Consider the following 54,947-nt stretch of genomic DNA (forward strand, 5'->3'; position numbering starts at 1 on the left):
CGGACCTGCACGCTGTTGCCGAATTCATACAGGCCCAGCGACCCTTCGGTCTGGACGTTGAAGCCGGGCAGGCTTTCCAGCATCTTCAGGCCCGAGATGCCGGCTGGGGCCGACAACAGCGCCTCGCGCGTGATGGCCACGGTGTTGCTCACCTTGTCCTCGCCGATCGCTTCGGAGGCTTCGGAAGTGCGGCGGCCGTGGACGACGACCTCGCCGGATTCGGTCGTCTGGTCGGTGGCGTCCTGGGCGAGCGCGGGCGTCGCCACGAAGGCGCCCCCGAGCATCAGCAGGCGCAGCATGGCAGTCTTGGAATTGGCAATCGACACGGATGGTTCCCCCATGGGATGGTGGTCGCCCCTTGGCGGGGCGATCGTTAGATGCTCGGATCGGTGGTGATCAGCGTTTCGCGGCGGCCTGTGCAGCGGCCCACACCCGTAGGAAATTGCCGCTCCAGATCGCGGCGATTTGCGGTTCGGTGTAGCCGCGGCGGACGAGCTCGGCGGTGACGTTGCCGGCCTCCGCCTCGCTGTCGAAGCCGGTTACGCCGGCGCCGTGATCGAAATCGGTGCCGATGCCGACATGCTGCCAGCCGATCCGCCTCGCGATGTGATCGAGGTGGTCGATATATTCGGCCAGCGTGCCGCGCGGGCGGTTGCGTGACAGATCGTCGAGGGCTGCATCGCGCTTGTCGGCGGGCAGCGCGGCGGCGCCGTCCGAATAAGTGACGAAGCTGGCGGGCAGGCCGTGCCGCGTGCGGACGGTGGCTAGGCGGGCGCGATCGGCATCGGTGATGCGGTGAACATAGGCGGAGAAGGGCGTGACCTGGACGATCCCGCCATTGGCCTTGATCGCATCGAGTTCGGCGTCGCTCAAATTGCGGGCGTCGTCGATCAGCGCGCGGGCGTTGCTATGCGTTGCGGCGACCGGCGCGCGCGTCAGTTGCAGCGTCTGGGCAAAGGCGGCGTCGGACAATTGGGACACGTCGATCAGCGCGCCGAGATCGTTGAGCCGCGCCACCGCCTGCCGCCCGAGCGGGGAAAGCCCGCCATGTTCGGAGGCCGGCGCGTCACCCGGTCGCGACGAATCGGCGAAGTCGTTGTGGCCGGCGTGGGTCAGGCCGAACACGCGCGCGCCTTCCCGGTAGAAGGTGTCGAGTTGTGATACATCCTTGCCGAGCGACCGCGCGTTCTGGAAGCCGACGATCACCGCGACCTTACCCGCGCCGTGCAGCCGCGTGACGTCGGCCGGGGTCAGTGCCAGGCCGACGCGGGTGGGGTTGGCGGACGCGAACCCCCTGATCTTCGCGAGTTTCGCATCGGCGTCGCGACGCGCTGCGGCCACCCCGGCGGCGTCGCGCGGGCCTGGCCCGACCGCCACCGACAGCACGATCGCATCGACGCCGCCGGCGGTCAGGTGTGGCAGGTCGACGCGCGATCCGCCCTGCGGCAGCGCATAGCGCGACGGCGTCAACGGCAGCAGCACATCGGCGTGCCCGTCGAGCGACAGGACACGGGCGTGGATTTCGGCGGCGTCGACCGTGGCCGGTTCCTTCGCGGTCACGGCGGCCGGCAAAAGCGCGAGCGCCGCGGTTGCGCCAAGCAGGCTGTTCAGGATGAATGGACGCATCGCCGTCGGCTCCTTCGTTCTCTCATGGAATGGTGTCGCTGCATCAGTTCGGTGCGGCGCGCCTCAATCATCCACTCAATCAATCGGAATTTGGCAGGAATAAAAACTTTAGAGCGATGAAGTTATCTCCCACTGACTCAATGGGAATTAAAATCGATGCTTGGGGTCGCCGCTACCCGGCCCCGGAGAGTATCGATGGCGTACCGCGTGAGCATATTGGAAAAGGCGCTGATCCCGCCGGGCGAGACGCCGGCGGCGACGCTGGATCACGCGCTGGCCGCCGCGGTGCGCGCCGACCAGCTGGGCTATCATCGCTACTGGTTCGCCGAGCATCACGGCATCGACGGGCTGGCGAGTTCCGCGCCGGAGACACTGGCGGCGTTCGTGCTGGCACGGACCAAGTCGATCCGCGTGGGGACCGGCGGCGTGATGCTGCAGCATTATGCCCCGTACAAGGTGGCGGAGACGTTTAACCTGCTCGCCGCGCTGGCGCGGGGCCGAGTCGATCTGGGCATCGGGCGGGCGCCTGGCGGGCTACCGCACGCGACGCGGGCGCTGCGCTCCAATCACGATACATCCGACTTTCCCGAGAAGCTGGCCGAGCTTGACGCGTTCCTGACCGGTGCGCGACCTGACAACGTACGGTTCGCACACGCCGTCGCCACGCCAATGCCCGATATCGCGCCGCAACGCATCCTGCTGGGCGCGAGCGTCGAGAGCGCGCGCCTCGCCGCCCGGCTGGATTGGGACTATTGCTACGCCGGGCATTTCGACGGCGATCCGGGGCGGATCGCGCAGGTGTTCGACACATATCGCCGCGCGACGGGAAGGACGCCGCTGCTGGCGCTGGTCGCTTTCGCCGCCGCCACCGAAGCCGAGGCGAAGCGCCACGTCGGCCAGTTGCGCCTGTACCGCGTGCGGTTGTCGACCGGGCAGACGGTGAACGTGTCGAGCCCGGAGCTGGCCGCCGAATTCGCCCGCCAGGCTGAGGTCGCCGACTATTCGACCGAAGAGATCGTGCCCAACGTGCTGGCGGGCACCGCCGATCAGGTGCGGGCCGAACTCGACCGCCTGCACGACGAGTTGGGCGTCGAGGAATTCGTAATCGACACCCCCGTTCCCGGCTTCGCCGAGCGCCGCGTGTCTCTGGAAGCACTGGCCCCGCATGCAGCCGCGTCCACTCACCCCAGGGCCGTAGCGGCCTAGTTTCCGGAGGTATCCATCATGAGCGCGCGGTCGATACCCCTTGGCATTATGCTACACGGCGCGGGCGGGCACATGCACGCATGGAAGCATCCCAGCGGCCCCGCGGATGCCAGCGTCAACCTGACGTTCCTGACCGAGCGGGTGCTGAAGGCGGAGGCCGCCGGCATCGCCTTCGCCTTCGTGGCGGATGGCCTCTACATCAACGAGAAGTCGATCCCGCATTTCCTGAACCGGTTCGAACCGATCACCATCCTCTCGGCGCTGGCGACAGCCACGACGAAGATCGGTTTGGCGGGCACGCTGTCGACATCCTATTCCGATCCCTTCACGGTCGCCCGGCAGTTCGCCTCGCTCGACCTGTTGAGCGGCGGGCGGGCGGGGTGGAACGTCGTGACCTCTCCGCTGGAAGGATCGGGGCGCAACTACAGCCGCGAGCATCCCGACCATGCGCTGCGCTACCAGATCGCCGACGAATATCTGAGCGTCACGCAAGGTCTGTGGGATTCGTGGGACGAAGATGCCTTCCCGCGTGATCGCGAAACGGGCACCTTCTTCGACGACGCGAAATTCCGTCGGCTGGATCACAAAGGGCGGTTCTTTCAGATCGAAGGGCCGCTGAACATCCAGCGATCGCCGCAGGGCCAGCCAGTGATCTTCCAGGCGGGATCGTCGGACCCGGGGATCGGGCTGGCCGGGAAATATGCCGATGCGGTGTTCACCGGACCCGCGACGATCGAGGAGGCCAAGGCATTTCGCGAGCGCGTGCGCGCCAGTGCGGTGGTGCATGGCCGGTCGGCCGACGCCGTCCGTATTCTGCCCGGCATCGGCCCGATCACCGGCGCGACCGATGCCGAAGCGGAGGCGAAGTACGAGGTCATCCGCAACCTACTGACGATCGACGATGCGCTGGCGTATCTGGGGCGCTTCTTCGACCATCATGATTTCAGCGTCTATGATCTCGACGCGCCCTTCCCCGAGCTGGATGGCATCGGTCAGAACAGCTTTCGGTCGACCACCGACCGCATCAAGGCCGAGGCGCGCGAACAGGGGCTGAGTCTGCGCGAGGTGGCGCTGAAATCGGCGACGCCGCGCCCGCACTTCATCGGCAGCGGCGAGCGGGTGGCGGACGAAATCATCCGCTGGATCGATGCGGGCGCCGCCGACGGCTTCATCCTGGGCTTTCCGGTGTCGGCCGAGGGGCTCGACGATTTCCTGACGCATGTCGCGCCGGTGCTGAAAGCGCGCGGGCGGTTCGACGGCGTACTGGAAGGCGCGACGCTGCGCGACCATCTGGGCCTGCCGTTCAAGGCGAGCCGCCATGCCGATGCCGTGCCGGTCGACGAGCGATTGAGCGCATGACGGTCGCCCTGTCCAACGCGCCGCCGGTGCTGACGGCGATCGAGGCGTTCATCGACGACGCCATCGCGGTGCGCCACGACCTGCATCGCCACCCCGAACTGTCGTTCGGCGAGGAGCGGACCGCGGGGCGCGTCGCCGAATTGTTGGTTGATTGGGGCTACCGTGTGACGACCGGGGTCGGCGGGCACGGCGTCGTCGCGACGCTGACGCGCGGCAACGGCGCGAAGGCGCTGGGTATCCGCGCCGACATGGATGCGCTACCGATCACCGAGACGAGCGGGCTGGACTTCGCCAGCAGCGTGACCGGGCGGATGCATGCGTGCGGCCACGACGGGCACACCGCGATCCTCCTCGCCGCTGCGCGCTATCTGGCGAAGGACGGCGTGTTTTCCGGCACGCTCAACCTGGTATTCCAGCCCGCCGAAGAGGTCGGACAAGGCGCGCGGCGGATGATCGCCGATGGGCTGTTCGGCCGCTTCCCCTGCGATGCGGTGTTCGGGCTGCACAACTGGCCGGGACTGCCGGCGGGGCGGCTGGGGTTCGTCGACGGGCCTGCGATGGCGTCGGTCGACTGGGCGGCGATCCGCGTGATCGGCAAGGGCGGGCACGGCGCGGCGCCGCATGAGACGATCGATCCGGTGGTGGTCGCCGCGCATATCGTGACGGCGCTGCAGACGATCGTCGCGCGCAACGTCGCCCCGCTGGACACCGCGGTCGTGACCATAGGGTCAATCCACGGTGGCGAGGCGGCGAACGTCATTCCCGACAGCGTCGAACTGAAGCTGACCACGCGGACGTTTCGCCCCGAAGTGCGCGAGGACATCAACCGGCGCTGGCCCGAACTCGTGCGCGGCATCGTTGCCGGCTTCGGCGCGACGGTGGAGATCGAGACGCGGCCGGGTTTCCCCAGCGTGCTCAACCACCCGGCGGAGACGGCGTTCGCGCGGCAGGTGGCGCTCGACCTGTTCGGTGACGACGGTGTCATCGCTGATCTGACCCCGCGCACCGCCAGCGAGGATTTCGCCTTCCTGCTACAGGAACGGCCCGGCAGCTTCCTGTTTGTCGGCACCGGCGAAGGCGAGCCGCTGCATAGTCCGCGCTACCGTTTCAACGACGCCGTCATCGCCCCTGCCGCCGCCTACTGGGCGCGGCTGACCGAGACTTTCCTGCAATGAACCATCCCGCAGGCCAGCTGCAGCCCGGCGTCGAAATCGACCTGATCGTCCACGCCTCGCCCACCGATCCCGACGCGCGGCCGTTGGTCGATGACCTGATCCGCGAGTATAGCGCACGCTATCACGACGTGTTCGAGGAACCCGACGCCGCCGCGCAGGAACTCGACCGCTATCCGCCGGCGGATTTCGCGGCGCCGCACGGCGCCTTCCTGCTGATCCGGCGCGGGGGCGAGACGATCGGCGGCGGCGCGTTCATGCGCCATGCCGATCCGGGTACCGCCGAGTTCAAGCGCATCTGGACCGACCCACGCCACCGCCGTCGGGGGCTGGCGCGGCGCATCGTCGAGGCGCTGGAGGTCGAGGCGCGGCGGCTGGGTTATCGCCGCGTCTACCTGACCACCGGCTTTCGCCAGCCCGAGGCGGTCGGGCTGTACCGCCGGCTGGGCTATACCGCGCTGTTCGATCCCGACGGCGATCTTGCCGCGATCTTCAAGCTGCCGTTCGAAAAGGCGCTGGCATGACCGCCGCCACGTTGCCGCGGGTCGACGGGGTCCAACGGGGGGCACGTGCGGGGGCGACGGGCTATGTCGTCGTTCCCGCACGCTACCCGGCGCGCACTGTCGGATCGGTCATCGCCGGGATTCTGATCGTCGCGGTCGGCTGGTCGGTGCTGGGTAACCCGCGCTGGGGCTGGCCGGTGTTCGCCCAATGGTTCCTCGCTGAGCCGGTGATCGTCGGGCTGGGGCGGACGCTGTTGCTGACCGCGCTGGGCACCGTGTTCGGCTTCACGCTGGGCACCGCGCTGGCGCTGGCACGGGTGTCGGGCTCGCCGCTGCTGGCAGGCGTGTCGTGGAGCTATATCTGGTTGTTCCGGTCGATCCCGCTGATCGTGTTGCTGCTGCTGCTCAACAATCTGGGCTATCTCTATACGACGATCAGCGTCGGGGTGCCGTTTACCGGCATCAACCTGTTCTCCTATTCGACGACCGAGCTGATCAGTCCGTTTGCAGCAGCAGTGCTGGGCCTGACGCTCAACCAGGCGGCGTTCTCTTCGGAAATCATCCGCGGCGGCATTCTGTCGGTCGACCAAGGGCAGCACGAGGCCGCCGGCGCGCTAGGCCTGCCGCGCCGCCGCCGCATCTTCGGGATCATCCTCCCGCAGGCGATGCGCACGATCCTGCCGTCCGGGTTCAACGAGATCATCGGCCTCGCGAAGGGGACGTCAGTCGTCTACATCCTGGCGCTGCCCGAGCTGTTCTACACGGTGCAGGTCATCTACCGCCGCAACCTGGATGTCGTGCCGCTGCTGATGGTGGCGACGGTCTGGTACCTGATCATCCTGACCGCGCTGTCGCTGGTGCAGCGAAGGATCGAGCGGCATTATGCCCGGGGCACGACCCGCGATGCCGCGCGGTCGAGATCGCGACCACCCATCACCGCGCCGAAGCCTGTGGCGCCACCGCGACCGGTCCCGTTCACGCGCGGCGGCGAGATCGTCATCGATGACGTCAGCAAGGCCTTCGGCGATCTGCCTGTCCTCGACGGCATCTCGCTGACCTGCCCCGCCGGCAGCGTCACCGCGATCTTGGGCCAGTCGGGATCGGGCAAGTCGACGCTGCTGCGTACGATCAACCATCTCGAACGCGTCGACGCCGGCGTCGTCGCGGTTGACGGCGAGCTGATTGGCTACCGCCGAGACGGGCATGTCCTTTACGAATTGAAGGAACGCGACATCCTGCGACGCCGCACCGGCATCGGCATGGTGTTCCAGAACTTCAACCTGTTCCCGCACATGACCGCGCTGGAGAATATCGTCGAGGCCCCGGTCGCCGTGCAGGGCCTGTCGCGCGAGGAAGCTGAGGCGCGCGCCCGCGACCTGCTGGCCCGCGTCGGGCTGGCGGACAAGGCCGATGTCTATCCCCGCCACCTGTCCGGCGGCCAGCAGCAGCGGGTGGCGATCGCCCGCGCGCTGGCGTTGCGGCCCAAGGTGCTGCTGTTCGACGAGCCGACCTCGGCACTCGATCCCGAACTGGTCGGCGAGGTGCTGGACGTCATCAAGGAACTCGCCCGGTCGGGCACCACGCTGGTGATCGTGACGCATGAGATCGGCTTCGCGCGCGAAGTCGCCGACACGATCGTATTCCTCGACGCCGGGCGCGTGGTCGAGACCGGTCCGCCCGACCAGGTGCTGACCACACCTCGCCATCCGCGCACCGCCGAATTCCTGTCGAAGGTGCTGTGACGATGCGGATCGCCATCCTGTTTGGTACAGTCGCCGTTATGCTGGCCGGATGCGCTCCGCCGACGCCGGAGCCCGGCCCCGAGACGCTGCCGCGTATCCGAACCGAACGGGTTGCGGCGGCGGCGGCGCTGCTGCCCGCCGGCACGCTGGTGCAGCCGGGCGTGCTCACCGTCGCGGCGACGGTGGGGCAGTTGCCGCTGGCCGATTATTCGCACGACGGCACGTCGGTGGTCGGGGTGGAGAGCGATATCGCCCAACTGATCGCCGACGGGCTGGGGTTGCAATTGCGGATCGTGCCGGTCGCCTGGGCCGACTGGCCACTGGGGCTGACGTCGGGGAAATATGATGCCGTTCTGTCGAATGTGACGGTGACCGAGGAGCGCAAGGCCAGGTTCGATTTCTCCACGTATCGCGACGACAAGCTGGGCATCTACGCGCGCAGCGACAGCCCGCTGAAGTCGGTGCGCGAGGCGAAGGACATCGCCGGACTGAAGATAACGGTCGGTGCCAGCACCAACCAGTCGCAGATTCTGGATCGCTGGAACGCCGCCAATGTCGCGGCGGGGCGCAAGCCGGCCGAGCCGCAATATTATGACGACGCCGGGCTGGCGCGGCTGGCGGTACTGTCGGGCCGCGCCGACGTGTCGTTCGGGCCCAACGCGATCTCCGCCTACGAAGCGCGCGACGGCAAGACCCGCAAGGTCGGCGAGGTGCCCGGTGGCTGGCCGCTGACCGCCTATATCGCGGTCGCCACGCGCAAGGGATCTGGGCTGGCCCCGGCGATCACCGCGACGCTCAACGCCCGCATGGGCGACGGCAGCTATCGCCGCGTGCTCGAACGCTGGAACCTTGTGTCGGAAGGCATCGCGCGGTCCGAAACCAACCCGCCCGGCCTGCCGAGAGGCTGAGGCCAAAGCCAATCTCGTCGGCGGCAAAGGCTTTGTTTTCATATCACATCAAATCAATGGGATATTATCGGTGCCGATCGGAGGTGATTCATGTCGCTGAAACTGTTCGACGTCGTGCCGGATTTCACCCAGGCCTCGACCATAGGGGAATTCCCCTTCTACCCCTGGGCCGGGCGCGACTGGGTGGTGCTGTTCAGCCATCCGCGAGATTTCACGCCGGTATGCACGACCGAGCTGGCCGCGGTCGCGCGGCTGAAGCCTGAATTCGATCGGCGCGGGGTGAAGGTTGTAGGCCTGTCGGTCGATCCGGTCGCGAGTCACCATGCCTGGGCCAACGACATCCTGCTGTCGCAGGGCGTCGAACTAAACTTCCCGCTGATCGCCGATGAGGATCGGCGCGTGTCGCAGTTGCTCGACCTGATCCATCCCAATGCGTCGGACACGGTGACAGTGCGGACCGTGCTGGTGATTGATCCGGCGCGGCGAGTGCGGCTGACGCTGACCTATCCCGCATCGACCGGGCGCAATTTAGCCGAACTTCTGCGGACGATCGACAGCCTGAAGTTGACCGATGACCACAAGGTGGCGACGCCGGCCGACTGGGCGCAGGGCGACGACGTCATCATACTGCCGTCGGTCGGCGAGGGCGAGGCGCGCCGGCTGTTCGGCGCCTGGCAGACCCACACACCCTATCTACGCACCGTGCCACAGCCGGTAGCGGCGGAATGATGGTCGCGTCGGTCGTCGACGGTCTGCGCGAAGCACGCGCCGCGTGGCGCGCGCGACAGGATGAGGCGCGCGACGTCGGCAGCTTCCCGTCGCGTGGCGCCGTTGCCGGAATCGTCGCGACCTTCGCCGCCGCACTCTACCCGCGCCGGCTGGGCGGCTTGCCCACAGGAGCCGTCGAGGATGAGGACCGCTTCGTCGCCGCGAAACTGCTCGCCGGGCTGGGCGACCTCGAACGCGAAGTGTCCGCCGAACTCGGTTACTGGCGGCACGAAGCCAGCAGCGATTTTCCCGCCGATCAGGCCGCGACGATCGTCCGCCTGTTCGCCGCCGCACTGCCCGAAGTGCGCGAACAGATCGACAGCGACGTCGAGGCTGCCTTCCTTGGCGATCCCGCCGCGCGCAGCGTCGACGAGATCCTGCTCTGCTACCCCGGCGCCATCGCCAGCCTGCACCACCGGCTGGCGCACCAGCTCTATACGCTGGGCGCGCCGATCGTGGCGCGGCTGATCTCCGAACTGGCCAACGAAGCGACCGGCATCGACATCCACCCCGGCGCAACGATCGGGCGCAACTTCTTCATCGATCACGGCACCGGCGTCGTCATCGGCGAGACCGCGATCATCGGTGATCGCGTGCGGCTGTATCAGCATGTCACTTTGGGCGCGCGCAGTGCGCCGGGGCTGGCGGCGCGCGCGGCGGCGGCGCTGCGCCCGCGCCATCCGATCGTCGAGGACGACGTCGTCATATACGCCGGGGCGACGATCCTGGGCCATGTCACGATTGGCGCGCGATCGGTGATCGGCGGCAACGTCTGGCTGCTGTCCGATGTCGCCGCCGACAGCGTGCTGATCCAGCCCGAGGCGGTGCTGCTCGACGACCGCAAGGCGCTATCGCTGCGCGATGAGCTGGAGGCGGCGGCATGATCGGCGCGTGCAAGCCGGTGCTGGGCATAATGTGCGTGAACGAGGTCGCCGGTCGCCCGATCCAGGCGGTTGCGACGCGCTTCGTCGAGCCGGTCGCGCGACTGTGCAATGCCACGGTGCTGCTGGTGCCCGCGGTGCCCGGCGCCAGCGATGCGGTGGCGATCGCCGGCATCCTCGATGGCCTGTTGCTGACCGGCGCGCGCTCGCACGTCGCACCGGCGCAGTATGGCGCGGCGGAGGGCGATGGCGACGCGATCGTCGATCCGGGCCGCGATACCGTGGCACTCGCGCTGGCCGACCGGATGATCGGCGCGGGCAAGCCGGTCTATGGCATCTGCCGCGGGTTGCAGGAAATCAACGTGCTGTTCGGCGGCACGCTGTCGGGCGTCATCGACCCCGCACGCCACCACCGCGGATCATGGGAGGGCGATTATGCCGCACTGTTCGCTCACCGCCACGCGGTTCAGCTGGCGCCCGGCGGCGTACTCGCGCGCTCGACCGGCCAGCGCCGGCTGGAGGTCAATTCGGTCCACCAGCAGGGCATCGACCGGCTGGGTGGCGGGTTGATGGTGGAGGCGACCGCCTGCGACGACGGGCTGGTCGAGGCGATCCGCGCGCCGGGCTGCGGCGCCGATGTACTGGCGGTGCAATGGCATCCCGAATGGGACGTCGCGCACTGCGCGGGCAGCAGATCCTTCTTCACCCTGCTGGGCGGGTCGATGCGGCGCGGCGCGGAGATGCTGCAGTGAGTCATAGTCAAACGCAATCGGGATTCCGGCTGCCGAGTTTCGGTATCCAGGTGCTGGTCGGCATGGTCGCGGGCGTCGTGCTCGGTCTGGCCGCGCGCGAGTTCGGCGCCGCCGATGGAGCGTTGGCGGTTACGTTGCGCACGGTGGGGCAGATTTTCGTCCAACTGCTGAAGACGCTGGTCCCGGCGCTGGTTTTCACCGCGATCGTCGGGTCGATTGCGGCGCTGCGCGACGTCCGCAACGCCGCGCGCCTCGTCGGGCAGACGTTGCTGTGGTTCGCGATCACCGCGCTGATCGCGGTCGTGATCGGCATCGTGCTTGGGCTGGCGATCCAGCCGGGCGCGCGCTCCGGCGTATCGGCGGCGGCAGCGGCCGTGCCGGCGGCCAGCGGGTCGTGGCTCGATTTCCTGAAAGGACTGGTCCCCGCCAATCTGTTCGGCCTCACCGCCAACACGACGCTGCGCGATGGCGGGGCCAGCACGGTGCTGGGCTTCAACGTGCTGCAGATCATCGTCGCGGCGATCGCGATCGGTGCCGCTGCCGTGCGCGTGGGTGACGCGGGCGCGCCGTTCTTGGCGTTCAACGCGTCGGCGCTGGCGATCTTTCGCCGCCTGCTGCGCTGGGTGATCGCGCTGACCCCGATCGGGTCGGCGGCGCTGATCGGCGATGCGGTGGTGCGCTATGGCTGGGAAACGCTGTCGTCGCTCGGCGCCTTTGCCGGGGCGATCTACCTCGGGCTCGGCCTGGTGCTGTTCGTGGTCTATCCGCTGGTGCTGGTCGCCAACGGGCTGAGCCCCGCCTGGTTCTTCCGCAACGCCTGGCCGGCGATCCAACTTGGCTTCGTTTCGCGATCGTCGGTCGGCACTTTGCCCTTGACCGAGGACCTGGCCGAACGCGCGCTGGGCGTGCCGCGCAGCTACGCGGCCTTCGCCGTGCCGCTCGGCGCGACGACGAAGATGGACGGATGCGCCGCCATCTACCCGGCCATATCGGCGATTTTCGTCGCGCAATTCTTCGGCCTGCCGTTGCACCTGTCGGACTATGTGCTGATCGCGCTGGTCTCCGTCCTCGGATCGGCAGCGACGGCGGGGCTGACCGGCGCGACTGTCATGCTGACGCTGACGCTGTCGACGCTGGGGCTACCGCTCGACGGCGTCGGCCTGCTGCTGGCGATCGATCCGATCCTCGACATGGGCCGCACCGCCGTGAACGTCGCCGGGCAGATGCTGGTGCCCACCATCGTCGCCCGCCGCGAAGGATTGCTGGGCGACACGCCATATCCCGAACCCGGCAAGGAGTCCGCCGTTGCAGCCTGAACACCACCATCCCGTCGTTTCCAACAGCGCGATCGACCAGGAATGGGCCGATCTGCTGTCGCCGACGCGCCGTACGGTGATCGCCGGCGGCGGTCTGGCGTTGGGCGCTGCGGCTATCGGCGCAGCGCCGGCCCACGCGGTTGCGGTGCGCCAGGCAGTGCTGGGGGAGCCGGGCTTCCGACCCGTCCTGCCACCCCGGGACGAAGGGCGCAGCCCCTGGGGCTATGAGACCGCGAAGGAGACGCCGGCGCGCCCGTCGAGCATTCGTCCCGAAGGCGGTCACGGCCTGCCCGATCGGCCGCGCCCGTACACCGAAATCTACAGCTATCATGCCCACGTCTATTTCGACGAGGACAGCTATGTGAAGGCGGCCAAGCTGCGGCAGTGGGTGATCGAGCGGTTTCCGGTCGAACTGGGCAACTGGAACCTGGAGCCGCGCGGGCCGCACGTCACGCCGTCCTTCTACTTCGGCTTCACCAATGATTTGATGTCGGTGGTGATCCCCTGGCTACAGCTCAACAGCCTGGGGCTGACGATCCTGCTGCACCCGAATTCGGACGATCCGCGTGCCGATCACCTGCACTATACCTTGTGGGTGAATCGGTCGCAGCCGGTGAATGCCTTTGGGATGAAGCGCCCGGGCGAGGCCGATGCACCGCCGATCGAGAAGATCCTGCCCAACATCACGCCGACGGTTCGGCTGGAGGTGTGATCCTGCCCGAGCCGCCGGGATCAGCGCCAGCCGGGTCAGCAGCATCGGCGGTTCGCCGGTGATGTAGGTGTCCACCGGCACCGGCAAGCGTTCTCGCAGGGCCGTCCCGACCGCCGATCGTAGCGACAGGGTTGTCGCGTCGTGGTTGGCGGTCGGGTCGGACATTGCGATGTTCCTGTCGATTACCAGCACAGGCAGGCGCGGGCGTAGAGGTAGCGCCCATTGAAGCCGAACGACGAGTAGAAGGGGAAGCCGACCAAGCCGGTGCCGTTGTTCGCGGCGATGGTCGCGTCGGGATAGACGTCGAGCAGATTGTTGACGCCTACCCCCAACTAGCCACACTTGCGAGGCGAGTAGCGGAGTTCCAGGTCGCTGATGACATGGCGCCCGGTGTGGATATCGGCGGGCGGCGTCGTGCCTGGCTGGGTGACATCGCCGTAGGGTCAGGACCCATTACTGGCAATGGTCGTGACGGAGCCGATTTGGCCGCACGGGTAGGAGCAAGGAGGGCGCGACCCGAAGCGAGGTGGCTCGTTCTTGCCTGATCGACAATGCGCAATCGGCAGTCGATTATCTCAGGCTCCGGCTATCGAGCCGGAGCCGAGAGGAAATCTGGGCTCTATTTCTGGATGCACGGGGGAGACTTTTGCGAGATGAGAGACTCAGTGCTGGCACCATCAACCAGGCGCCACTCTATGTCCGTGAGATCATCGGGCGCGCGATTGAGCTTGGAGCATCTAGGATAGTTCTCGCGCACAACCATCCATCTGGCGATCTGACGCCCAGTCCAGCCGATATCGAAGTGACACTGTTACTGGCCAATGTCGGCCGTCTGCTGGGTATTCGTCTGCTCGACCATCTGATCGTGTCGAGCGCGGGGGTATCGAGTCTCCGCCAGCTTGGACACTTATAAGTCCATCAGCCAAAGGGATCGCGGTTCCTGGATATGCCTATGCCCGTCACACGGCGCCACGCTTCAACTCCGCACTCGCACCCACCACCACCCAGTCCTGCTCGTCCCAGCGCGCGGCGACCCCGGCGCCGAGCGTCAGGGTCCCAACCGTGGCGGCAGGCGACTGCCGCGCCTTGAGCAGCGCGTCGATCACCCCGGGGCTGAGGAACGCGAGCCGCAGCACCCGGGTCATGTAGGAGGGCTTGACCCCCTCGCGTGTTGCGAGCGTCGATATGTCGAGCTCGCCCTTGCGCAGCTCTGTCCACCAGCGGTGCGCCCTGGCAACCAGCCGGACCAGCGCGGTATCGACCGCTGGCACCAGCGGGGCGCCGACGGGATCGACCAGCTTGACCACCCGCCCGCTACGGCTGATCCGGGTCGGGGCGGTCAGCGTGAGTGCCTGACCTGCTCGGGGGCGGTTGCTCCGAGCAGCCGGGCGATCCCGGCGGTGTGGCAGAGGACCTCCACCGTCTGCGGCAGTATCCGTACCTTCGCGATCAGTGCGTCGAGGAACGCCCGGTTGCGCGCGAGCGCGCGCGTGCGCATGCCGCCCCGGTCGAGGCTGAGCCCGGCCAGCGGCAGCGACGCCGCGACCGCCAGCGCCAGCGGATCGGCCAGCGCCTCGTCGATCCGCGCGATCACCAGTGCCTCGAGCTCGCGCGCCGGGATCCGGAGGTTGGGGCCGGTGTCCCTGCCACCGACATAGTAACGGTAGCGCACCCCTCGGCGGCTGGCATGGTCAGCAACCAGCAGACGCCCCGCGCCATCCTCGACCTTGCCGGCGAGCAGGCTCGCGTCGCGCGCATAGGCGCCGCTGCGGTGCCCCTGCAGGTTCTCGGCGAGCGTCGCCTGGACCCGCTCCCAGCTGTCGGGATCGATGATCGGCAGGTGCAGGCCCTGATAGCGTTCGCCCTTGTGCTCGATCATGCCGATGTAGATCGGGTTGGACAGCAGCTTGTAGATCTGCCCCCGCGACCAAGCCACCCCGCCATAGGCCCGCCCCTTGCCGTTGACCCGGGCCGGGGTCGCGATCCCCTCGTGGACGAGCTGTTCGGCTACCCCGCGGACGTTGCCGAGCCGCAGGTAGCGCTGGAAGATATCGCGGACCTGCTCGGCCTCATGGTCGACGATCTTCAGGCTGCGCCGGTCGGGCGCATAGCCGACCGGCGGGTTGCCGCCCATCCACATGCCCCTCGCCTTCGATGCCGCGATCTTGTCGATGCGGCCCGCGTCGACCTCGGCGAGCAGCCGCTGGAGCGCGGGGCGCTCGAGCGTGTCGCCCGACAGGCCGCCATCGTCGTAGATATCGGGAACCGCGCTCCACCCCTCGCTCGCCTGGCTGAGGATATTGGCAGCACAGGCCTCGCGCTGTGCGTCCAGGCTGTTGAGCCCCTGCTCGAGCCCCTCCTCGCTCGACTTCCTCGTATAGATCGCGCAGCGCACCGCGTTCATGCCGCGGCGCGCTTCTGCTTGAGCCCGAAGAACGCCGGGCCCGACCAGCGCGTGCCGGTGATCGCGCGGGCGACCTCGCTCAGCGAGCCATAGCTCCGCTCATCCCAGCGGATCAGCGCGTCCTCGCCGATGGCGACCATATGCGCCTTGCCCCGCCACTCGCGCACCAGCCGTGTGCCGGGCTGGACGGCGGCGCTACGGACCTTGCCCGCGTCGAGCTCGGCCAGCGCCTGCCTGCCGGTACGCGACAGGCCACCCAGCGCCCGGGCCTGGATCTCCCAGGCGAGCGCCAGCCGCAGCAGGCTCGGGCTGATCCGGGGATGCGGCTCGCCGGTCAGCCGGGTCCACAGCGCGCGCAGCTCGCCCGGCGGCAGCCCGGCCAGACGGCCGAGCTGCGCGTCCAGGTTGGCGGTCATGCCGCGGCCAGGCTGTAGCAGGTCTGCTCGCCGCGCTTGCCGCGCACCACGTCATGGCCCTGCTTGCGCAGCCCGGTGAGCGCCGCCCGGGTGGTGTGCGGCAGCCAGCCGGTCGCGGCGATCAGCTCGGCGATGGTCGCCCCGCCCTCGCGCGACAGCAGCACGATAACCGCATCGCGCTTGCTGATACGAGGGCCGGTCGCCTCGGTGCTGGCCGGCGTATCGGTCGGTGTGATCTCCTCCCCCACCCCGATCGCCGCCAGGCCGGCTGCGGTGACGAACGTGCCGATCGCGTCATCCCCCTCCCGGCGACAGGCCAGGGTCACATCCCGGGTCGCTCGCTCCTCGGCGAACCCTGCCTTGATCAGCCCCGCCAGCGCTTTGGTTACGCGCGGGCCGGTGCTCATCGTGCGGGGCAGCGGGTATATGCTCCCATCCTCGCGCTGTGACGCGCTCGACAGCAGGATGGTCTGGGTATCGTTGAGCTTGGGCATCGGTGGTATCCTCACAGGGACACGGCACCGCGCCGCTCCCACCACCCGCAGCCCCGACGATCCGCGATCGTCCGGGGCCCCGCGCTCGTCGCCGGCTATCCGCCGGCAACTCTGCTGCTGGGCATGCTGTCGCTCCGGGTGGGGAGGAAGTCGAATGGAATGTGACGTCAGCTGTGCTAGCGTGGGTCTTCTTGGAAGACGGCAACGGAAACGGGGCTCTGACCGTTCCCTCCGACCGTCGAACTGCTCGAGTTAGAAATCAAATTTATCCGAGCGGCAGGTGGACACGTCGGAAAAAGCGAACAGCCGCATCTACGTCTTCGGGAAGGCGATGGATTTGAAGCGGGACGACGAACATATCGTGGCGTGGGTCGCCCGAAACATACTGCCGTATGAGGCGCATGTCCGCGCGCGCCTCCGGCGTGTGGGCGCCCCCGAAGACGAGATCAGCGACATCATCCAGGACACCTATGTAGGACTGTCGAGACTGGACAGCGTGCAACACATCCGTAACGGACAAGCCTATTTCATGTCTGCGGCGCGCATGGCGCTGCTCCAGCGCGTCCGGCAACGCAAGATCGTGCGTATCGACGCGATGAGCGACATCGAGGCGGCGACGATTGCGGACGATGGACCAGGTCCGGACCAGATGATGGAAGGCAAGCAGGAGCTCGCCCGAGTCCTCGGGATTATCGCCGGACTGCCGGAGAGGTGCCGTCAGATCTTCGAGATGCGGCGTGTCCAGGGCGTCCGCCAGAAGGAGGTGGCGACCAGACTCGCGATCCCGGAACATATCGTCGAGGCGCAGGTGGCGCGTGGACTGCGCCTAATCCTGAAGGCGCTCGCCCAAGACCGCGGTAACCCGATCGCGAAAGAGGAGCAGCGGCGTGCCCGGCATTGACGACACCGAACGCGACCCCGCCTATTGGGCCGCGCGGCTCGACCGCGGTGGATTGGGCCACGTGGAGCAGATCGAGTTAGAACAATGGCTCGCGGCCGATGAGCGGAACCAGGGCGATCTGCTGCGAGCGCGCGCCGCGCTGGTCTATGTGGCACATGATTTCGCCGCAGCCGATGCGGCTAGACCGTCGCAATACCGCTCATCGGGGTTCGCGCTTCCGTGGCTTGTCGCCGCCGTCGCGTCCCTGCTGCTGTTCGCCGTGATCGGCCTGCCGATGATGGCTCGCCCGGACGCCGAGATCCAAACTGCAGTGGGGGAATTACGCAAAGTTCCGCTGGCTGACGGATCGGTTGTGACGATCAACACCGCGAGCGCACTGCAAGTGCGCCTGTCGCCAGACCGGCGCGCGCTTCGCCTGGAGCGCGGCGAGGCCTTGTTTGAAGTCGCGAGCGATACGGCGCGGCCTTTCGTGGTGGAGGTGGGCACCGTCAGCGTCCGCGCGGTCGGCACCACCTTCTCGGTGCGCCGCCGGGATACCGGCGTGGAGATCCATGTCGTGGAGGGTGTCGTGGAGACGTGGATCGAGGGTGCCGAATCGCCGAGGAAGCGAGTTCATGCCGGCGAGCGAGGGTTCGTGTCGCTGCGCGCCGCCGACATCGCGGTTTCGGCGGACCAGGGCGCTAGTCTGGCCTGGCGTGACGGTTTGCTTGAATTCAACGACACGCCGCTCGCCACCGCGGTCAGCGAGATCAATCGGTACAACACCCGCAAAATCGTGCTCGACGACCCGGCGCTCGGCCAGCAGACACTGGTTGGAAGCTTTCGGGCGAATGATCCGGAAGGCTTCGCGAACGCGGCGCGCGAACTGTTCGACGCGCGCATCTTCCGCGACGATAAGACAATCCGGATCAGCCCCTCGACCCGATAGCCGATACGATAAAGTGCGACGCTGCCGTCGGAAAATCGGCGGCCGTGCATCTGACCTGGGGAACGGCGACGAAATCGCCGCCACACGGGGGGAGGGAAATCCATCATGCGTTCGAGCGGCAACCTTGGTTTCGGGCGGGGGCTTCTGCTGACTTCGACGGCGGTCGTCGCCTGTGTCGCGAGTAGTTCGGCCTACGCCCAGACGCGGGCGTTCGACCTGCCGGCCCAACCCGCGGCTGCTGCACTGCGGGCCTTCTCGAAACAGGCCGGCGTGGCGGTTCTCGCCCGGGGCGACATCTTGCGCGGCAAACGCACCAACGCCGTGCAGGGAAGCTATTCAGCGCAGGATGCGCTGCACATACTGCTGAAGGGCACCGGACTGGTCGCCTCGTCCAGCGGCAACATCCTCATCGTGCGCGCTGCAGCTGCGCCTGCGCCGGCGGCGATACGCACCTCGACCGGGGCGAGCCAGCCGCTCGCCGGAAATGGCGACGTCACGCAGCAGGCCCAGGCCCGGGCGGTTGCCGGTCAGGATGACGAGGAGGCATCCGCTACCGAGATTACCGTCACCGCCTCACGCGCCGCTAGAAGCGGTTTCGACGCACCGACACCCACGACGGTCGTCGGGAGCGAGGCCATCGATCGCCGGCAGAGCGGCAACATCGCCGACATCCTTAACGAGATCCCGGCACTGGTCGCGACTACTACACCGTCATCCAATGGGATTCGGCCCGCCAGCCCCGGGGGATCGAGCGCGGACCTGCGCGGGCTGGGTGCGCGCCGCACGCTCGTACTGGTCAATGGCATGCGCCTTGTTCCGCAGGCTCCGGCACTGATCGCCAGTTCGACCTTCGCGCCGGACCTCAATCAGGTACCGACGCTGATGATCGACCGCGTCGAAGTAGTGACAGGCGGCGCGTCGGCGCAATGGGGGTCGGACGCGGTCAGCGGGGTCGTCAACATCCTGCTCAAGAAAGGGTTCAAGGGGCTGGAAGCGCGACTGCAGAGCGGGATCAGCCAGGTCGGCGACGCCGGCAACGTGCGGCTGGCGATGCTGGGTGGCGCCGACTTCGCGGGCGGTCGCGGCCATGTCACCGCGGGATTTGATTATACACGGACCAGTGAGGCGGGCGACATCTACTCCCGCGACTGGGGCCGCCAGGAATATGGGCGCGTCGCCAACAGCGCCTTCGCCACCAACGGCCAGCCCGCGACAATCATCGCGCCAAACGTACATGACGTCTCGTCGCCCGGGGGCAAGATCACCGGACCGGCCAACTTCTCGCTGCGCGACATGCAGTTTCTGCCGGGTGGAATTCTCGCGCCCTTCACCGCGGGAAGTCTGGCGAGCAATGTGCAGATGATCGGCGGAGAAGGCGTCTCGCTGGCCCGCGGCCTCGCACTCGCGCCGGGTTCGGAACGGTTTGCGCCCTATGCGCGGGGCGAATGGGCGATCGGCGACGAAACCACCCTGTTCGTCGAGGGCGCCTATACCGTGACCCAAGGTGTGACCACGCTTCTTCCCTCGCGGGACACCGCGATCCGCATCGCGCGCGATAACGCCTTTCTTCCGGCGTCGGTGGTGACGGCGATGGGCACCCTCACTAGCTTCACGATGAGCCGGACAAACTCCGATTTCGGCAACGTCCAAGTCCGCGTGCGGAACGAAACGCCGCGCGCCGTGCTGGGCGTCGAAGGCAGTTTGCCGGGCGGCTGGAAGTGGGACGCGCATCTGGGGTGGAGCGAGAACCGCTATCGCAGCGAAGTCTCGAACAACCGGGTCAACCAGAACCTGATCTTCGCGACCGATGCGGTGATGAGCAACGGGCAGATCGTTTGTCGCGCGACGCTGGCCGGCGCCTCGTTCAATGCGGCCGCTGCGGGCTGCGTGCCGATCAACCTGTTCGGCGACGGCTCACCCTCGCCCCAGGCGCTGGCCTATGTGACTGCGACGTCGCGGCAGAGCGCCGACTATGCGCAGCATCTGGCGGCCCTGAACGTAATGGGCGAACCCTTCTCGACCTGGGCGGGGCCGGTGTCGGTCGCCCTCGGCGCGGAGTATCGGCGCGAAGCGATCGACGTGAACGCCGATGCGATCTCCAACAGCGGCGGCTATGGCAGCGCGAACGCGGCTACTTATGCCGGCAGGTTCAACGTCCGCGAAGCCTATGTCGAGGCAATTGCACCGGTTGCGCGCGACATTCCCGGCGCCCGTTCGCTCGACCTGAACGGCGCGATACGCGTGGCCGACTATAGTTCGTCGGGCGTCCAGACGACCTGGAAGCTGGGCGCCGTTTGGGCCCCGGTCGACGGCATCCGGTTGCGGATCGCCCGCTCGCGCGACATTCGCGCACCGCAGATCCACGAGCTCAGCAATCCCGGCAACGTTACGTTTCAGTCGGTCACGATCAACGGCGTGAGCGCGTCGTCCATCCCGCAGAATTCGACCCGCGGCGATCCCAACCTCGATGCCGAAAAGGCCGATACCCTGACGGTGGGCGGCGTGATCGAACCGGCGTTCCTGCGCGGTTTCTCGCTGTCCGCCGACTATTTCCGCATCAAGCTGAAGGATGCGATCACCAACATCACTGGGCCGGCGGCGGCGACCCGGTGCAACGCCGGCGGCACCTATTTCTGTTCGCTGTTCACCTACGCCGGGACCGTGCCGGTCGCCTATAACTCGACCTATCTGAACGCCGCGAGCCTGACGGTCGAGGGGATCGACTTTTCCGCCCGGCACCGGCTGCGCCTGGCCGAGGGCCAGATCGACGTATCGCTGAACGGCACCTACACCTTCCACTATCTCGACGATCCGGGGTTCGGGGCGCCCGTCCTGGAACTGGCGGGCGACGATTCGCGGCCGAAGTTCCGCGCGACGCTGGTCGCGAGCTACTCGAACCCCAAGGGCTATGTCTCCGCGCAGTTCCGCTACGTCGCGAAGACGACGATCGAGAACCTCGCGGTCCCCGGCACCGCGACCTCGATCAACCTCAACGAGGTGCCGGCCTATCTGCTCGTAAACCTCAACGCCGGGTACAATATCGACCGGTCCTTCAGGGTGTTCGCTGGCATCGAGAACCTGCTCGACAAGGATCCTCCGCCCAACCCGAACGTGTCCCAGTTCACGACGACGCCGGGCATCTATCACGACACCATCGGGCGCTATTTCCGGGTTGGGGTGAGCCTCCGGATCTGAACGCGCCAGCCGCGCTGCAACCCGACAATCTGAACAGGAGTGAACGTTGAAAACAGTGTTTCATGCAATGACCGGCTGCGCGATGCTGGCGCTCTGTCCTCTCTCGGCGGTCGCGCAGGCACCGGCCGAACGCCCACCGGCGCCGGGCACGCCCGCGACCATCCCGGTCCTGTCCAAGGAGATCATGCCCGGCTTGTTCCTATTCACCGGGCGCGGCGGCAATGCGGTGGTTCGCGCCACGCCCGACGGGCTGATTGCCGTCGACAACAAGGTGATGCGGGAAAGCGTGTTCAACGAACTACGCGACGCGATCGCGAAGCGTGCCGGGGACCAGCCAATCAAGGTCGCCTTCATCACCCATCACCATGCCGACCACGGCGGAAGCAACGCCCGGATCCGGGCGGACGGAGCCGAACTGATCGGACACAGCAACCTGCCAGCCATCCTGACGACCTACACCTCCACGATTGCGCCGCGAAACCCTGCGCCGCCGTCAATCACCTTCGAACGCGAGCACCGGGTGACGCTCGGCGGAGTTGAGGCGATCGCCTATCACTGGGGCCCCGGGCACACCGGGGCCGACATCGCTGTCTATTTCCCGGACCAGCGGGTGGTCGTGGCTGGAGACATGCTCCACATGGCCGGCGACCCGGCAATCGATATCCTGGATGGGGGCGGCAGCCTGATCGGTTTCCGCGACCGGATCGACGACCTGCTCAAGCTCGACTTCGTCTTGGCGATTCCAGGCCACGGCGAGAACGCCGTCACCCGCGACGAGGTGAAGCTCTATCGCCAACGGATCCAGCAACTGATCGATCGCGGGATCGCGGCGGTGCGCCGCGGCGTGAAGCCCGACGACCTGCGCGACGCGATGCGGAGCGACGATCTGGGGTTCCGGCTCGTCGGGCACTTCTGGACCGACCCGCGGTACATCGCGCCGATCCACGCCGAACTGCTCAACGCGGCCGGTCAGCCCTGATCGGAGTTCGGTGTCGAGGGATAGTGCACAGGGCCGGAGGAGCGCTTTCCACAACGTTTGGATCAGGAGATCTAGTTTTGGGCCGAGGGCAGGGAGCGCGCGCTCGACCCGCCGTAGGAAACTGCAAGAGCCTATCTCTCGTTGCTGGCCGTATCGAACTCAAACCGCACGGTGACATTTGGAGCCATCCCGGCGGCCGCGTCGCCGATACCCACGGCGAAGGCGTCTCGATCGACGATAGCGCTTCCGCTGACATGGGTGACGGCAGCGCCGCGCCGCAAGGCGAAGTCGATCCGTTGCGCGGTCCGCCGTCCCTTCAGTCGCAATATTCCATCCGAGCGACAGCGGCCGCTTCCTAGCGACCTGGCTCCCTTTGCGGAGAACACCGCCTCCGAATGCGCGGACGCCGCTAGAAAGTCCTCGCCCAGCAACATGCTGTCGGGCGCTGTCAGGCCAACCTGGCAGCCGAACCGAGCAGCTGGTAGCGAGCGGATGAGCCGCAAGTCCCGCGCCCTTCCGCCCAGCCCGTTTCGAAGGTTCAACTCGTCACCCGAGGTGATCCGGCTGGTAGTGATGATGTACGTTCGGTTTCCGCTGTCTCTGAGGAACGTCGAAGGCCTACTGGCTGAGCGCGGGATCGACATCTGCCACGAGACGGTGCGATTCTGGTGGAACAGGTTAGGGCCGATGTTCGCCGGCGACATCCGGCTTCAGCGGGTTAGCCGGATGCGCGGGTTCCGGCACTGGCGATCGCATCTCGACGAGATGTACGTGAAGCTCAATGGCGAGATGGTCTACCTATGGCGAGCGGTCGATCACGAAAGTGAGGCGCTCGAGAGCTTCGTCACGAGGTCGCGGGACAAGGCCGCGGCGCTCACCTTCATGAGGAGGGCGCTCAAGCGCCACGGGTCACCCGAGACGATCACCACCGACGGTCTGCGCTCATACGGCGCTGCGATGGACGAACTCGGCAACCGCGCCAGGCAGGAGGTCGGCCGCTGGGCCAACAACCGGGTCGAAAACTCCCACCTGCCCTTCCGACGACGCGAGCGGGCGATGCTGAGGTTCAGGCGAATGACGTCATTACAGAAGTTCGCCTGGGTCCACGCCAACGCGCACAACCACTTCAATCTGGAACGCCACCTCCTCGATCGACAAACCTACAAGGACCGCCGCTCCGCCGCTCCGCCGCACTGGCCGAGTGGTCGCTGATCGCGAGCTAGTCCCCTCCCCTCAAAGATGCACCCGCATCATCGGGAGAGCGGTTCGCATTAGACTGACAGCACCTCGCGATCCCCTGACCAAGGTGGAGCTGGCTCGCCTGATCCTGCCGTCGCTAGAGGAGAACAGGCAGTCTTGGGCACAATTTGGGCCGACGTCCGATCTCGCCCGCACTCAGCCCCATAATGAAGCGGCACACGCGGTCTGGATCTCCGAGCGCTTGTCCGTCATCGTTCCAAATAACCGGAAAATCGCGGCGTTCGTCAATGAGTACAAAGCGCTTTTTGATGTTGGCGAGCAAGTCACTGTTGCTTCTTTCCTCATCCATGTTCGCAGCTACGAACAATGGGTGGATGATGTGATTCCTTACGTGGCAGTGAAGCGCTTCCCGGCGGAATTTGATGAAATGATCAGGAAGGTTGTCGATGGCGGGGCATGGCGCGAGTTTCCCGTGGCCGAGCTATTATGGCCACTTCGACTATTTTGAACGAGTAATGCAGCAGCACCGAAGGGTTGCGTCCCTCATGGCGGAAGGAAACGGCGTTTACCGCCTGATCCGCGCCAACGGTGACACGCTGCGTACCTTCATCTGCGAATGTTACGCTTTTGGCGTTGCAGAATATATGGAGACCGTCGCGCAGCTTGGCCACCTCAACGCTGTGATTATCAATTCCGCTTGGTGCGGCTACTCGCCTGATGCCAGGCGGCATTGTCGCGACGACAATGTCGGGCTGTTCCGGATCGGCGAGTTCATGGGCGCACTGCACAGTGACGAATATTGGGCCTATCTTACTGACCAAGAAGCTAAATATTTTGGGGAGCGGGGCTGGCTGTGACGCTCGGTGTCGAGGTCTATGGTTTTGGGTCAGCCTTCGCTCATGGCGCTGATCCTAACGACATCGATCTGCTGATCGTCCATCCAGACACCGATCCGGCCTCATGCAAGCTTGCCATCGCGTGCAAGCGAGGACTTGTAGAACATCTGTCACGGGCGCATGTGACGATGCTCTCGGCGTCCGAAGCAGCCCACTTCCAGTTCATCCGAACGGCACGGGCATTCTGCCTTCAAGCGGTTCGGAACAGACAAATGGAACAAGATCTTGCGGCTATTCTGCTCGAAATTCATAGGCGCCAGCCAAAGAGTTTTGCCGTAACTGGGCCGTGATAATGCTCGGTCATCGTAGCGCCATAGCGTAGACATAGTGCTCATCTTCATCGGGCGTGGCCCGCCAATGCTGACCGGAATCAATATTTTGATGCCGCTGGCGCGGTTCCGGCCGACATCCCGGCCATCTTTGTACCCAAAGGGTCGAGGCGGGTTTGAACTCGAACTTTGCCCGGATGTTTTTCGCGCCCCCGCAACGATTGCCGACCGTAGCCTGGGGGGCGTGACGTGGCCGACTAGAATGACACGCGAACGACATAGAACGCCGAAGCGTGATTCGTCGGATAAGCCGAATGCCAGGGCCGTGCCTCGTTGATCAGAGCCGGAAGATGACGGTAGCGGCGAGGGCAATCGCCGAGAAGAAGGCCGTTGGGCAGCGGTCGTATCGTGAGGCGCCGCCGAGCCAGTTCTTGAGGCGCCCGATATCATCCTTTTTCCCGCAGCCTGTAACCCGTGCGAGGCGCCTTCAGGCTGGTCGCATCGATCGTCGCCGCCTTGCGGAGGCGCGCGGGCGGCAGCCCGCACTTCCCTCAACCGGGTGAAGACGCCCATCCGCCCCCAGCGTTTCCGTTGGTTGTACGGCGTCTTGTACGGACAATATCCTTCAGGGCATCCCGTCAGCGCAGCCCGTTTCGATTGACCAGGATGATCCCGCTCGACGCGCGACGACCGTTCACCCGCGCCCTGCCGGTGCTCTTGGGGAATGCGGTTCGAGCCGCGCCATCGTCCCGTGCGTCAGCCGGCAAAGGTCGCTCGAATCCAGTCTCTTTGCGGAGACTGAACCCGATCCCGTCACCCTCCGTCGCGGGCGCCGGCTGTTGCGCCTCAGGCTGCCTGCTTCGCCCGGCTCGCGCGCTTGCGCTCATGCGGGTCCAGGTAGCGCTTGCGCAGGCGAATGGTCTTCGGCGTCACTTCCACCATCTCGTCGTCGTCGATGTAGGCGATCGCCTGCTCCAAGGTCATCTTCTTGGGCGGGGTCAGGCGGATCGCGTCGTCCTTGCCCGACGACCGGACGTTGCTCAGCTGCTTCGCCTTCATCGGATTGACCTCCAGGTCATCCGTCTTGGCGTTTTCGCCGATCACCATGCCTTCGTACAGCGCCTCGCCGTGGCCGACGAACAGGATGCCGCGCTCTTCCAGGGTGTTGAGCGAATAGGCATTGGCCTCGCCCGAGCCGTTGGAGATTAGGACGCCGTTCTTGCGGCCCTCGATCACGCCCTTGTACGGCCCGTATTTCTCGAACAGCCGGTTCATGATGCCGGTGCCGCGCGTGTCGGACAGGAATTCGCCGTGGTAGCCGATCAGGCCGCGGCTGGGCGCGCTGAAGGTGATGCGCGTCTTGCCGCCGCCCGACGGGCGCATGTCGGTCATCTCCGCCTTGCGGAGGTTCATCTTCTCGACGACGGTGCCGCTGTGTTCGTCGTCCACGTCGATCACGACGGTTTCATACGGCTCGGTGCGCTGGCCGTCTTCTTCACGGTACAGCACGCGCGGGCGGCTGATGCCCAGTTCGAAGCCTTCGCGGCGCATCGTCTCGATCAGCACGCCCAACTGAAGCTCGCCGCGACCGGCCACTTCGAAGCTGTCCTTGTCGGCAGCCTCGGTCACCTTGATCGCGACGTTCGATTCCGCCTCGCGGAACAGGCGGTCGCGGATCATGCGGCTCGTCACCTTGCTGCCCTCGCGGCCCGCCATCGGCGAATCGTTGACCGCGAAGCGCATCGACAGCGTCGGCGGGTCGATCGGCTGCGCCTGGATCGCGTCGCTCACGCTGGTGTCGGCGATGGTGTTGGAGACCGTAGCGACGGTCAAGCCGGCGAGGCTGATGATGTCGCCCGCGCTCGCTTCATCGACCGGCACGCGCTCCAGCCCGCGGAACGACATGATCTTCGACGCGCGACCGGTTTCGATCACGTTGCCGCCCATGTCGAGCGCGTGGATCGGCTGGTTGACCTTCACCGTCCCGCTGGTGACGCGGCCGGTCAGGATGCGGCCGAGGAAGTTGTCGCGATCGAGCAGCGTGACCAGGAAGGTGAACGGCGCGTCCTTGTCCAGCGCCGGCGGCGGCACATGATCGACGATCTTCTGGAACAGCGGCGTCAGCGTGCCCTCGCGCAGGCTGGGGTCGTCGTTGGCATAGCCGTTGCGGCCCGATGCGTAGAGCACGGGGAAGTCGAGCTGTTCGTCGGTCGCTTCCAGCGACACGAACAGGTCGAACACTTCGTCCAGCACTTCCTGGATGCGTTCGTCGGGACGATCGACCTTGTTGACGACGACGATCGGGCGCAGGCCCAGCTTCAGCGCCTTGCCCGTCACGAACTTGGTCTGCGGCATCGCGCCTTCGGAACTGTCGACCAGCAGGATCACGCCGTCGACCATCGACAGGATGCGTTCCACCTCGCCGCCGAAATCGGCGTGGCCGGGGGTGTCGACGATGTTGATCCTCGTGCCTTCCCATTCGACCGAAGTGGGCTTGGCCAGGATGGTGATCCCGCGTTCCTTTTCCAGATCGTTCGAATCCATCGCACGTTCTTCGACGCGCTGATTGTCTCGGAAGGTGCCGGATTGACGGAAAAGCTGATCGACGAGAGTTGTCTTGCCATGATCGACGTGCGCGATGATGGCGATATTGCGCAGATTCATCTGGGAAATCCCTGGGGATATGCCGCGGCCGTCGCGGTATTGGGCGCGCCCATAGCGGAATTGCTGCACTGCGGCTAGGGTTTCGTGGAAGGAGTCCGCAATGTTCCCGATCCGTCTGCACGTCATCGTCGGCAGTATCCGTGAAGGCCGCCTGTCCGGGCCCATCGCCGACTGGGTAATCGGCGTGCTGGGCGGCCGCGATGATTTCGCCGCCGAACTCGTCGATCTGAAAGACGTCGCCCTGCCGATGCTGTCGGTGTCGAAGCCGCCGGCGGCGGGCTATGTCGCCGATTATCAGCGCGACTGGGCGGCCAGGGTGGGCCAGGCCGATGCCTATCTGATCGTCACGCCCGAATATAATCACGGCGTCAGCCCGGTGCTGAAGAATGCGCTCGACCATGTCTATGGCGAATGGGCACGCAAGCCGGTCGCGTTCGTCGCGCATGGCGGGATGGGTGGCGCGCGCGCTGTCGAGCAGTTGCAGCAGGTCGCGGTCGCGCTGGCGATGGCGCCGATGCCCAACGCGCTGCATCTGCAGGGCGCGGGAAAGAAGCGCGAGGGCGACCGTTTCCTGGGCGACGAGGCCGATGCGCGGCGACTGAACGGCGTTCTGGACGATCTCGCCTGGTGGGCGACCGCGTTGCGGGCAGCACGCGCTTAGGGCTGGCGGCGCTTGTGTATTATAACTATATGACAGTTGCAGGCGGCGGCGAGGCTCGCCAGAAATGGGATACCCCGATGCCGCGCTGCTGGAGATGACGATGGCGACGACGACCGAGACCAAGACCGCCGAGGCGCTGACGCTGACCCCGCCCGATCCGGTGCCGGTGGTGCAGGCGGAAAAGGCCGCCGGCCTGGTGCCGGTGGACGAGGGCACCCGGTCGAAGCTGGAGCAGCGGGTCGAGGCCTTCGTCACCGATCTGGTCGCGCAGGACGTCAATTCACCCGAATTCGGCAAGCGTGTCGATGCGATCACCGCGATGGGCGCGAAGGAAATCCGCGAGGCCGCCGGCCAGTCGAACCGCTTCCTCGATCGCCCGGTGAAGGCGATGGACAAGGAAAGCGGCGTCGGCGCCGATCTCGCCCAGCTACGCCGCGTGATCGAGGATCTCGATCCCGGCAAGCAGGGCAATCTGATGACGTCGAAGAAGCTGTTCGGGATCATCCCGTTCGGCAACAAGATGCGCGACTATTTCGACGGCTACAAATCGTCGCAGACGCATATCTCGACGATCCTGAAATCGCTCGCCTCGGGCAAGGACGAGCTGTTGATGGACAATGCCGCGATCGACGTGGAGCGGCAGAATCTGTGGAACTCGATGGGCCGGCTGGAACAGATGGTCCATCTGTCCAAGGCGATGGACGGCGCGCTGGAGGACAAGGCCAACGAGCTCGACCACACCGATCCCGCGAAGGCCAAGGCGCTGCGCGAGACCGCGCTGTTCTATACGCGCCAGCGCACGCAGGACCTGCTGACCCAGATGGCGGTGACGGTGCAGGGCTATCTGGCGCTCGATCTGGTCAAGAAGAACAATGTCGAGCTGGTCAAGGGCGTCGACCGCGCCAGCACCACCACCGTCGGCGCGCTGCGCACCGCGGTGACCGTCGCGCAGGCGCTGACCAACCAGAAGCTGGTGCTCGAACAGATCACCGCGCTGAACACCACCACCGCGAACATCATCGATTCGACCGGCAAGCTGCTCAAGTCGCAGACCGCGCAGATCCATGAACAGGCCGCCGCCTCGACGATTCCCATCGAGACGCTGCAGCGCGCGTTCCAGAACATCTACGACACGATGGACGCGATCGACACGTTCAAGCTGAAGGCGCTCGACAGCATGAAGACGACGGTGACGACGCTGTCGAGCGAGGTCGAAAAATCGAAGGGCTATATCGCGCGGGCGGAAGGCCAGGCGCAGGCCGCCCTCGCCGGCCCGGCCCAGGTCGATCAGTTCAAGCTCGAGTCGCTCTGACCCCATGACCGAGGTCGACGATCAGATCGCCCGCGCCGCCGAAGTGATCGACCGCACCCGCGCGAACAGCCGCGGCGGGTCCACCCGCTCGCGCCGGGCGCGCGAGGGGGAGGTCGTCCGCCGGCTCGGCCGTATCGCGGTCGCCGACCTTGCGATCATCGTCGCGGCGGTCGCCGTCGGCTTCTTCATACCGCTCGGCATGTTCGGCGCGCTCGCGGTGATGCTGTTGCTGATCGTCACCACCGTCATGCTGGCGATGGCGCCGACCACGCCGGAGGTGCGGGCGGAAACGCTCCCCAACGCGCCGCTCCGCGCGTTGCCGCTCCAGACCGAGGCATGGCTGGACCGCCAGCGCCCCGCACTCCCCGCGCCCGCGCAGACGCTGGTCGACGCGATCGGCGTCCGGCTCGATACGCTCGCGCCGCAACTGACCGCGATCGACGATGCCGCGCCGGTCGCGAATGAGATCCGCAAGCTCATCGGCGAGCAGTTGCCCGAACTGGTCAAGGGATGGCAGCGCGTGCCCCAGCCGCTGCGCGGCGTGCCGCGCAACGGCCGTACCCCCGACGAGCAACTCGCCGACGGCCTCAAGTTGATCGAGGGCGAGATTGGCGGCCTGTCCGCCCAGCTGGCGCAAGGCGATCTCGATACGCTCGCGACCCGCGAACGCTACCTCCAGATCCGCTACCGCGAGGATGGCGCGGAAGGTTAGCGTGCCGGTGCCAGCCGCGTCAGCGATATCGCGGCGTAGTGGCCGATAACGATGCCGTCCTCGCCGCCGCGCGCCTGTGGATGGGCGCGCCGCTGGCGCTCGCCACGGTGGTATCGACCTGGGGCTCGGCACCGCGGCCGCGCGGGAGCCACATGCTGGTCCACGCCGACGGACGGTTCGAAGGATCGGTGTCGGGCGGCTGCGTCGAGGCCGACATCCTGGCGACCGCGGCCCAGGTGATCGCGGGCGCGACGGCGGTGATCAGGCGATACGGCGTGGCGGACGCGGCGGCGTGGGAGGTCGGGCTGCCGTGCGGCGGCGAGATCGCCGTGCTGGTCCAGCCGGTGTCGGTGGCGGGCTTCGATCCCGACCTGTTCGATCGTATCGACCGGGCGCGCGGCGAGGGGCGGGCGCTGACCGTCGCCACTGACCTGGCGACTGGCCGCAGCGCCCTTCACCAGACGGACGGCGGCGAGGCGTTCCTCAACAGCTACGATCCGCCGCGAACCCTGCTGATCGTCGGGGCGGTCCAGATCGCACAGGCGCTCGCCCGGCTGGCAACGACGCTTGGCGTTCGCACCGTGGTGATCGATCCGCGCACACGCTTCCTGACAGGGGAACGCTTTCCCGACGTCACGCTCGACGATCGCTGGCCCGATGACGCGATTGCCGCCCGCGCGCCCGGCCCGGCGACGGCGGTGGTGACGCTCAGCCACGATACCAAGATCGACGATCCCGCGCTGATCGCCGCGCTGGCGACGGACGCCGCCTATGTCGGCGCGCTCGGCAGCCGGCGCAGCCACGTCGCGCGGCGCGGGCGGCTGGCGGCGGCGGGTCTGTCGGCTGAACAGATCGATCGCATCGACGGTCCGGTCGGGCTGGATATCGGCGCGCTCGGCCCGGCGGAGATCGCGCTGTCGATCGCCGCCGCCATGATAGGGGCATTCAATGATCGCGGCTGAGGATGTCGCCCTGATCCTGCTCGCGGCGGGGCGCTCGTCGCGCTTCCCTGACGGCAACAAGCTCGAGGCGGAATTCCTCGGCAAGCCGGTCGGCCTGCATGTCGTGACCGCGCTCAAGGACGTGCCGTTCCGGACTCGCTTCGTCGTCGCCGACGGGTGCGCGCTTGATTTCGCCGGCTACCGCGTGATCCACAACGACGCGCCGGATCAGGGCATGGCGCGATCGGTGCGGCTGGGCGTCGAATATGCGCGGGGTGCGGGCGCGAAGGCGGTGCTAATCGCGCTCGCCGACATGCCGCGCGTCACCGCCGCGCACATCTATCGTCTGCTCGACGCGGCGGACGCCGATGACGCGGTGGTCGCATCCAGCGACGGCGTCCGGCCCGGCCCGCCGGCGCTATTCGGGGCGGGGCGGTTCGATTTCCTGCTGAGCCTGGAGGGCGACGCGGGCGCGCGCGATCTCGTCCGCGCGGGAAAGCATGTCGTCACCGCGCCGGCCGAACTGATCGACATCGACACGCCGGAGGACCTCGCCGAACTCCGCCGCCTTGTCCACGCGCCGGAGGCGATTACCCGGCCGGAGGCGCGGCGCTAGGGTCAGGACCGATTATTCGTGGTGGTCGTGACGGAGCGGATTTCGGTTCAGGGCTAGAAGCGAGGAGCGGAGCGATGCTTGTGCATCGTGACCGACGAGCGACGACGCCCTGGGCCGAAATCCGTCCGCCGCTTGTGCGGTTGCCCGGACGCGCCCGCCGGCTGCGTCGCGAGTCTTGCAGGTAGCGCCGCTACCTGCTGCGCCCCGCTCCTTGCCGGACGAACACGTTCGGGCAATCACGACCGCCACGAATAATCGGTCCTGACCCTAGCCTCTCGCCCGATCTTGGCGGGCAATCATTCGTGCCGCAGCGCGTCGATCGGGTTCAGGCTCGCCGCGCGCCGGGCCGGGAAATAGCCGAACACCACCCCGATCACTGCCGATATCGCGAACGCGATCAGGTTGATCTGCAGGTCGAACGTCCACGGCACCTTCATCAGCGGCGTGATGCCGGCGATCGCGATCTGCGCGATGCCCAGCCCGATCAGCCCGCCGAGCATCGAGAGCACCACCGCCTCCACCAGGAACTGCAACAGCACCTCGCCTGCCACCGCGCCGATCGCCAGGCGGATGCCGATCTCTCGCGTGCGCTCGGTCACGCTCACCAGCATGATGTTCATGATGCCGATGCCGCCGACGATCAGGCTGATCGCGGCCACCGCCGCGACGATGTTGGTCAGCATCGTCGTCGTGCCGGTCAGCGTGTCGCTGATCTGCTTGGTGTCGAAGATGTTGAAATCGTCCTGCTTGGGCGGCGTGATGTTGCGGCGTTCGCGCAGCAGGTTCTCGATGCCGGCCTGCACCGTGCTGGTCGAGAAGGCGGCATCGACACCGACCAGCATCAGGCGGATGTCGCGGTTGCCGGTGAAGCGGCGCTGCACTGCCTTCAGCGGCATGATGACGACGTCGTCCTGATCGCCGCCGAAGCCCTGCTGGCCGCGCGTCGTCAGCACGCCGATCACGTCGCAGCTGATCCCGTTGATCCGCATCCGCGTGCCCACCGCGCGACCACCGCGATACAGGTTGGTCAGCACGGTGTTGCCGATGATGCACACCGCCTTGCCTGCTTCCTCCTCGGTCGGCGAGAAGGTGCGGCCCTGCTGGAGCGGCCAGGGCTGGACCTGGAAATAGGCCTCGGTCGTGCCGTTGACCGTCGTCGACCAGTTGGAGCCTTCGTAGATCGCGGTCCCGGTCGCCTGCGCCTGCGGGGCGACGGCGGTGACGCCGGTCACCTGCTGCTGGATCGCCTCGACGTCCTCGGGCTTGAAATCGGGCGGACGCGGGCCGCCGCCGCCGCGCCCGAAGCCCTGGCCTGGACGAACCTGAAGGATGTTGGTGCCGAGCGCGGAGATCTGCTGCTGCACGGCGCTGGTCGTCGCCTTGCCCAGCGTGACCATCGTCACCACCGCGCCGACGCCGATCACGATGCCCAGGATCGTCAGGAACGACCGCAGCAGGTGCCGGCGGATCGAGCGAATCGCGAGGATGAAGGTGGTGCCGAGCATCAGACGGCTGCTCCCGTATCGCGCCGCGGCAAGGCCGCGTCGTCGGACGGCGCATTCGCGCCGCCGGCCGGTCTCGCGCGACCCGCTTCGCGGTCAACGCGCTCGACCAGCCCATCCTTGAAGTGGACGATCGTCCGCGCGAAAGCCGCCATGTCGGGTTCGTGCGTCACCATCAGCACGGTGATGCCGTTGTTGACGTTGAGGTCGGTCAGCAGTTCCATGATCTCGACCGAGCGTTCGCTGTCGAGATTGCCGGTCGGTTCGTCGGCGAGGAGCACGTCGGGCTGGGTGACGATCGCGCGGGCGATGGCGACGCGCTGCTGCTGGCCGCCGGACAGTTCGGCCGGCGTGTGATCCCACCAGTCCTTCAGACCCACCTTGTCGAGCGCGGCCATGCCCATGTCGTGGCGCGTTTTCTTGTCCTCGCCGCGATAGAGCAGGGGCAGCTCCACATTCTCCAGCGCGGAGGTGCGCGACAGCAGGTTGAACCCCTGGAACACGAAGCCGAGGTACTTGCGGCGAAGGAGAGCGCGCTGGTCGCGGTTCAGCCGTTCGATATGGTGGCCCCGAAAGGTGAAGCTGCCCGCGCTCGGCACGTCGAGACAGCCGAGGATGTTCATCGTCGTCGACTTGCCCGATCCCGACGCGCCCATGATCGCGACGAAATCGCCGGCCGCGATGTCCAGATCGACGCCCTTCAACGCCTGGAACGCCGTCGCACCGGTGCCATAGGTCTTGGTGACGCCGCGCAGCGAGATTATCGAACCTTCGGCGGGCGGGAGCGGGGCATTGCCCTCTGTCCGCGATACTGCGCGTGCCGGTGGCCTACTGACCACGTTGACCGCCGCCCGAGCGCTGCTGGCCCGATCCGCCCTTCTTCTGGGCGTCGGCACCCGACGCCATCTGGCCGGTGATGACGGTCATCCCCTGCTTCAGGTCGCCGCCGATCACCTCGGTCATCTGGCCGTTGGTGTCGCCGGTGACGACGCTCACCTGGCGCGGCTGGCCGTCGTCGCCCTTCACATAGACGCTCTGCTGCGCCCCGCGCCCGGTGCGGACCTGGCGTTCGGCGCCGCTGCCCCCGCGCCGGGGACCGCGCATCACCAGCGATCCGGCGATGCCGGCGTCGCCGGCCGCCGTCGTCGGGCGGAAGCGCAGCGCGGCATTGGGCACCAGCAGGACGTTCTGCTTGGCGGTCGTCACGATGTCGGCGGTCGCCGTCATGCCGGGACGCAGCGTCTGGCTGGGATTCGCCACCGACAGGTCGGCGGCATAGGATACCACCTGGTTCTGGGTCGCGCTCGTCGTGGTGCTGGACGCGCTGGCGGTGCTGACCGTCAGGTTCGATCCCAGATCGACGCGGATGATCTCTGCCGGAAAGGTCTGGCCGGGGAAGGCGTCGACGGTGAAGCTCGCCTTCTGGCCGACCTTCACCTCGCCGACGTCGGCCTCGTCGATCGCGACCTGCAGCTTCATCTGGCTGAGGTCCTCGGCGATCACGAACAGCGTCGGCGTGTTGAACGACGCCGCCACCGTCTGGCCCGGATCGACCTGCCGTGCGAGCACGACGCCGGATACGGGCGAGCGGATGATCGCGCGGTTGCGCTGGGTCTGCGACTGCGCGAGCTGCGCCTGCCCGGCAGCGACATTGGCCTGGGCGACACGCAACGCGGCCTGCGCGCGCTGCACGTTGGCGCGGCCGGTCTCCAGCTCGGTCTTCGACGGCACGCGCCCGCCCGACAGGCGCGACACTTCCTCCAGCCGGTTGAGCTGCGCCTGCGCCTCGGCGACGGTCGCGCGCGCCTGTGCCACCTGCGCCTGGTTGGCGGCCAGCTGCGCCTGGCTCGCGCGGATCTGGTCGTCGATCTGCTCGGGATCGATCAGCGCCAGCGGCTGGCCGGCGACGACGCGGTCGTTGACGTCGACCACCACGCGCGTGACGAGGCCGGACAGTTGCGATCCGACCGTCACCTGGCTGGTCGGCGCCAGCTTGCCCGTTGCAGACACGCTGACCGTCAGGTTGCCGCGCTGCACCGCCTCGGTCGAATATTCGGGCGCGGCATCGCCCGCGAAACAGCGTGACAGCAACAGCCCGAGCAGGACCACGACGACGATCGCCGCCGCCCATTTGGCATAGCGCCGCCACGGCCGCGCGGGCTTCACGCCCAGGAATTCATCGGTGTCGGGTGCGGTGCCGGCCATCAGCGATCCTGTGGAGCTTGCGGGGCGGGGGCGGACGAATCCCATCCGCCGCCCAGCGCGAGGAAGAGTTGGACGAGCGCAGCGGCCTCGTCCGATTGCGCCTGGACCAGCCCGTTGCGCGCGCCGAGCAGCGAGGCTTCGGCCTGGTTGAGCGTGATGAAGTCGGTGAGGCCCGATCGGTACTGTAGCCGCGCGAGCAGCGCCGTGGTGTTCGCCGCGTCGAGCGCGACGGTGAACGCGCGCTGCCGCGCCCGCGCGGTATCGAGCGCGACCAGCGCGATCTCGACATCCTCCAGCGCGGCGAGCACCGTGCCCTTGTAGGCCGCGAACGCGCCTTCGGCGGCCGCCTCGTTCGACCGTATCTGTGCGCGCGTCGCGCCGCCGTCGAAGATCAGTTGCGACACGCCGCCGAACAGCGTGCCGACGACCGTGTCGAACAGCCCGCCGAGCGACCCGGCGTTGGTCGCCAGGTTGCCCGTCATGCGGAGCGCGGGATAGAGTTGCGCCCGCGCCACCCCGATCCGTGCCGTCGCGGCGGCCAGGCCGCGTTCGGCCGCCAGCACGTCGGGCCGCTGGCGCAGCACGTCGGCCGGGATGCCCGCGCCGACCTGTGCCGGGCCCTTCGGGATCGGTCGCACGGCCTCCATCTCGGCCTTCAGAGCGCCGGGCGCCTGTCCGGTCAGCACGCCCAGCCGCGACACCGCGCTGTTGTAGCTGGCCTCGATCGACGGGATCGACGCGGCGGTCTGCGCGCGCTGCGACCGCGCCTGTTCTGCATCGAGGCTGGAGACGAGCCCGGCCTGCACACGAAAGCCTGCGATCTCCAGATTGTCGTCCTGTAGCGCCAGGCTGGCGAGGGCGTTGCCGAGCTGCGCCTGCGCGGCGCGCGCCAGGACATAATTGCGCGCGATCTCCGCCTGGGTGGAGATGACGAGCGCGGCATAATTATATCCCGAGGCCTCGTAATCCGCGCGGCTCGCCTCGACGCTGCGGCGCACCTCCCCGAACAGGCCGAGCTGATAGGCGACGCTGGCCCCGGCGGAGAAGCTCGACGAATTGCCGCGAGAAATGTCGGTGACGGTGCCGTCGGGCAGCACCACTGTCGATGTGCCGCCGATCAAATTCTGGCTGCGCGTGTAGCCGCCCGACGCGTTGACCGTGGGGAGCAGCTGCGCGCGTGACTGGACCAGCGACTCGCGCGCCTGACGCAGCCGGGCGACCGCCTGCGCGACGTCCAGATTGGTGTCCGCCGCACTCGCTACCAGCCGTTGCAGCAGCGGATCGTCGAACCGCGTCCACCACTGGGTCAGGTCTTCGCGCGTCTGTGCCGCCGGCACCGAGAAGCCGACCGGTACGCCCAGCTCCTCTGCCGTGCGGATGCGGTGATCGGGGCCGACCGTGCAACCCGCCAGCGCCGCAGCGGTAGCGAGCAGCAATGCTATCCTGCCATGCGTCATCCCGTCCGGTGTGGCCGCGCGGGTCCGCCGCGTCCACCGCTAATGTGTCGCCGAATGTCGCAAGTGCAGGAGCGTCGTTCACACTTGCCTTCGCGCCGTGCTTCGCCGCAAAGCCTGTCGTAAGCGAGAGTCGGGAGAGGATTGGCATGGCCGAGGGCGAACTCTATCCAGTGCCGGATGCATGGGCGCGGCAGGCGCGGGTGGATGCGGCGGGCTATGCCGATCTGTACGCGCGATCGATTGCCGATCCGGCGGGGTTCTGGCTGGATCAGGCGAAGCGGCTCGAATGGCTCGTGCCGCCCAGCGTCGCCGACGAAAGCTCGTTCGACGAGGCTGATTTCGGCGTGCGATGGTTCGCCGACGGGCGGCTGAACGTCGCGGCCAACTGCCTTGACCGCCATCTCGCGGCGCGCGGTGGTGACATCGCCCTGATCTGGGAGCCCGACGATCCTGCCGAGGATGCGAAGCGCTTCACCTACCTCGAACTCCACCAGAACGTCTGCCGCTTCGCCAATGTGCTGAAGGCGCAGGGGGCCCGGAAGGGCGACCGCGTCACCATCTACATGCCGATGATTCCGGAAGCCGCGTTCGCCGTTCTCGCCTGCGCGCGGATCGGGGCGATCCATTCGGTGGTGTTCGGCGGCTTCTCGCCCGACGCGCTGGCCGGGCGCATCCAGGATTGCGATTCGAAGCTGGTGGTGACCGCCGACGAGGGCCGCCGCGGCGGCAAGCGCATCCCGCTGAAGGCCAATGTCGATGCCGCCGCCGCACGCGCGCCCAGCCTGGAGCGCGTGATCGTCGTTCAGGCGACCGGCGGCGACGTGGCGATGCACGATCGCGATGTCTGGTATCACGAGGCCGCAGCGCAGGTGTCCGAAGACTGCCCGGCCGAATCGATGGGGGCGGAGGATCCGCTGTTCATCCTCTATACCAGCGGATCGACGGGGAAGCCCAAGGGAGTGCTGCACAGCTCCGGCGGCTATCTGCTGTGGGCCAGCCTGACCCACGAATGGTGCTTCGACTATCGCCCCGGCGACGTGTGGTGGTGCGCCGCCGACATCGGCTGGGTGACGGGGCACAGCTACATCCTCTACGGACCGCTCGCCAATGGCGCGACCACGCTGATGTACGAAGGGCTGCCCAACTGGCCCGACGCCAGCCGCATCTGGCAGATATGCGACCGGCATCAGGTGCACACCGTCTTCACCGCCCCCACGGCGTTGCGCGCACTGATGAAGGACGGCGACGATTTCGTCACCCGCACCGATCGCTCGTCGCTGAAGCTGCTGGGCACCGTCGGAGAGCCGATCAACCCCGAGGCGTGGCGCTGGTATCACGACGTGGTGGGCGAGGGGCGCTGCCCGATCATCGATACCTGGTGGCAGACGGAGACCGGCGCGGCGATGATCGCCCCGATGCCCGGCGCGACCGACCTGAAGCCCGGCTCCGCCACGAAGCCAATGCCCGGCGTCGCGCCGCAACTGGTCGACGAGGGCGGGCAGGTGCTCGACGGCGCGATCAGCGGCAATCTGTGCATCACGCGCAGCTGGCCGGGGCAGATGCGCACCGTGTGGGGCGATCACCACCGGTTCTTCCAGACCTATTTCACAACCTATCCGGGCAAGTATTTCACCGGCGACGGCTGCCGCCGCGACGCGGACGGCTATTACTGGATCACCGGCCGGGTCGATGACGTCATCAACGTCAGCGGCCACCGCATGGGCACCGCCGAGGTCGAGAGCGCGCTGGTGCTCCACCCCAGGGTGGCTGAAGCCGCAGTCGTCGGCATGCCGCACGACGTGAAAGGGCAGGGCATCTATGCCTATGTGACGCTCAACGCCGGGGAAGTGGCGTCCGAGGAACTGCGCGCCGCGCTGCGCCAGTGGGTGCGCACCGAGATCGGCCCGATCGCTACCCCCGACGCCATCCAGTTCGCGCCGGGCCTGCCCAAGACGCGATCGGGCAAGATCATGCGCCGCATCCTGCGCAAGATCGCGGAAGGCGACGTCTCCAGCCTCGGCGACACCTCGACACTCGCCGACCCGGCGGTGGTTGATGATCTGGTGGCGAACCGGGTGGGGTAGAGTCTGATCCAACCGAGTTGAAACACCGTGTGTTCCGGCGAAGGCCGGAACCGTGGCGACCGGAGCCTGCGATCGTCAACGCCCCGGCCTTTGCCGGAGACCAGGCCCGATTCAGGTCGGCTGGATCAGATTCTAGCGCCCCCCGAACGTATAGCTGATCCCCACCCCGCCCGCGAGCTGCCCGCGTGATCCGAAGCGGCGAACGACCGGAGAATCGGCGGCGTCGCCGATCAGCCGGTCGTATTTGGCGAAGCCGAACACGCCCCACGGGCCGTCGCCGAACTGACGCAGCAGGCTGGCGGTTCCGCCGACCATCGTCACCCCTCCGTCGGGGGTGAAGGCGGGCACCCCGGTGCGCAGCGCCTCCGCCGCGGTGACCCCGAAATAGCGGCGGGCGTATCTGTTGTCGGCAAAGGTCACGCGCGGGCCGATCGCGAACAGCCATTTGTCGGCGTCGCGCGCGATGTAGTCGACCCCCACCATACCGGTCACCGCCTTGTGCCCGCTGACGCCCTTGCGCGCCTCGGCCAGGAAACGGATGTTGCCGGTCCGGTAGGCGACTGCACCGCCCAGCTCGACCGAGAACTTCACCTCGTCCAGCCCTCCGGCGTCGCGCGCGCGGCGCTTGCCTTCGAAGCCGATCGCCGGGCCGAACGAAAAGCCGTCGCTGTCGATCAGCGCGATGCTGGTGCTTTCGTCGGGTGCCTCATAGTCGAACTGCGACGCGCGGGTGCGTGACAGGTCGACGTACGGACGGATGGCGTAGCGATCCGCACCGGGGAAGGCGGGTGTGACGGCGGGCCCGACGATCACGCGCGTGCGGCGCGGCTGCTCGCCATCCTGCGCGGTGGCGGCAACCGGGGCCACCGCGATCGCGAGGCCGATCGCAACCGCCCCCGCGCGATGGGGGAGGGGGCGGTGGTGTCGGAGATGCGGCATCGCGGAGTCCTTGATCGTTGCGCGGGGGGCACAACGCTGCTCCCGCCCGAGCGATCCACCGCAAGGGCCGACGTGCAAAAGATATTTCCGGATAGAGGTTCGGCGGGGGCGAGTCTGGCTCGCCCCGCCTGACCCTAGATTCGTTCCTTCGTGATATCGACGCCCGCGGCCTGCGGCTCGGCAAGCCCGGCCTGGCCGGCGAGGTCGTCGTCCTTCAGCGTGTCGAGGTGCATGAGTTTCTTGATGAGCGGACTGACGACCAGGACCGCCAGGGCGATGCCGACCGTCCACCAGCCGATCGTCGAATAGACCGCCAGCGTGCCTTCCTTCGTCATTTCACCCGATTCTCCGCCTGTCGCCTCGCCGATCTTGCCCGCGACGAAATTGCCGACAGCGGTCATGTAAAACCACGCGCCCATGATGAGAGACGCCAGGAACTTGGGCGCGAGCCGGTTCATCGCGCTGAGACCGACCGGCGACAGGCACAACTCGCCCGTGGTCTGGAACAGGTAGATGAGGAAGACGAAGATGACGGGCGTCAGCACCGCCAGCCCGACCGACTGAGCGCCCCATACGAAGACCAGAAACGAAATCCCGACCTGAGCCAGCGCCAGGCCGAATTTGGCCGGCGCCGATGGCTCCCAGCCGCGCTTGCCAAGCCATACCCATAGCGCCGCGAAAACCGGCCCCAGCAAAACGATGTAGATCGCGTTGATCGATTGAAACAGCGATGCCGGCACGCCACCACGATCGACAAAGCGATCGGTATAGAGGTTCAACGATCCGCCGGCCTGTTCGAACAGGCCCCAGAATAACGGGTTGAGCGCTATCAGGAACAGGATGGCAAACATGCGATCGCGTGCATGGGGTTCCAGTTTGAAGGATTCATAGAGGACGTAGCCGAGCAGGCTGACGCCCGAGATGATCAACAGCGTCTGGATCACGTCCACGTACTGGATCAGTCCCCACATCACCGCGATCGCCGCAACGCCGATGCCGTACAGCGACCATTCCCGAGACTTGGACAGGGGACGGGGGGCCTCGCCCGCGCCTTGCAGCAGCGACTTGCCAAGCACGAACACGACAAGCCCCAGGATCATCCCGATGCCTGCTGCCCCGAAGCCGTATGACCAGCCGTAGGTCTCGCCGAGCCAGCCGGCCAAGACAACGCCAAGCGCGGCGCCGACATTAATGCCGACGTAGAAGATGGTGTAAGCACCGTCGCGCCGCACGTCGGTGCGAGGGTAGAGTTGGCCGACCATCACGGATATGTTGGCTTTCAGGAAGCCCGATCCGACGATGATGAAGGCGAGCGCCAGCCAGAAAACGTTGATCGCGGTGGAATCCTGCCCACCATCTCCCTCTACCGCCATCAGCAGATGGCCCAGGCTCAGCAGGATGGCGCCGAACAGCACCGCCTTGCGCTGCCCCAGCCAGCGATCGGCCAGGTAGCCGCCGAGTACCGGGGTGATATAGACCAGGCTCGCATAGGCGCCGTAGACAAGGTTGGCCGGACCATCCGCGAACAGCCAGTGCTTGGTCAGATAGAAGATCAGCAGCGCGCGCATGCCGTAGAAGGAAAAACGCTCCCACATCTCGGCGAAGAACAGGACGTACAGTCCTTTCGGATGTCCGAGTACCTCAGGCTTGCTCGTGGTCGCGATATAGCCGCCACCGAGGAGCAGCATCGCAAGGAAGCCTAGCGCGATAGATGGAATGATGGGCACGTTTGGATACTCCCCCCCGGTATACGGGTCGCCAAGGCGGCTGTTCGCCTTCAGGCATGATCCGCAAGCCTAGCGGACCGGGCGATCTTGCCAAGGGGTGTTGTCGCCCGGCAATGCGGCCTTTAGGTCCGGGCGATGTTCAACGACCTCACCTCGCCGATGGCGATGCTCGCCACCCGCCGTTCGGGCAAGCCGCGCGACATGATCGCGCCGGGGCCGGATTCGACCCAGCTTGCCAGCATCGTCAGTCTCGCGCTGCGCGTGCCCGATCACGGCAAGCTCGCGCCATGGCGCTTCGTCGTCGTGCCGGCGCACCGCCGCGACGCGTTCGCGGGCGTGCTCCGCAACGCCTATCTGGCGACCCGGCCCGAGGCCAAGCGGCTGGAGATAGAGGCGATCGACCAGTTCGCGCACCAGGCGCCCGCGCTGGTCGTCGTGCTGTCCTCGCCCCGCACCGAAAGCCATATCCCGGCGTGGGAGCAGGAACTGTCGGCTGGCGCCGCCTGCATGCAGCTGCTCAACGCGGCGACCGCCTACGGCTTCGTCGGCGGCTGGCTGACCGGCTGGGCGGCGTTCGACGACCGGGTGCGTGATGCGTTCGGCGCACGGCACGAACGGATTGCCGGCTTCGTCTTCCTCGGATCACCCTCGAAGCCATTGGAGGAGCGTCCCCGCCCGACAGTCGATGCGGTGCTATCGATCTGGGGCGAATAGGACTGGACGGCGCGGCGAAACGCTGTATTATGACAGCATGGCAGCCCTGGATCACGACGACAGCCCCGTCTACCTGAAACTCCGCGCCGGCATCGCCGCCGCGATCCTGCGCGGCGAGTATCGCGCAGGCGACCAGCTCCCCTCGGTTCGCGCCTATGCGGCAGAACGGGGCGCCAATCCTCTGACGGTGGCGAAGGCGTATCAGAGCTTTCAGGACGGCGGCTATGTTGAGGTCCGCCGCGGCGTCGGCATGTTCGTGCTGCCCGGCGCGGTCGAGGCGCTGCGCGCCGCTGAACGCGACCGGTTCCTCAAAGGGCAATGGCCGCGCGTGAAGGCGCATATCGATCTGCTCGGCCTCGATGCGGTGGAACTGCTGGAACGCGAGACCGCCTGACATGTCCGTCATCCCAGCGAAAGCTGGGATCTCGTGCAATCAAGGCCCGGCGACGCCCAGAGGCCCCGCTGCCAGACTACCGCTACTTCTTCTCGCACCCCTTGCCGGTCTTCGCGCACAGCGCCTTCAGCACGTCGCGCTTGAAATCGAGCCCGCCCATCGTCTGCGTCGCCGTCGCCATCGCATTGGGTTCGGCAGCGCGATAGCGGCGGGCCGCGTCGGTGCGTGCGAAGGCCAGCACCGCGCGCAAATCCGCCACCGAGAGGGCCTGCGCATAGGCGAAGCCCATCCGCTCGGTCACCCGCGCGACGCCCGCCTTGCCGGTCTGGGCGGCGATCTCGCGCAGCCGCGCCTGTTCGGCCAGCGTCAGCCCCGGCGTCTCGCGCACCAGCTCGTCGGTCTGCTGCTCGATCAGCAACGGCGCGATCCGGCCGAAGGTGCCCGCCTGCGCGACCTCGACGCCCAGCTTCAGCGCCTCCGCGCTCGGTGCGGGCGCCGCCGCCTGGAGCAGCAGCGCCAGCACGATCATTTCGCCATCCCCAGCTGCCACAGCACGAACGCCATCTCCTCGGCCGCTTCCTTCAGGCTCTCCCACCGGCCGGACTTGCCGCCGTGTCCGGCGCCCATGTTGGTCTTGAGCAGCAGGATATTCTCGTCGGTCTTAGTCGCGCGCAGCTTCGCCGCCCACTTCGCCGGTTCCCAATAGGTCACGCGCGGATCGTTTAGCCCGCCCGAGATGAACAGCGGCGGATAATCCTGGCGCTTCACATTATCGTACGGCGAATAGCTGCGGATCAGTTCGAACGCGTCGCGGTCCTCGATCGGGTTGCCCCATTCGGGCCATTCGCCTGGCGTCAGCGGCAGGCTGGCGTCGAGCATGGTGTTGAGCACGTCGACGAACGGCACGTCGGCCACCACCGCGCCCCACAGATGCGGGTGCGAATTGACGACGGCGCCCATCAGTTCGCCGCCCGCCGATCCCCCGGCGATGGCGATGCCGCCTTCATGGCTGAAGCCGCGTTCGATCAGCCCCTTCGCCACATCGACGAAATCGTTGAACGTGTTGGTGCGCTTCGTGAGCTTGCCGTCGTGATACCATTGCTGGCCCAGGTCGTCGCCGCCGCGGATATGGGCGATGGCGAAGGCCATGCCGCGGTCGAGGTACGACATGCGGCCGGTCGAGAATCCCGGCGGGATCGCGTGGCCATAGGCGCCATAGGCGTAGAGATAGAGCTTGCCCGATCCGTCCTTCGGGAAGTCCTTCGGATAGACGACCGAGCACGGCACCTCGACGCCGTCGCGCGCGGCGATCTTCAGCCGCTCGGTGCGATATTTCGACGGGTCATAGCCCGACGGGATCGTCTGGACCTTGCGCGTCGTCATCGCCCCGTCGGAGAGCGCATAGTCGAAGACCGTGCCCGGCGTGACCATCGACTGGTACGACAGCCGCAGCGTATCGACCGCATATTCGGGATTGTCGCCCAGATCGGCGACATAGCTCGCCTCGGGGAAGGCGATGCGGCGCTTGGGCCGTCCGTCGTAATAATGGATCTCGATCTGGTCGAGCCCGTCCTCGCGCCCCTCGACCACGAAGAAATCGGCGAAGGTGGCGACGCCGGTCATGTAGAAATTGTCCGACGGGCCGATCAGCTCGGACCAGTCACCCGGCGCAGAAACCGGCGCGGTGACCAGCCGCCACATCGGATCGGTGTCGTTGGTGTGGATGTAGAGCGTGCCGTCATGCTCATCGACGTCGTACTCGCGGCCCGGCTGGCGCGGCGCGACCAATATGGGTTCGGCGAACACGTCGTCGGCGGGCAACAACCGCACCTCGCTCGTCACATGGTCGCCGGTCGCGATGACGATCCATTCGCGCGACGACGTCTCGCCGACCGACACGCGGTAGCCCTCGTCATCCTCGTGATAGAGTTCGACGTCGTCCTTGGGATCGGTGCCCAGCCGGTGGTAGCGGGCGTTGTCGGTGCGCCACTGGTCGTTGGCGAGCCCGTAGAGGAAGCCCGCGTCGTCGGCGGTCCACACGATGTCGCTGAGCAGGCCGGGGATCTCATCGGGCAGGTGTTCGCCGGTTTCGAGGTTCTTCACCCGCAGCAGGAAGCGTTCGGAACCATTATCGTCATAGGCATAGGCCAGCAGCCGTCCGTCGTTGCTGACCGAAAGGCCGCCCAGCCGGAAATACTCCTTGCCCTTCGCCAACGCCGGCTCGTCGAGGATCAACTGGTCGTCACCGCCCGCTACCGGCTTCCTCCACCAGCGCCGATACTCCCCTCCAGTCTCGAAATCGCTCCAGTACAGCCAGTCGCCGTCCTTCTGCGGAACGGTCGCGTCATCCTCCTTGATCCGCCCCCGCATCTCCTGGAACAGCGTGTCGGCCAGCGGCTTGAGCGGCGCCATGACGCTCTCGAAATAGGCGTTCTCCGCCTCCAGATACGCCAGCACCTCGGCGTCGGTCACCTTTGGGTAGCCGGCGTCGCGCAGCCATGCCCAGTCGTCGGTCAATTCGATGCCATGGTGGGTGGTGGTCGATGGTCGGCGCGCGGCGACGGGGGGCGTGAGATCGGTCATGGACCCCCGCCTAACCGAAGGATTAGAAGGACGCCATGTCCACCTATCGTGACCGCCTCGCCGCACTCCGTGCCCAGCTCGCCGAACAGCGCCTCGACGGCTTCGTCGTACCGCTCACCGACGAACACATGTCCGAATATGTCGGCAGCTATGCTCGCCGGCTCGAATGGCTGACGGGGTTCCAGGGCTCGGCCGGCACCGCCGCCGTGCTGCCGGCGGCGGCGGCGATCTTCACCGACGGGCGCTATACGCTCCAGGTGCGCCAGCAGGTATCGGGCGACGACTGGGATTATGTCGCGGTGCCGGGCACATCGGTCGCCGAATGGCTGCGCGCCAATGCGCCTGCGGGTGCGCGGATCGGCTATGATCCATGGCTCCACACCCGCGCCTGGGTGGAGGAGGCGGCGAAGGCGCTGGCCGGACAGGGTGCCGAGCTGGTCGCGGTGGAGACCAATCCGGTCGACGCCGTGTGGCCGGACCGGCCGCAGCCGTCCGACGCGACGCTCGCCGTCCAGTCCGACGACCTCGCCGGCAAGTCGTCGGCCGCGAAGCGCGCCGACGTCGCCGACTGGCTGGCGTCGCAACAGGCCGATGCTGCGGTGCTCTCCGCGCTCGATTCGATCGCCTGGACATTCAACGTGCGCGGTGCAGACGTGTCGCACACCCCGGTCGCGCTCGCCTTCGCCATCGTCCACGCGGACGGCACCGCCGATCTCTATGTCGCGCCGGAAAAGATGACCGACGCGGTCGCCCAGCATCTCGGCAACGCCGTGCGTGTGCTCCCCCGCACCGCCTTCGCGCCGGCGCTCCACGAGATGCGCGGCAAGCGTGTCGCGGTCGATCCCGAACGCTCGGTCGCGGCGGTGTTCGACGCGCTGGGGCAGGGCGGGGCGACGATCCTCGCGATGCGCGATCCCACCGTCCTGCCGCGCGCGATCAAGAACCCGGCCGAAACTTCCGGCCATCGTGCCGCACAGGCCCGCGACGGCGCGGTGATGGCGCGGTTCCTGCGCTGGATCGAGGCGGAGGCGCCGAAGGGCGGCCTGACGGAGATCGCCGCGTCCGATCATCTCCAGCGGCTTCGCGAGGCGGCCGGGGCGGTCGATCTGTCGTTCGACAGCATCTCCGCGACCGGCGAACACGGCGCCAGCCCGCATTACAAGGCCGATGCCGACAGCGACGCGCGGATCGAGCGCGGCCAGCTCTACCTGATCGATTCGGGCGGGCAGTGGGCCGACGGCACCACCGACATCACCCGCGTGGTGCCGGTCGGCGAACCCACCGCCGAAATGTGCGATCGCTTCACCCGCGTGCTCAAGGGGCATATCGCGATCGCTACCGCGGTGTTCCCCGACGGGACCATGGGCGCGCAACTCGACAGCTTCGCGCGACGGCCGTTGTGGGAGGCGGGGCTCGATTTCGCGCACGGCGTCGGCCACGGCGTCGGCGCGTACCTGTCGGTGCATGAAGGGCCACAGCGCATCGCCAAGCCCAATTATCCCGGCGGCGGCCCGATGGAGCCGCTGCGCGCCGGCATGATCCTCTCCAACGAGCCCGGCTATTACAAGGCGGGCGAATACGGCATCCGCATCGAGAATCTGGTGCTGGTCGAACCGCGCGAGATCGCCGGGGCGGAAGGGCCGATGCTGGGGTTCGAGACGCTCACCTTCGCGCCGATCGAGCGCGACCTGATCGATACGACGCTCTTGACGTCGGCCGAACTCTCATGGCTCAATACCTACCACGCCGAGGTCGTCGACAGGATCGGCCCGGCGCTGGATGGAGAGGATCGCGAATGGCTGATCCGCAAATGCGCGCGCGTCGGAGCTGCGGCCTAGGCGAATCGTGCGCGCACGTCGCCTGCGCGCTGCTGGCGCTGGTCGTCATCTACCTGCTCGCCGGACTGGTCGGCGACGCGGCGGTGGCGGCGACGCGCTATTTCTCCGGCTGATCCAGCGGGGTCGGCCGGTCGTCGCCTTGTGGCGCGCCCTGCGCCGCCACGGCGCGCGCCTGCGCCTTGCGCCGGTGCAGGTTCGCCCTCAGTTCGGTGGCCAGCCGGGCCCTGCGTTCGTCGTTCGTCATGGCGTCCGCAATAATCTGTCGCGTATCGCCTTGACAATCACCGGCCGATCCGCTCTTGAGCCGCCTCCCGTCCGGGCCAGTGCTGCCGTAGCTCAGTGGTAGAGCGCATCCTTGGTAAGGCTGAGGTCGTGAGTTCAATCCTCACCGGCAGCACCATTTTCTCCTTCTAAATCATAATGTTAAATTCACCCCTCTGGGGCATCCGTTATGGGCTCGAAATGGGGGTAGCGAAGAGGGTAGCTAAAGCTGTTCGCTCCACTTTGGCATAGCACTGCTTTGTTCTCCTTCCCTTCCTCCATTGGTGGCACCAGTGTAGTACAGGTCCCAACAAAGAGGTGGAGCGGATGTCGGAACGATGGCTGGGGCTGAGCGCCTCGAAAGAAGGCGTGACCTACGTTGATGTGGAAGTCCCGGACGACGACGGCCCCATAGTGGTGCTCGATGATGATACTTGGAAGGTACAGAAAGGCGACCGAGCCGCGGCCTACAGTGTCCTGCATCAGCAATGCGCCGACTACATTCGCGAGAATGGCATCGAGACCGTGTTTGTAAAAGCGAGCGCGGTCACGGGCAAGGGCGCGGCGAAGTTGGGCATGTTGGAAAGTGCCGAGGTCCGCGGCGTCGTGATTGCGGCTGGGGCATCCGTCGCATCGGTCTCACAACTTAAGAAGGGTGTTATCAGTCGCACCTATGGCGACCGAAAGGTTGATGAGTACGTCGCCGACGACACTTTCTGGGCCGAGAACACCACTGGCGGCAAGCTTCGGAAAATGAGCCGTGAGATCGCGATGCTGCTCATCGCGGCGAGGAACGCCTGATGGTGGGTTACGTCTCGGGTCTCCAACTGGGCACCAAGATCGGCAATGGGCACTTCGGGGAAGTGTTCCACGGCGTCGATCCCGCTCACGGTGCCGTCGCGGTGAAGGTCTTGAGCCGCGAGGCACAACACGATGATGATCGGTGGCAGCTTTACAAGGGCGGCTCACTGAACGAGGCCCAGCATCTCTCAAAGGCCACCCACCGCAATGTCGTCCAAGTTCATCACGTGGTCGAGGGCGACAACGGGGACAGCGTGGTCATCTGCATGGAATACTGTGCTGGCGGCTCGCTTCAGAAGAAGTTCGAGAGCGGCCCCATGTCGCTGCGAGCCGTGAAGAAGGTCGCCACCGAGGTGCTGCTAGGGCTTGGGGCGCTGCATTCGCGCAGCATGCTTCACCGTGACATTAAGCCCGCCAACATTCTCCTCGACCGGCATGGAGTCGCGAAGCTCGCTGATTTCGGCTTGGTCACGGACGATCTGCTTTTAGGTTACGGCTCTCAGGCGGGGTACAGTGATCACATCGCTTACGAGTGCTGGCACAACGGCCCGACTAGCGCGAAGAGCGACATCTGGGCGGTCGGCATGACACTCTTTCGTCTTTTGCACGGCAAGGTTTGGTACGAGGAGGCGCCCAATCCTCGCCTACTCATCGAGAACGGGGGCTTCGCGGACACCCTGAAGTGGCTCCCGCACATACCCAAGGCGTGGCGAACGTTTATCCGCCGAACACTCAATGACAACCCGGCGGGGCGTTTCCAGAATGCCAACCAAGCCCTTGCCGGCCTCGCCGCACTCGGCGTCGATCCGCTGTGGACCGTCGAGGTCAAGCCGGAAATGGTAAGGTGGGAGCAGGCAAAAGGACAGCGGCGCATACACGTCGAATGGGAACGCATTTCATCGCGAAAACATCGGTGGCGTGCGTGGAGTGATCCAACTGGCAACGGCCGATCTCGATCACTAGACGGCTCCGGCGGCATCGTCGGGCAAGCACACGCCGTAGCGGGCCTCCGCTCTTTCTTCGGCGCCTAGCTTGACCGCAATCGCCGTGGGAGAAGGAAGCCACCTTTGAAGTCGGCGTTGCTGAGCCGCTTAAGGCCCAGCTGCGACGCCGCAATCATATGGCGGTCCTTTGAACACTTCTTGCAATAGGCGGCGTCGGCCACAACACCCGGCGCGGGTCGCCAGTAGCGGCCGCAATGACGGCATGTCGGCAGACTCAGGGTCAGATTAGGCGACTTGCGACTCATCGGCTCCCCGCCATCATGTGGACCAAGCTGTGAACAAAAGGTGAATCATCTGTGGATGAAAGTCAAGACCTGGCTACAACGCGTAGGGGCTCGCGTCCGCGGATTTTGCGCGACACGACTCGCACATGCGGTTTCCGACGCCGTGGCTGTCGAAGACTCGGCGGCAGCGAAGGCACGAGCGCCGCGTCGTCTCGACCTGCTCACCGTCTGGCCCGCGGTAGACCCGGTATGGCCCGAAGGTCATGCGCCGCCCACCGCCGACGGCAGCTCCGCGACCATCTGCTGGAAGCCCAGCGCGACCGCCTGCCGGTGAGTCGCGCCCTGCCGGGCGGTGTAACTCGGCACCGGCCCACGCATGGCGTCCACCCAGATGGTGCGACCGCTGTGCTGGTGGCCGATGAAGCCGAAGAACGCCGCCAGCTCGGCACCGGGGATGCCGTAGAGCGCGGCGAAGTCTAGGCAGCTCTGGACGGTGGGCCAGCGGTCCTCGCGGGTCAGTCGGGCATGTTCGAGGCAGGCTATGTGCGCCGCCCGGACGAGCGGGTCGAACAGCGCTCCGTACCCGGCCGCCAGCGCGTCGGCGTCGCGCCTCACGCCGCCGCAGTGTGGCGTTTGCGGACCTCGGTCGCATAAGCGCCACAGCGCGCGACCTCGGAGGCGTGGGCGAAGTCGCGCAGCGCGGGATCGCTCGACAGGCACTTGGCGAGCGCCTGCTCGGGCGTGCAGCCCAGCTCGGCGCTCAAGTCGGCCGCGCGCGCGAACATCGCGTCCTCGTACTGGGTGACAGTGAAGGCGGGGTTGCTGCCGGTCGCGACGGCGGCGGCGTTCTTGCGGATATCGGTGGTGGTCACGTCGTCTTCTCCTGCTCGTTTCATGAGGACCGAGACCGCGCCGACTTGGGCCGGGCGGTCGACCGAGCTGATCTCGCGGAGGCGGAGGTTGCCCACGCGGAAGCGCTTCTTCGGGGTGGTCACGACTGATCTCCATTGATGGGGGTGACGGTGCCCGAGCCCGAGGCGTGCAGGTCGAGCGCGGACGTGCTGATCACGAAGTCGATGAAGGGCGGGGCCATCGTCGGCGCGACCTTCACGCCCAAGAGGCGGCCGAGCATCGGCGCCTCGGCGACCACGTCCTTTGCGGCGGTGAACTGGAACATGCGGTCGCGCGAACGCCGCAGCTCGTTGAGGTCGGCCTGCACGTGCTGGACGTCGGACTTGTAGAAGCGGTCGTTCGCGGCCTTGAGCGCCTCCAGTGCGCCCTCGGCCTCGCGGATCGCGGCGACGAAGTCGCGGGCCGCGCGCTCGCGCTGCGGGACGGCGTCGGCTCGCTCCTTCTCGATGCGGCGGCGCTTTAGGCTCCCGATCATGCTGTCTCCTCCTCGAATTGCGGCGCGCCCGCGGTGTCGGCGTCCACGCGACCGCGGACCTCCTGGACCAGCAGGGCGGCCTGTTGTGCGGTGAACCCTGCGCCCATCAGCTCGACACTTCGCGCGAGCCAGAAGGCGGGGTCGAATGGGGCCGCGGCGCGCTCGTGCTCGGCCCGGGCGAGGTCGAGCCTGTCCTGTAGGGTCTCGGGCTCGCGGCGTCCGTCGAGCATGGCGTCGAGCCCTTCGAGGCGCTCGGCGATGCCGTCGGCGCGGTTCCGGGTGTCGAGGTCCGGGTGTCGCAGCAGGGCGAGACGCAATCGGCGGCGGGCGTCGACGCCCATGAGGCGCAGCCCGACGAGGAAGGCGAGGTTGTCGAGGGCGGCGTCGGGCGTCACCGGTCGACCTCCACGGCCTCTGCCTCGATCAGGCGTGGCGGGTTGAATGTCTGAGCGAGGCGCAGCGCCACTGACGTCACCGCGTCGCCCAACAACCCCGCGTCGACGTCGTGGACGACGCGCTTGTTGACGTTCAGCGCGGCGGCGTCGCGGTAGGCGGGCAGCAATGCGCGGGCGCGCAATTCGAGGAGCCGGTCGCTGTACTTGCGGACGGTGCCGACGACTTGCTCACGATATTTGCCCCCGTAGACAGGCTCGTCGACTCCCTCGGTCGACCGGCGATAAATCTCGTGCTCGACCTCGGCGCGGGCCTCCTCGATTGCCTCGCCCCATGCCAACGCGAACTCGGGATCGCGCTGGCGCTCGTCGGCGAAGGTGGAGAGGCACCCGGTCGCGCTGGCGCTGTGCGGCGAGGCGGCGCGCGCCGCGCGGTTCGCGATGCCGTGGCGCGCGAGCTCGGCGATGAAGGCGGCCTTGCGCTCGGCGGACAGGGGGATGCCGTTTGCCATCCGACAACGGTAGCTGGCGACCGGTGTGAACGCGCCGGTTAAGTGATGATCTATCCCCGCTCGGCGACCACCTCAGCGGACGAAGCGGTCGAAGGTGTCCTCGACCTCCTCCTCGATCCAGTCGAGCGGCATGAAGCCCAAATCCTCGAACACGAGGAGCGAGATGGTCATCTCGTACTTGTCCGCGAATAGCGCCACCTCGCGCGCCGGGCGGTTGGCCCAGACACCCGGCGGCAGGTCGACGCCGTCGGCCGCGATCAGAACGTCGCCCATCGCAGCGGCCGACGCTGCTGGCAGCTCCATCCCGGGCGGGAAGAAGAGACCGGCGCGCTCGGCCGCGGCGCTGCGCCGGAACCAGTTTACGTAGCCGTTGGTCGCGACGACCACCGCCGCGCATCGCGAGGTGCTCTCGGTCCACTTGAGCGCCGCGGCGGTCAGCGAGACGCCGTAGCGGTCGGCGCAGTGGCGCAGTAGGTCGAGGGTCATCCGCTGATTGCCGACCTGAGCGCGGAAGTCGTCCAGCGGCATCAGGAGGTACGACGAGAATAGGTCTGCCTCTCGTTCAAGATCGAGGGTGCCGCCGAGGACGTCGGTCGCGCCGCACTCGAAGCCCCCCGGCGCCGCCGTGCGGTGGCATAGGTAATGGCCCCATTCGTGCCCGAGGGTGTAGTTGATGCGGCCGGGGGAGCTGATCGACGGGTTGTATAGGATGGCCCATCCGCCCTTCTTCCGGAGCGGGTACAGCGCGCCCTCGAAGGTCGAGACGTCGGCCTCGACGATCTTGAGCACGGGGTCGTTGAATCGCTTCGAGTACTCGTATGCGATCTGCCGCACGTCGACGGGGAAGCGCGGCCCCCACGCCGAGACGAGCATGTTCGCCCACGCGCGGGGGGTCTTTGGCTCAGTCTTCGTCATCCAGCACGTCCAAGATGCGCTTCAGCTTCGCCTTCACGCCGGGGTCCGCCTTCTGGTACTTGCGGTAAAAGGCCGTGTCCTCGACTGCCTCAGTCGGGCGCTCCTGCGAGGCGTCGATCAGGAACGCGGCCGTGACGCCGAGAGCCTCCGCGATCTTGTCGAGCTTCTCCGCGGACGGCCGCGCGACCTCCTTGTTCTCGATCTCCCACATGTAGCTTTTCGAGCTCTCCGTGGCCTGCGCCAACTGGTCGAGCGTGAGTCCTTTGGCGCGCCGAAGCTCGTTGATCTTGATGCCCAGCAGGGATGGCATCGGTCCTCCATTTGTGATTGGCTCGTTCGGTGATAACCTGACGGCGAGTGCTTGACAACCGAACTCGTGATGCCCATACAACAAGTATGGCAGTACCGAACTTTTGCCGGAAGGAGGTCGATCATGAGCAAGGGCAAGAGCGGTGGCTCCTATCGGAGCGCGATTTCGGGTCGGTACGTCACGACCGCACACGGGCGGCGCAGCCCCAGCACCACGGTGCGTGAGGCTGGCGGCAAGAGCGGCAGCACGGGGGGCTCCTACCGGAGCGCCATCTCCGGGCGCTTCGTGACGACTGCGCACGGCAAGCGCAGCCCGAGCACCACCACCCACGAGAAGTAACTCGCTGCGCCGTCCGGTGGGCGGCGCAGCCCTTTCTGGAGATTTGAAATGGCGGTCACCTACCCCTGCTACTGGGAGCGCAAAGACAACGGCGGCTACTGGTACTGGATTTACTACGCGTCGAACGGCAAGGCCATTGCGCGCAGCAGCGAGAGCTACGTCAATCACTCGGATTGCACCTATTCGATCTCGCTGCTGAAGGGCTCGGCTTCGCACCCGACCTTCCACACGCCCTGAGCGCCCGCCCAAGGCGCGACCCCGGCGGCTACCCCGGGGCGCGGATGCTGACGTGACGCACCACGTATCGCTGGACGTCGCGCGCCCGGCCTCGCCCTAGCCGAGGCTCGGCTCCGACCGATTGTCGCGCGTCCGCGCGCGAAGGCGCACCGGTTTGGGCGGTTGGCGCCGTTCGTGGGCGTCGCCCAACGCGGAAGCGTAACCCCCCTCTTCGCGAGCGTAAGCCCGGGGGGTTACGCCGAAACCCACGTTTCCCGCCCAACGCGGAAGCGTAACCCCCCGTAAGACCCGTTTCTCTAAAGGCGAATAGGAGGGGGACCGCCGGTTCTGGGCTCGGTCCCGACCGCGAGGAAGCATAGGCGAAGTGGGGTTACGGGGGTTACGGGGGTTACGCGCCAGCAAGAACCGCGGATTACCTGGGCTAATGCCGTAACCCCCCGGGCCGCCGCTCGCGCAGGCGGGGGGTTACGTCAGTACGGCTGGTCGTCGAGGCCGAGGCCCGGCTGCGCGGCCGTCGGCGCACCGCCCTCAATCCGGCCGGTCCAAGGTCCCGTCGCGGTGCCATGTTCATCGCACGCACGCTCTACGACGATCCGCCGGAGCCGCTCCTCCTTCGTGCCGCGCAGATAGCATGACTCGGGGTTGCCGCCGAACCGCGCCTGCCCTCGCTCGAAGCCGAGCTCGCGCATTGAGGCGCCGAGACGTGCCTCAAGCTGCGGCGTCCTCAGGCCGACGGGCGTGCCGATGACGCCCCAGACGTCCTTGCTTAGCACCTTCCCGTTCAGGTCGCGCACAACGTCGGCGAGGACATGAACGAACGGATCGACGAGCCGCCGCTCCTCCTGCTCCACGGCGGCCGCCTGCCACAACGAGCGGTCGAGCCGGATACTCGCCCCGCCTGCCTCCCGCTGCGCGGCCTCGGCCCAGAGCTGGTCGCGGTCGCGCGCCAGAGCGTCGAGGTCGATCTCGCCGACGCGCACGGGCCAGAACCGGCGGTTCCCGGTGCTGTCGCTTAAGTACTTGTCGTCGTTGGTGGTGCCGACGATGATGAAGTGTCGCGGCGCGGAGTGCGGGAGCCGTCCCCAAGCCATTCGGGACCGGTCAATCCGTCGCGATGCGAAGGCCTTGAGGCTCTCCAAGCCCTTCTTGTTCATGCCCGCGAGCTCGGCCGCCTCGATGATGAAGCGCCCGCGGGTCCTCTCGATGACAACCTTCGCGTCCGCGCCGAGCGGCAGGTCATCCGAGAACCAGTCTTCGTGAACCGCGAGGATGGACAGCGCGGTCGACTTCGACTTGCCCTGCTCGCTCTCAAGGACGACAATCTCGTCGAATTTGCACCCCGGGTGGCGAATGCGTCGAACGGCCGCCGTGAGCATGATCGCGCCGACGTGGCGGGCGTACTCACTTTCAGTCGCCCCGAGATGCGTGACCATCCACCGGTCGAGGCGCTCGACGCCGTCCCACCGCAGTCCGTCGAGGTACTCCGCGACCGGGTGGAAAGCGTCGCGGCGGGCGGCGTCCTCTATGACCGTCCAGAAAAAGTCCTTCTTCACGTGGACGTTGTGCTCCTCGATCACGCGGAGCCAAAG

At 67.0% G+C, this 54,947-nt stretch carries 61 protein-coding genes, 1 tRNA gene and 1 pseudogene (2 of these 63 running past the window's edge); 36 read left to right on the top strand and 27 right to left on the bottom strand.

Going from position 1 to position 54,947, the window contains the following annotated elements; genetic code table 11:
- Positions 1-341, bottom strand: partial view of a TonB-dependent receptor gene (locus VYI76_RS14670; RefSeq protein WP_326525530.1) — the 5' end (the start) only. It extends 2,029 nt beyond the left edge of the window; the window shows 341 of its 2,370 coding nt (coding positions 1-341); the start codon lies at positions 339-341; its stop codon lies off the left edge, out of view.
- 55 nt (positions 342-396) lie between these two features.
- Positions 397-1,626: a dipeptidase gene (locus VYI76_RS14675; protein ID WP_326525531.1), complete on the bottom strand. Its 1,230-nt coding sequence runs from the start codon at positions 1,624-1,626 to the stop codon at positions 397-399.
- Between the two features lie 195 nt (positions 1,627-1,821).
- On the opposite strand from VYI76_RS14675, the gene VYI76_RS14680 reads away from it, so the two are divergent.
- The 11 genes from VYI76_RS14680 to VYI76_RS14730 all read left to right on the top strand — a co-directional run bounded on the left by VYI76_RS14680 (position 1,822) and on the right by VYI76_RS14730 (position 12,945).
- Positions 1,822-2,832 (top strand): MsnO8 family LLM class oxidoreductase, encoded by a 1,011-nt coding sequence (locus tag VYI76_RS14680; protein ID WP_326525532.1) that lies wholly within the window; start codon positions 1,822-1,824, stop codon positions 2,830-2,832.
- Between the two features lie 48 nt (positions 2,833-2,880).
- Entirely contained in the window at positions 2,881-4,191 is a 1,311-nt protein-coding gene (locus VYI76_RS14685; RefSeq protein WP_326525741.1) for an LLM class flavin-dependent oxidoreductase, read from the top strand.
- Positions 4,188-5,366 (top strand): M20 aminoacylase family protein, encoded by a 1,179-nt coding sequence (locus VYI76_RS14690; RefSeq protein ID WP_326525533.1) that lies wholly within the window; start codon positions 4,188-4,190, stop codon positions 5,364-5,366. The genes VYI76_RS14685 and VYI76_RS14690 overlap by 4 nt, the downstream gene beginning before the upstream one ends.
- On the top strand, positions 5,363-5,887 hold the full coding sequence (locus VYI76_RS14695; protein WP_326525534.1) for a GNAT family N-acetyltransferase: 525 nt from the start codon (positions 5,363-5,365) through the stop codon (positions 5,885-5,887). Before VYI76_RS14690 ends, VYI76_RS14695 begins: the two co-directional genes overlap by 4 nt.
- Positions 5,884-7,608 carry an amino acid ABC transporter permease/ATP-binding protein gene (locus tag VYI76_RS14700; RefSeq protein ID WP_326525535.1) on the top strand — a complete coding sequence of 575 codons (1,725 nt, stop codon included), beginning with the start codon at positions 5,884-5,886 and terminating at the stop codon, positions 7,606-7,608. The genes VYI76_RS14695 and VYI76_RS14700 overlap by 4 nt, the downstream gene beginning before the upstream one ends.
- Before the next feature lie 2 nt (positions 7,609-7,610).
- Entirely contained in the window at positions 7,611-8,516 is a 906-nt protein-coding gene (locus VYI76_RS14705) for an ABC transporter substrate-binding protein (protein WP_326525536.1), read from the top strand.
- 90 nt (positions 8,517-8,606) lie between these two features.
- Positions 8,607-9,245, top strand: a complete 639-nt coding sequence (locus VYI76_RS14710) for a peroxiredoxin (RefSeq protein WP_326525537.1) — start codon at positions 8,607-8,609, stop codon at positions 9,243-9,245.
- Positions 9,242-10,168: a serine O-acetyltransferase EpsC gene (epsC, locus tag VYI76_RS14715; protein WP_326525538.1), complete on the top strand. Its 927-nt coding sequence runs from the start codon at positions 9,242-9,244 to the stop codon at positions 10,166-10,168. Before VYI76_RS14710 ends, epsC begins: the two co-directional genes overlap by 4 nt.
- Positions 10,165-10,917 carry a gamma-glutamyl-gamma-aminobutyrate hydrolase family protein gene (locus VYI76_RS14720; RefSeq protein WP_326525539.1) on the top strand — a complete coding sequence of 251 codons (753 nt, stop codon included), beginning with the start codon at positions 10,165-10,167 and terminating at the stop codon, positions 10,915-10,917. Before epsC ends, VYI76_RS14720 begins: the two co-directional genes overlap by 4 nt.
- The gene (locus VYI76_RS14725; RefSeq protein ID WP_326525540.1) at positions 10,914-12,233 is read left to right on the top strand and encodes a dicarboxylate/amino acid:cation symporter; all 1,320 of its coding nucleotides are present in this window, start codon (positions 10,914-10,916) and stop codon (positions 12,231-12,233) included. Before VYI76_RS14720 ends, VYI76_RS14725 begins: the two co-directional genes overlap by 4 nt.
- Entirely contained in the window at positions 12,223-12,945 is a 723-nt protein-coding gene (locus VYI76_RS14730) for a DOPA 4,5-dioxygenase family protein (protein WP_326525541.1), read from the top strand. Before VYI76_RS14725 ends, VYI76_RS14730 begins: the two co-directional genes overlap by 11 nt.
- Before the next feature lie 182 nt (positions 12,946-13,127).
- On the opposite strand, the gene VYI76_RS14735 is transcribed toward VYI76_RS14730, so the two are convergent.
- On the bottom strand, positions 13,128-13,277 hold the full coding sequence (locus tag VYI76_RS14735) for a hypothetical protein (protein WP_326525542.1): 150 nt from the start codon (positions 13,275-13,277) through the stop codon (positions 13,128-13,130).
- A gap of 194 nt (positions 13,278-13,471) precedes the next feature.
- Between VYI76_RS14735 and VYI76_RS16840 the strand changes: the two genes are divergently transcribed.
- Positions 13,472-13,858 (top strand): JAB domain-containing protein, encoded by a 387-nt coding sequence (locus tag VYI76_RS16840; RefSeq protein WP_443018971.1) that lies wholly within the window; start codon positions 13,472-13,474, stop codon positions 13,856-13,858.
- Between the two features lie 46 nt (positions 13,859-13,904).
- On the opposite strand, the gene VYI76_RS14740 is transcribed toward VYI76_RS16840, so the two are convergent.
- From VYI76_RS14740 to VYI76_RS14755, 4 genes are read right to left on the bottom strand one after another with little or no spacing between them, the layout of a single operon-like run.
- Positions 13,905-14,252, bottom strand: coding sequence for a hypothetical protein (locus VYI76_RS14740; RefSeq protein ID WP_326525543.1), 348 nt, complete (start codon positions 14,250-14,252; stop codon positions 13,905-13,907).
- 32 nt (positions 14,253-14,284) lie between these two features.
- The gene (locus VYI76_RS14745; protein ID WP_326525544.1) at positions 14,285-15,349 is read right to left on the bottom strand and encodes a recombinase family protein; all 1,065 of its coding nucleotides are present in this window, start codon (positions 15,347-15,349) and stop codon (positions 14,285-14,287) included.
- Entirely contained in the window at positions 15,346-15,765 is a 420-nt protein-coding gene (locus tag VYI76_RS14750; RefSeq protein WP_326525545.1) for a DUF2924 domain-containing protein, read from the bottom strand. The genes VYI76_RS14745 and VYI76_RS14750 overlap by 4 nt, the downstream gene beginning before the upstream one ends.
- Entirely contained in the window at positions 15,762-16,259 is a 498-nt protein-coding gene (locus VYI76_RS14755) for a DUF3489 domain-containing protein (protein WP_326525546.1), read from the bottom strand. Before VYI76_RS14755 ends, VYI76_RS14750 begins: the two co-directional genes overlap by 4 nt.
- A 280-nt stretch (positions 16,260-16,539) precedes the next feature.
- Here VYI76_RS14755 and VYI76_RS14760 point away from each other — a divergent pair, with 280 nt between their 5' ends.
- The 4 genes from VYI76_RS14760 to VYI76_RS14775 all read left to right on the top strand — a co-directional run bounded on the left by VYI76_RS14760 (position 16,540) and on the right by VYI76_RS14775 (position 22,262).
- Positions 16,540-17,160 (top strand): RNA polymerase sigma factor, encoded by a 621-nt coding sequence (locus VYI76_RS14760; RefSeq protein ID WP_326525547.1) that lies wholly within the window; start codon positions 16,540-16,542, stop codon positions 17,158-17,160.
- On the top strand, positions 17,147-18,088 hold the full coding sequence (locus VYI76_RS14765; protein WP_326525548.1) for a FecR family protein: 942 nt from the start codon (positions 17,147-17,149) through the stop codon (positions 18,086-18,088). Before VYI76_RS14760 ends, VYI76_RS14765 begins: the two co-directional genes overlap by 14 nt.
- A gap of 105 nt (positions 18,089-18,193) precedes the next feature.
- Complete coding sequence (locus VYI76_RS14770) at positions 18,194-21,283, top strand: TonB-dependent receptor (protein ID WP_326525549.1); 3,090 nt, start codon at positions 18,194-18,196, stop codon at positions 21,281-21,283.
- A gap of 55 nt (positions 21,284-21,338) precedes the next feature.
- Positions 21,339-22,262, top strand: a complete 924-nt coding sequence (locus VYI76_RS14775) for an MBL fold metallo-hydrolase (protein WP_326525742.1) — start codon at positions 21,339-21,341, stop codon at positions 22,260-22,262.
- Between the two features lie 131 nt (positions 22,263-22,393).
- Here VYI76_RS14775 and VYI76_RS16845 read toward each other — a convergent pair whose 3' ends face one another.
- Positions 22,394-22,696, bottom strand: a complete 303-nt coding sequence (locus tag VYI76_RS16845; protein ID WP_443018972.1) for a YceI family protein — start codon at positions 22,694-22,696, stop codon at positions 22,394-22,396.
- 58 nt (positions 22,697-22,754) lie between these two features.
- Between VYI76_RS16845 and VYI76_RS14780 the strand changes: the two genes are divergently transcribed.
- The 4 genes from VYI76_RS14780 (at position 22,755) to VYI76_RS14795 (ending at position 24,648) form a co-directional block, all read left to right on the top strand.
- The gene (locus tag VYI76_RS14780; RefSeq protein ID WP_326525743.1) at positions 22,755-23,474 is read left to right on the top strand and encodes an IS6 family transposase; all 720 of its coding nucleotides are present in this window, start codon (positions 22,755-22,757) and stop codon (positions 23,472-23,474) included.
- 94 nt (positions 23,475-23,568) lie between these two features.
- Entirely contained in the window at positions 23,569-23,970 is a 402-nt protein-coding gene (locus VYI76_RS14785) for a hypothetical protein (protein WP_326525550.1), read from the top strand.
- A gap of 37 nt (positions 23,971-24,007) precedes the next feature.
- A complete protein-coding gene (locus tag VYI76_RS14790) occupies positions 24,008-24,319 on the top strand; it encodes a hypothetical protein (RefSeq protein ID WP_326525551.1) in 312 nt (103 codons plus the stop codon).
- Complete coding sequence (locus VYI76_RS14795) at positions 24,316-24,648, top strand: hypothetical protein (protein WP_326525552.1); 333 nt, start codon at positions 24,316-24,318, stop codon at positions 24,646-24,648. The genes VYI76_RS14790 and VYI76_RS14795 overlap by 4 nt, the downstream gene beginning before the upstream one ends.
- A gap of 316 nt (positions 24,649-24,964) precedes the next feature.
- Here the strand turns inward: VYI76_RS14795 and VYI76_RS16850 are convergent.
- Positions 24,965-25,069, bottom strand: a pseudogene (locus tag VYI76_RS16850) (IS5 family transposase); the annotation flags it as partial.
- Positions 25,070-25,473: 404 nt separating this feature from the next.
- On the bottom strand, positions 25,474-27,285 hold the full coding sequence (typA, locus tag VYI76_RS14805) for a translational GTPase TypA (RefSeq protein ID WP_326525744.1): 1,812 nt from the start codon (positions 27,283-27,285) through the stop codon (positions 25,474-25,476).
- Between typA and VYI76_RS14810 the strand changes: the two genes are divergently transcribed.
- The 6 genes from VYI76_RS14810 to VYI76_RS14835 all read left to right on the top strand — a co-directional run bounded on the left by VYI76_RS14810 (position 27,214) and on the right by VYI76_RS14835 (position 31,533).
- A complete protein-coding gene (locus VYI76_RS14810; protein ID WP_326525751.1) occupies positions 27,214-27,369 on the top strand; it encodes a hypothetical protein in 156 nt (51 codons plus the stop codon). The genes typA and VYI76_RS14810 overlap by 72 nt on opposite strands.
- A 22-nt stretch (positions 27,370-27,391) precedes the next feature.
- A complete protein-coding gene (locus VYI76_RS14815; RefSeq protein ID WP_326525553.1) occupies positions 27,392-27,952 on the top strand; it encodes an NADPH-dependent FMN reductase in 561 nt (186 codons plus the stop codon).
- A 100-nt stretch (positions 27,953-28,052) separates the two neighbouring features.
- Complete coding sequence (locus VYI76_RS14820; protein ID WP_326525745.1) at positions 28,053-29,264, top strand: toxic anion resistance protein; 1,212 nt, start codon at positions 28,053-28,055, stop codon at positions 29,262-29,264.
- A 4-nt stretch (positions 29,265-29,268) separates the two neighbouring features.
- On the top strand, positions 29,269-29,976 hold the full coding sequence (locus tag VYI76_RS14825) for a hypothetical protein (RefSeq protein WP_326525554.1): 708 nt from the start codon (positions 29,269-29,271) through the stop codon (positions 29,974-29,976).
- A 38-nt stretch (positions 29,977-30,014) separates the two neighbouring features.
- Entirely contained in the window at positions 30,015-30,938 is a 924-nt protein-coding gene (locus tag VYI76_RS14830) for an XdhC family protein (protein WP_326525555.1), read from the top strand.
- Positions 30,925-31,533 carry a nucleotidyltransferase family protein gene (locus VYI76_RS14835; RefSeq protein ID WP_326525556.1) on the top strand — a complete coding sequence of 203 codons (609 nt, stop codon included), beginning with the start codon at positions 30,925-30,927 and terminating at the stop codon, positions 31,531-31,533. Before VYI76_RS14830 ends, VYI76_RS14835 begins: the two co-directional genes overlap by 14 nt.
- A gap of 296 nt (positions 31,534-31,829) precedes the next feature.
- On the opposite strand, the gene VYI76_RS14840 is transcribed toward VYI76_RS14835, so the two are convergent.
- The 4 genes from VYI76_RS14840 to VYI76_RS14855 all read right to left on the bottom strand — a co-directional run bounded on the left by VYI76_RS14840 (position 31,830) and on the right by VYI76_RS14855 (position 36,697).
- Positions 31,830-33,038: an ABC transporter permease gene (locus VYI76_RS14840; protein WP_326525557.1), complete on the bottom strand. Its 1,209-nt coding sequence runs from the start codon at positions 33,036-33,038 to the stop codon at positions 31,830-31,832.
- Positions 33,038-33,799, bottom strand: coding sequence for an ABC transporter ATP-binding protein (locus VYI76_RS14845; protein WP_326525746.1), 762 nt, complete (start codon positions 33,797-33,799; stop codon positions 33,038-33,040). Before VYI76_RS14845 ends, VYI76_RS14840 begins: the two co-directional genes overlap by 1 nt.
- 64 nt (positions 33,800-33,863) lie before the next feature.
- Positions 33,864-35,240, bottom strand: a complete 1,377-nt coding sequence (locus VYI76_RS14850) for an efflux RND transporter periplasmic adaptor subunit (protein WP_326525558.1) — start codon at positions 35,238-35,240, stop codon at positions 33,864-33,866.
- The gene (locus VYI76_RS14855; RefSeq protein WP_326525559.1) at positions 35,240-36,697 is read right to left on the bottom strand and encodes an efflux transporter outer membrane subunit; all 1,458 of its coding nucleotides are present in this window, start codon (positions 36,695-36,697) and stop codon (positions 35,240-35,242) included. Before VYI76_RS14855 ends, VYI76_RS14850 begins: the two co-directional genes overlap by 1 nt.
- A gap of 146 nt (positions 36,698-36,843) precedes the next feature.
- Here VYI76_RS14855 and acs point away from each other — a divergent pair, with 146 nt between their 5' ends.
- Positions 36,844-38,781, top strand: coding sequence for an acetate--CoA ligase (gene acs, locus VYI76_RS14860; protein WP_326525560.1), 1,938 nt, complete (start codon positions 36,844-36,846; stop codon positions 38,779-38,781).
- A 132-nt stretch (positions 38,782-38,913) separates the two neighbouring features.
- Here the strand turns inward: acs and VYI76_RS14865 are convergent, their stop codons facing one another.
- Positions 38,914-39,720: a MipA/OmpV family protein gene (locus tag VYI76_RS14865; RefSeq protein ID WP_326525561.1), complete on the bottom strand. Its 807-nt coding sequence runs from the start codon at positions 39,718-39,720 to the stop codon at positions 38,914-38,916.
- Between the two features lie 134 nt (positions 39,721-39,854).
- Complete coding sequence (locus VYI76_RS14870; RefSeq protein ID WP_326525562.1) at positions 39,855-41,408, bottom strand: peptide MFS transporter; 1,554 nt, start codon at positions 41,406-41,408, stop codon at positions 39,855-39,857.
- Positions 41,409-41,582: 174 nt separating this feature from the next.
- On the opposite strand from VYI76_RS14870, the gene VYI76_RS14875 reads away from it, so the two are divergent.
- A complete protein-coding gene (locus VYI76_RS14875) occupies positions 41,583-42,161 on the top strand; it encodes a nitroreductase family protein (protein WP_326525563.1) in 579 nt (192 codons plus the stop codon).
- Between the two features lie 37 nt (positions 42,162-42,198).
- Entirely contained in the window at positions 42,199-42,555 is a 357-nt protein-coding gene (locus VYI76_RS14880; RefSeq protein ID WP_326525564.1) for a GntR family transcriptional regulator, read from the top strand.
- Positions 42,556-42,637: 82 nt separating this feature from the next.
- On the opposite strand, the gene VYI76_RS14885 is transcribed toward VYI76_RS14880, so the two are convergent.
- The gene (locus VYI76_RS14885) at positions 42,638-43,084 is read right to left on the bottom strand and encodes a DUF2059 domain-containing protein (RefSeq protein WP_326525565.1); all 447 of its coding nucleotides are present in this window, start codon (positions 43,082-43,084) and stop codon (positions 42,638-42,640) included.
- Positions 43,081-45,138, bottom strand: a complete 2,058-nt coding sequence (locus tag VYI76_RS14890; protein WP_326525566.1) for a S9 family peptidase — start codon at positions 45,136-45,138, stop codon at positions 43,081-43,083. Before VYI76_RS14890 ends, VYI76_RS14885 begins: the two co-directional genes overlap by 4 nt.
- 35 nt (positions 45,139-45,173) lie before the next feature.
- On the opposite strand from VYI76_RS14890, the gene VYI76_RS14895 reads away from it, so the two are divergent.
- Positions 45,174-46,976, top strand: a complete 1,803-nt coding sequence (locus tag VYI76_RS14895; protein ID WP_326525567.1) for an aminopeptidase P family protein — start codon at positions 45,174-45,176, stop codon at positions 46,974-46,976.
- A complete protein-coding gene (locus VYI76_RS14900; protein ID WP_326525568.1) occupies positions 46,949-47,089 on the top strand; it encodes a hypothetical protein in 141 nt (46 codons plus the stop codon). The genes VYI76_RS14895 and VYI76_RS14900 overlap by 28 nt, the downstream gene beginning before the upstream one ends.
- Here VYI76_RS14900 and VYI76_RS14905 read toward each other — a convergent pair.
- The gene (locus VYI76_RS14905; RefSeq protein ID WP_326525569.1) at positions 47,074-47,220 is read right to left on the bottom strand and encodes a hypothetical protein; all 147 of its coding nucleotides are present in this window, start codon (positions 47,218-47,220) and stop codon (positions 47,074-47,076) included. The two genes, VYI76_RS14900 and VYI76_RS14905, sit on opposite strands and share 16 nt — an antisense overlap.
- Positions 47,221-47,301: 81 nt before the next feature.
- Here VYI76_RS14905 and VYI76_RS14910 point away from each other — a divergent pair.
- From VYI76_RS14910 to VYI76_RS14920, 3 genes are all read left to right on the top strand, one after another.
- Positions 47,302-47,376 (top strand) — tRNA-Thr (locus tag VYI76_RS14910).
- Positions 47,377-47,564: 188 nt separating this feature from the next.
- A complete protein-coding gene (locus tag VYI76_RS14915) occupies positions 47,565-48,038 on the top strand; it encodes a hypothetical protein (RefSeq protein WP_326525570.1) in 474 nt (157 codons plus the stop codon).
- The gene (locus tag VYI76_RS14920; protein ID WP_326525571.1) at positions 48,038-49,069 is read left to right on the top strand and encodes a serine/threonine-protein kinase; all 1,032 of its coding nucleotides are present in this window, start codon (positions 48,038-48,040) and stop codon (positions 49,067-49,069) included. The genes VYI76_RS14915 and VYI76_RS14920 overlap by 1 nt, the downstream gene beginning before the upstream one ends.
- A gap of 458 nt (positions 49,070-49,527) precedes the next feature.
- Here VYI76_RS14920 and VYI76_RS14925 read toward each other — a convergent pair whose 3' ends face one another.
- The 7 genes from VYI76_RS14925 to VYI76_RS14955 form a co-directional block, all read right to left on the bottom strand.
- Positions 49,528-49,881 (bottom strand): hypothetical protein, encoded by a 354-nt coding sequence (locus VYI76_RS14925; protein WP_326525572.1) that lies wholly within the window; start codon positions 49,879-49,881, stop codon positions 49,528-49,530.
- The gene (locus VYI76_RS14930; RefSeq protein WP_326525573.1) at positions 49,878-50,261 is read right to left on the bottom strand and encodes a hypothetical protein; all 384 of its coding nucleotides are present in this window, start codon (positions 50,259-50,261) and stop codon (positions 49,878-49,880) included. Before VYI76_RS14930 ends, VYI76_RS14925 begins: the two co-directional genes overlap by 4 nt.
- Positions 50,258-50,653: a hypothetical protein gene (locus tag VYI76_RS14935; RefSeq protein WP_326525574.1), complete on the bottom strand. Its 396-nt coding sequence runs from the start codon at positions 50,651-50,653 to the stop codon at positions 50,258-50,260. The genes VYI76_RS14930 and VYI76_RS14935 overlap by 4 nt, the downstream gene beginning before the upstream one ends.
- Positions 50,650-51,048 (bottom strand): hypothetical protein, encoded by a 399-nt coding sequence (locus tag VYI76_RS14940; protein WP_326525575.1) that lies wholly within the window; start codon positions 51,046-51,048, stop codon positions 50,650-50,652. Before VYI76_RS14940 ends, VYI76_RS14935 begins: the two co-directional genes overlap by 4 nt.
- Positions 51,045-51,557 (bottom strand): hypothetical protein, encoded by a 513-nt coding sequence (locus tag VYI76_RS14945; RefSeq protein WP_326525576.1) that lies wholly within the window; start codon positions 51,555-51,557, stop codon positions 51,045-51,047. The genes VYI76_RS14940 and VYI76_RS14945 overlap by 4 nt, the downstream gene beginning before the upstream one ends.
- 72 nt (positions 51,558-51,629) lie before the next feature.
- Entirely contained in the window at positions 51,630-52,472 is an 843-nt protein-coding gene (locus VYI76_RS14950; RefSeq protein ID WP_326525577.1) for an ImmA/IrrE family metallo-endopeptidase, read from the bottom strand.
- The gene (locus VYI76_RS14955; protein WP_326525578.1) at positions 52,459-52,782 is read right to left on the bottom strand and encodes a helix-turn-helix domain-containing protein; all 324 of its coding nucleotides are present in this window, start codon (positions 52,780-52,782) and stop codon (positions 52,459-52,461) included. The genes VYI76_RS14950 and VYI76_RS14955 overlap by 14 nt, the downstream gene beginning before the upstream one ends.
- A 123-nt stretch (positions 52,783-52,905) precedes the next feature.
- On the opposite strand from VYI76_RS14955, the gene VYI76_RS14960 reads away from it, so the two are divergent.
- Together VYI76_RS14960 and VYI76_RS14965 are read left to right on the top strand one after the other, a co-directional pair.
- Complete coding sequence (locus tag VYI76_RS14960) at positions 52,906-53,121, top strand: hypothetical protein (RefSeq protein ID WP_326525579.1); 216 nt, start codon at positions 52,906-52,908, stop codon at positions 53,119-53,121.
- 48 nt (positions 53,122-53,169) lie between these two features.
- Positions 53,170-53,358, top strand: a complete 189-nt coding sequence (locus VYI76_RS14965; RefSeq protein ID WP_326525580.1) for a DUF1508 domain-containing protein — start codon at positions 53,170-53,172, stop codon at positions 53,356-53,358.
- 470 nt (positions 53,359-53,828) lie between these two features.
- Here VYI76_RS14965 and VYI76_RS14970 read toward each other — a convergent pair whose 3' ends face one another.
- Positions 53,829-54,947, bottom strand: the 3' portion of a protein-coding gene (locus VYI76_RS14970; RefSeq protein ID WP_326525581.1) for a virulence-associated E family protein. It continues 1,194 nt past the right edge of the window; 1,119 of the gene's 2,313 nt are visible here — the last part of the coding sequence; the start codon falls outside the window, past its right edge; the stop codon is at positions 53,829-53,831.

The organism is Sphingomonas sp., assembly GCF_035910975.1.
In the GTDB taxonomy this organism is placed as follows: Bacteria; Pseudomonadota; Alphaproteobacteria; order Sphingomonadales; family Sphingomonadaceae; genus Sphingomonas.

Bases quoted from the DNA above. Each gene is read 5' to 3' on its own strand.
- VYI76_RS14815 (WP_326525553.1), top strand. From the start codon at position 27,392: ATGTTCCCGATCCGTCTGCACGTCATCGTCGGCAGTATCCGTGAAGGC.
- VYI76_RS14935 (WP_326525574.1), bottom strand. From the start codon at position 50,653: ATGATCGGGAGCCTAAAGCGCCGCCGCATCGAGAAGGAGCGAGCCGAC.
- VYI76_RS16845 (WP_443018972.1), bottom strand. From the start codon at position 22,696: ATGTTGCTGGGCGAGGACTTTCTAGCGGCGTCCGCGCATTCGGAGGCG.
- VYI76_RS14705 (WP_326525536.1), top strand. From the start codon at position 7,611: ATGCGGATCGCCATCCTGTTTGGTACAGTCGCCGTTATGCTGGCCGGA.
- VYI76_RS14710 (WP_326525537.1), top strand. From the start codon at position 8,607: ATGTCGCTGAAACTGTTCGACGTCGTGCCGGATTTCACCCAGGCCTCG.
- VYI76_RS14780 (WP_326525743.1), top strand. From the start codon at position 22,755: ATGAGCCGCAAGTCCCGCGCCCTTCCGCCCAGCCCGTTTCGAAGGTTC.
- VYI76_RS14905 (WP_326525569.1), bottom strand. From the start codon at position 47,220: ATGACGAACGACGAACGCAGGGCCCGGCTGGCCACCGAACTGAGGGCG.
- VYI76_RS14745 (WP_326525544.1), bottom strand. From the start codon at position 15,349: ATGAACGCGGTGCGCTGCGCGATCTATACGAGGAAGTCGAGCGAGGAG.
- VYI76_RS14690 (WP_326525533.1), top strand. From the start codon at position 4,188: ATGACGGTCGCCCTGTCCAACGCGCCGCCGGTGCTGACGGCGATCGAG.
- VYI76_RS14880 (WP_326525564.1), top strand. From the start codon at position 42,199: ATGGCAGCCCTGGATCACGACGACAGCCCCGTCTACCTGAAACTCCGC.
- VYI76_RS14955 (WP_326525578.1), bottom strand. From the start codon at position 52,782: ATGCCATCCCTGCTGGGCATCAAGATCAACGAGCTTCGGCGCGCCAAA.
- VYI76_RS14895 (WP_326525567.1), top strand. From the start codon at position 45,174: ATGTCCACCTATCGTGACCGCCTCGCCGCACTCCGTGCCCAGCTCGCC.
- VYI76_RS14900 (WP_326525568.1), top strand. From the start codon at position 46,949: ATGCGCGCGCGTCGGAGCTGCGGCCTAGGCGAATCGTGCGCGCACGTC.
- VYI76_RS14870 (WP_326525562.1), bottom strand. From the start codon at position 41,408: ATGCTGCTCCTCGGTGGCGGCTATATCGCGACCACGAGCAAGCCTGAG.
- VYI76_RS14885 (WP_326525565.1), bottom strand. From the start codon at position 43,084: ATGATCGTGCTGGCGCTGCTGCTCCAGGCGGCGGCGCCCGCACCGAGC.
- VYI76_RS14720 (WP_326525539.1), top strand. From the start codon at position 10,165: ATGATCGGCGCGTGCAAGCCGGTGCTGGGCATAATGTGCGTGAACGAG.
- VYI76_RS14695 (WP_326525534.1), top strand. From the start codon at position 5,363: ATGAACCATCCCGCAGGCCAGCTGCAGCCCGGCGTCGAAATCGACCTG.
- VYI76_RS14700 (WP_326525535.1), top strand. From the start codon at position 5,884: ATGACCGCCGCCACGTTGCCGCGGGTCGACGGGGTCCAACGGGGGGCA.
- VYI76_RS14825 (WP_326525554.1), top strand. From the start codon at position 29,269: ATGACCGAGGTCGACGATCAGATCGCCCGCGCCGCCGAAGTGATCGAC.
- VYI76_RS14770 (WP_326525549.1), top strand. From the start codon at position 18,194: ATGCGTTCGAGCGGCAACCTTGGTTTCGGGCGGGGGCTTCTGCTGACT.
- VYI76_RS14680 (WP_326525532.1), top strand. From the start codon at position 1,822: ATGGCGTACCGCGTGAGCATATTGGAAAAGGCGCTGATCCCGCCGGGC.
- VYI76_RS14820 (WP_326525745.1), top strand. From the start codon at position 28,053: ATGGCGACGACGACCGAGACCAAGACCGCCGAGGCGCTGACGCTGACC.
- VYI76_RS14920 (WP_326525571.1), top strand. From the start codon at position 48,038: ATGGTGGGTTACGTCTCGGGTCTCCAACTGGGCACCAAGATCGGCAAT.
- epsC (WP_326525538.1), top strand. From the start codon at position 9,242: ATGATGGTCGCGTCGGTCGTCGACGGTCTGCGCGAAGCACGCGCCGCG.
- VYI76_RS14855 (WP_326525559.1), bottom strand. From the start codon at position 36,697: ATGACGCATGGCAGGATAGCATTGCTGCTCGCTACCGCTGCGGCGCTG.
- VYI76_RS14915 (WP_326525570.1), top strand. From the start codon at position 47,565: ATGTCGGAACGATGGCTGGGGCTGAGCGCCTCGAAAGAAGGCGTGACC.
- VYI76_RS14835 (WP_326525556.1), top strand. From the start codon at position 30,925: ATGATCGCGGCTGAGGATGTCGCCCTGATCCTGCTCGCGGCGGGGCGC.
- VYI76_RS14865 (WP_326525561.1), bottom strand. From the start codon at position 39,720: ATGCCGCATCTCCGACACCACCGCCCCCTCCCCCATCGCGCGGGGGCG.
- VYI76_RS14850 (WP_326525558.1), bottom strand. From the start codon at position 35,240: ATGGCCGGCACCGCACCCGACACCGATGAATTCCTGGGCGTGAAGCCC.
- VYI76_RS14950 (WP_326525577.1), bottom strand. From the start codon at position 52,472: ATGACGAAGACTGAGCCAAAGACCCCCCGCGCGTGGGCGAACATGCTC.
- acs (WP_326525560.1), top strand. From the start codon at position 36,844: ATGGCCGAGGGCGAACTCTATCCAGTGCCGGATGCATGGGCGCGGCAG.
- VYI76_RS14875 (WP_326525563.1), top strand. From the start codon at position 41,583: ATGTTCAACGACCTCACCTCGCCGATGGCGATGCTCGCCACCCGCCGT.
- VYI76_RS14755 (WP_326525546.1), bottom strand. From the start codon at position 16,259: ATGCCCAAGCTCAACGATACCCAGACCATCCTGCTGTCGAGCGCGTCA.
- VYI76_RS14965 (WP_326525580.1), top strand. From the start codon at position 53,170: ATGGCGGTCACCTACCCCTGCTACTGGGAGCGCAAAGACAACGGCGGC.
- VYI76_RS14840 (WP_326525557.1), bottom strand. From the start codon at position 33,038: ATGCTCGGCACCACCTTCATCCTCGCGATTCGCTCGATCCGCCGGCAC.
- VYI76_RS14960 (WP_326525579.1), top strand. From the start codon at position 52,906: ATGAGCAAGGGCAAGAGCGGTGGCTCCTATCGGAGCGCGATTTCGGGT.
- VYI76_RS14790 (WP_326525551.1), top strand. From the start codon at position 24,008: ATGGCGGAAGGAAACGGCGTTTACCGCCTGATCCGCGCCAACGGTGAC.
- VYI76_RS14685 (WP_326525741.1), top strand. From the start codon at position 2,881: ATGCTACACGGCGCGGGCGGGCACATGCACGCATGGAAGCATCCCAGC.
- VYI76_RS14945 (WP_326525576.1), bottom strand. From the start codon at position 51,557: ATGGCAAACGGCATCCCCCTGTCCGCCGAGCGCAAGGCCGCCTTCATC.
- VYI76_RS14890 (WP_326525566.1), bottom strand. From the start codon at position 45,138: ATGACCGATCTCACGCCCCCCGTCGCCGCGCGCCGACCATCGACCACC.
- VYI76_RS14750 (WP_326525545.1), bottom strand. From the start codon at position 15,765: ATGACCGCCAACCTGGACGCGCAGCTCGGCCGTCTGGCCGGGCTGCCG.
- VYI76_RS14675 (WP_326525531.1), bottom strand. From the start codon at position 1,626: ATGCGTCCATTCATCCTGAACAGCCTGCTTGGCGCAACCGCGGCGCTC.